Here is a 56,594-nt window from a genome sequence, read left to right on the forward strand (position 1 = left end):
ACGGCCGCCGCTACACGCAGCAGGAGATCGCGGACGGCGCCGGCATGTCGCGGCAGCAGGCAGGGGCGCTGATCAACGGCGACCGCCGCCCCACCATGGAGCACTGCGACGCGATCCAGCGCTTCTTCGGAGTACACGCCGGGTTCCTCACGGCCCACGACGCCGACGCCCTCACAGACGCCCTCCAGCGGACCGAGCAACAGCTGCTCCAGGACTTCGCGGGACGCGCGCGGGAAACCGTACCGGCCGCGGCCGCATCGACGGGCGATCCGCTGGCAAGACTCCTGCAGAACCACGGCGTACGGGGCATCGCCTGGCGCGCTGCCCAACTGCCCAGCGACAAGCACCGGGACAAGGTGACCGAATGGCTGGACATGCTCCTCGAAAGCGTCAAACCGAACGAATCCTGACCCAGTCGAAAGTCTGGGTCTGATCCTTGAGTCCTGATCCGGATCCGCGCCGACGGGGAGAACGGTGAGCATAGGCAGAGAGCAGCGGCGGTTGTGCGAGGAGCTGGTGGCCGGCATCCGGCTGACCGCACCCGCGGAACCCGTGGAACTCTACGCTGCCCTCTGCGAGGGCATGAGCAGACACCGCGGCCGCCGGGTGGACTTCCGGATGGCCTCGTTCCCGCCGCGGACGGCCAGCGGCCTGTGGCTCGACATGGCGGACCGGGATCTCGTGGTCATCGAGGAACGCACCGCCCCGGACCACCAGTTGGTGATCCTGGGCCACGAGCTGTGGCACATGAAGGCCGGCCACTGCAGTCACCACGTCGACGGCGCCGCCGTCGCCGCGCGGCTGTTGTCCGACGAGGCCGACATCGGCGAGACGGTCCGCCGCGTCGCCGCGCGCACGCGCGCCGACGTCCAGGAGGAGACCGAGGCCGAGACCTTCGGCTTACTGCTGGGCAGTCGGTGCCGGAACTGGCTGGCCGGCTCGGCGAACCACCGCGCTCCGGTCCAGCGCGACCAACTGGCGGGCCGGATCGAGGCCTCGCTGGGCTACCGGGGGCACAGGAACGAGCGTTGAACGGCGAGGACTACTACATACCGGCGGCCGCGATGGCGATCTCACTCGCCTTCAAGCTGCCGGCCCTGCGGCACAACTGGCGCGACCCGCTCCTGCGCTCGGTCGTCGCCCTGCTGACCCTGGCGGGAGCGGTGTTCGCCTTCGCCGCCCCGCCCACCATCGGGGCGGTCAACCGCTGGACCGGGATCGTCAACGTCTCGGCCCCCCTGGTGTACTGTCTGATCACCGCCTTCAGCGCCTCCTGCCTGGTCCTGATGGTCAACTGGCGGGGCGGACCGCCCGATCGGACCCGACGCGTCTCGCGTCGCTGGATCCTGGGCTACAGCGTCGTGATCGTGGCCCTCATCGTGCTGTTCGCCCTGGGTGAGACCCCCGTGGAACGACTGCGCGACTTCGACACGTTCTACGCGAACACGCCCTACATCGGCCAGATGATCGCCCTCTATCTGCTGGCGCACCACGTGGCCGCGGTGGTGATGGTGGTCCTGTGCTGGCGCTGGTCGCTGCAGGTGCGCGGCTGGCTGCGGGTCGGCCTCGTGATCATCGTCTGCGGCTACATCTTCAACCTCACCTACGACGCCACCAAGATCTCGGCGGTCGTCGCCCGCTGGATGGGCCACGACCTCGACGACCTGAGCACGTACGTCGCTCCGCCGCTCGCCGCCCTGGGCGCGCTGATCAGCGCGATGGGCTTCGTGGTCCCGCTCGTCTGCCAGCGGCTGTCGGACCACTGGCAGACCTGGGCGACGTACCGCCGGCTCGGCGCGCTCTGGCAGGAGGTGCAGATCTCCGCGCCCAGCGGCACACCCTCCGTGCAGATGGCCTGGTGGTCCGCGGCGGAGCTACGGGTGATCCAGCGGGAGTCGGACATCCACGACGGCTTCCTGCACCTGGGCCCGTACTTCGACAAGGGCCTGCGCGACGGCGCCTACGAGGACGCCGTCGCCGAGGGGGCCGACGAGGAGACCGCCCGCGCGATCGGCGACGCCGCCATGGTCGCGGCCGCCGTACGGGCCCGCTCGGCGGACCCCGAAGGCAAGATCATCGGGGAGGACGAGGAAACCCCGCTCTGCACCGCCGACGGGCCGCGCGACCTGCTGCGGATCTCCCACGCCCTGCGGCATTCGCCGGTGGTCCAGGCGGTCCGCCGGCGGGTGGCCGTGTAGCGGGCGCCCCCGGGCCCGCTACCCGTCAGCGGGCGGTCAGCGGGCGGTCAGCGGGCGGCGGCCACCGCCGTTGCCGGGAAGAGGTCCTGGAACGGTTCGGCCGAGTCGATCCCGTCCCTCCCGTACGGCGCGTCGAAGCTCCACACCATGAAGAGCAGGAACACGATCAGCGCGCTGAACAGCCCGGCGAGCAGCAGTTCCCGCCCGGAGCGGCGGATCTGCAGGGTGAAGATCAGTCCGATCGTGACCACCCCGCCGACCAGCAGCCCGAACCACACCACAACCGGGAGCGTGGACTCGGAGCTCTGGGTCCGCGAGTGGCGGGCGTCGTCGGCGGCGGCGATGTGGTCCAGGAGCGGCTGGTAGGCCTGCGCCTGGAGCTCGGTGGCCGGGCTCTGGTGGGTGACGTCGCTGCGCAGCTTGCCGAGCAGCACCCCGCCCTCGGCGGACGCGTTCTCGCCGGAGGTCATCAGCGGCCAGTCCACGGCGACGGTGTGGGAGACGTACGCGTCCACCTCGCCGCGGATCCGGTCCCGGACCGCGGCCGGGTAGACGTCGGCGCGCTGGGTGACCTCGTACAGCGCCTGTGCCTCGCGGCGCACGCTGTCCTCGGCGGCGCCGCGCGCCTCCCAGACGCCCGCGATGGCCAGACCCAGCACGATCGCGTAGACCACGCCCACCATCATCGTCATGTACTCGATGACGTCGGGGGTTTCGCTGGTGTCCTCGTCGTCCGCGGCCCGGCGGTGCCGGATCGCGGTGATGGTGAGGACGAGGGCGCAGACGAGCACCATGGCGATGGCCAGGACCAGCCATTCGGACACGTGGATTCTCCCGGTGTGGATCGGTGAATGGATCGGTGGATGGATCGGCGAATGGGTCGGGCGAATGGGTCGGGCGAACGCGCCTGCGGGCGGGCCTGCGGACGGCCGTGCGGATGGGCGGCGCTCGGCGGTCAGGCGCGGCCCTTGGAGCGGGGGCGCAGGGCGGCGGCGGCGAGTACGGCCGGGGTGGTGACGACGACCATGAGCATCACGGTGGACATCCCGTCCGGGCCGCGCCGCTTCAGGGCCACCGAGCGGTACGGACGCACGTGGAAGGCGGTCACGGGCGCGGCGGCGGCCCTGGGCCGGGGCGGAGCGGGTGCTTCGGCCGACGCCCGCCCGGTCCCGCCCCCGGGACCCGGCGCGGGCGCCGGCGGCTTCGGATCCCCGGCCCCGGCCTGCGCGGAAGGTCCCGCCGGACGCGGCGGCGGCTCCGGCTGCCCGCGTTCCGCGGGCCGATCGGGTCGCCCCGCGACGGCGGCCGGCGCAGGGGTCCGCCCCGGGTGGCGCACGGTCGGCCGGTCGGGGCCGGGCTCGGCCACCCGTACCGAGGGTCGCCCGGAAGGCCGTACGACGGGCCGACCCGGCTGCGCCGTCGGCACGCACACGTCGACGCGGGCTCCGCGGTCCTTGCCGTCGCCCGCGACCGCCACGTGGCCGTGCAGCGGGCAGAGCGCCGCCACCAGACCCGCCCCGGCGAAGTACTGCCAAGCGGTCACCGCGCGTCCTCCCGATTCCGCAGCAGATGTAAGGCATACCGCTGAAGAAACGATCAAGACCCCGCTACGACACGCGGCAGGCCCTTCGAGATCCCGACGGAGGGCTCACGCCCACCCGGCCGTGCGTCAGCCCCGGCCGCGACCCGTGCGCCGATGCGGCATGATGGCGCCATGGGGACCGAGGGGGAGAACGCCCGTCTGATCGTGGGGCGTTATCGGCTGGACGCCAAGCTCGGACGTGGTGGCATGGGCGTCGTGTGGCGCGCCACGGACCAGCTGCTCGGCCGGAGCGTAGCCGTCAAGGAGGTGACGCTCGACCCCGCGTTGTCCGGGGACGAGGCCCGGCTCCAGCGTGAGCGCACACTGCGCGAGGCGCGCGCGGCCGCGCAGCTGAAACACCCTCACATCATCGTGGTGCACGACATCGTCGAGGATCACGAACGCCCGTACATCGTCATGGAATTGGTCGAAGGCGGCTCCCTCGCCGATCGGCTCTCCGGCTCGGGGCCGGTGGACCCGGCCGAAGGGGCCCGGATCGGGATCGCGCTGCTCGGCGCCCTGCGCACGGCGCATGCGGCCGGTGTGCTGCACCGGGACATCAAGCCGGCGAACGTGCTGCTGGAGGCGCCGGGCGGGCGGGCCGTCCTCACGGACTTCGGGATCGCGCAGGTGGCGGGCGCGACGACGCTGACCGCGACCGGGGCATTCGTCGGTTCCCCCGAATACACCGCGCCCGAACGGATGTCCGCCCAGGCGCCGGTGGGGCCCGAGTCCGACCTGTGGTCGCTGGGCGCCCTGCTGTGCGCGGCCGTCAGCGGCACGTCGCCCTTCCGGCGGGACTCGCTGGGAGGGGTGTTGCACGCGGTGGTCTACGACGAGATCCGGCCGCCCGCCGCGTGCGGCCCGCTGCTGCCCGTGGTGCGGGGACTGCTGGAGCGCGATCCGGCCCGGCGGCTCGGCGCGGACCAGGCGGAACACATGCTGCGGGCCTGCGCGCAGGCGGCGCCGCAGTACACGCCGACGCAGCGCAGCGTGACCAGGCCGTCCGAGCCCGCGTCGGCACCGGTACCCGCGCCTGCGCCCGTACCGGCTCCCGTACCCGCTCCCGCGCCCGGGAAGCAGAAGCGGCCGGGGGCGGCGCTGATCGCCGGCCTGCTGGTGGCCGCGATCGCCGGGGCGGGGGTGTCCGCCGCCGCGCTGCTCATGAACAACGGCGAACGCGGGGCGCAGGCGTCCACGAGCGGAGCGGCTGGCGCCCGGACGACACCGGCGGACTCGGCCCAGAGTGCCACTCCCACGACCACTCCCAGCCCCGCTGCTCCCCGGGAGCGGACCGAGACCGCGCTCCCGTCGACACCGCAGCCGCTCTCCCCCTCCTCCTCCGACGACAAGGGCGTCCCCGCCGGATACCGCATGGTCGAAGATTCGGAGGGCTTCTCGCTCGCCGTCCCCGTCGGCTTCACGCGCAAGGTCGACGGTCCGCGGATCTTCTACATGTCGCCCGGTGAGACGTTCCGCATCGGCATCAAGGTGGCGGAGCCGCAGCCGGGCGGACCGGTCGCCGTGCACGAGCGCGCCCATGCCAAGGGGCCGACGAACAACCCGGGGTACCGTGACGCCGAGGTCGTGGCCACCACGCACGACGGACATCAGGCGGCCCTCTGGCGGTTCACCTGGAACGGATTCTCGGCGGCCGAGGGCCCCCGGCACACCCGCGACCTGTGCTGGGAGGAGGGCGGCCGGCTCTACGACGTCTGGGTGTCGTCACCGGTGGGGCGCACCGGCGAGGCGCGGGGCCACTTCGACACGGCGGTGCGGACCTTCGTACGGACCGGCGGCTGAGGTCCCTTCCCGCCCTCCCGCAATCGGCCGCGCACCAGCCCCACCCCCTACCGTTGCCCCCGCCGGCAGGCGAACGGCACGCGAAAGGGGCGCGGCCCTCGACAGGCCGCGCCCCTCACGGAGTCACTCGGAGCCTCAGGCCTCCGGGGAGCCGCCGAACCGCTCGCGGTAGGACTCCAGGTCCTCCTCGGTGATCTTCGCGAAGAGCACCGGCGGTACGGTGAACGGCGTCCCCGCCGGGACCGCGTCCAGCGCCCTGGCCTGCTCCGGGGTCACCCACGCCGCCGTGTCGTCGGCCAGGGTGAACGCGGAGCGCATGGCACGCGCCGAGGCCGGGATGAAGGGCTCGGAGACCACCGAGTAGAGGTGGATGAGGTTCATCGCGGTGCGCAGGGTGAGCGCCGCGCCCTCCAGGTCGGTCTTGACCTCCAGCCAGGGGGCCTTCTCGTCCAGGTAGGCGTTTCCGGCCGACCACAGGGCGCGCAGCGCGGCCGCCGCCTTGCGGTACTGGAGGGACTCCATGTGGCCCTCGTACTCGGCCAGCAGCTCCGCGATCTGCTCGCCCAGCTTGGCCTCGGCCTCGCCGGCGGGGCTGCCGGCGGGGACCTCGTCGCCGAAGCGCTTGCGGGAGAAGGTCAGTACGCGGTTGACGAAGTTGCCGAGGGTGCCGCCGAGGTCCTTGTTGACCGTGGCGGTGAAGTGCTCCCACGTGAAGGAGGAGTCGTCGGACTCGGGCGCGTTCGCGATGAGGAAGTAGCGCCAGTAGTCGGCCGGGAGGATCTCCAGCGCCTGGTCGGTGAAGACGCCGCGCTTCTGCGAGGTGGAGAACTTGCCGCCGTAGTACGTCAGCCAGTTGAAGGCCTTGACGTAGTCGACCTTCTTCCACGGCTCGCGGGTGGCCAGCTCGGTGGCGGGGAACATCACCGTGTGGAACGGGACGTTGTCCTTGGCCATGAACTGGGTGTAGCGGACGTCCTCGGCCTCGTACCACCAGGACTTGTAGTCGCGGTTCGCCGGGTCGAGGTCCGACCACTCCTTCGTCGAGCCGATGTACTCGATCGGGGCGTCGAACCAGACGTAGAAGACCTTGCCCTCGGCGGCCAGCTCGGGCCAGGTGTCGGCCGGGACCGGGACGCCCCAGTCGAGGTCACGGGTGATCGCGCGGTCGTGCAGGCCCTCGGTCAGCCACTTGCGGGCGATGGAGGAGGCCAGCTGCGGCCACTCCTCCTCGTGCCGGGAGACCCAGGCCTCGACCTCGTGCTGGAGCTTGGACTGGAGGAGGAAGAGGTGCTTGGTCTCGCGGACCTCCAGCTCGGTGGAGCCGGAGATGGCCGAGCGGGGCTCGATGAGGTCGGTGGGGTCCAGGACGCGGGTGCAGTTCTCGCACTGGTCGCCGCGGGCCTTGTCGTAGCCGCAGTGGGGACAGGTGCCCTCGACGTAGCGGTCCGGCAGGAAGCGGCCGTCGACCGGCGAGTAGACCTGCCGGATCGCGCGCTCCTCGATGAAGCCGTTCTTCTGGAGCTGGCGCGCGAAGTGCTGGGTGATCTCGCGGTTCTGCGCGGAGGAGCTGCGGCCGAAGTAGTCGAAGGACAGCTCGAAGCCGTCGTAGACCGCCTTCTGGGCGTCGTGGGCCTGCGCGCAGAAGGCGTCGACCGAGAGGCCGGCCTCCTTGGCGGCGAGTTCGGCGGGGGTGCCGTGCTCGTCGGTGGCGCAGATGTAGAGGACGTCGTGGCCGCGCTGGCGGAGGTACCGGGAGTACACATCCGCCGGAAGCATCGACCCGACCATGTTGCCCAGGTGCTTGATCCCGTTGATGTAGGGAAGCGCGCTGGTGATCAGGTGTCGAGCCATCCTCGGATGCTCCATTTCCTTTGTGCGGTACTACGTGACGTGACGGATTGTGAATGCGGTTCATCGTATCGAACCGCCGAAAGGCCACGCGCCGCATTTGTTCGGGGTGGACGTAACGCAAAAGCGAGGGCAGTGACCTCTCCGTCACGGCCCTCGCGATCGGGCCCATGGTACAGCCGGACGGCGGCGGACCCGACCGGAGGTCGGGCGGCACCGGCGGCGGGCATATGCATACGTGCTGGCTGGAGCCGCGCGCGATCGACATCGATCACGGACCGATCATCCACGACGTAATGCTTCCAGCTTTCTTCTCCGCGCCCTCCGAGTGCGTCCGCGCTGCTTTCCTGTTCAGCGCACAGGGGATGAGGTGGAACGGTGAGCGATGGCGGACCGGAGGAGTCCGGTGGGGCCGTGGGACTGCCGAGCCGGCGCCGCCGGCCGACTCCCATGAGCCAGTGGGATCCGACGGCGCGCCTGTCGTACTGGGCCTTCCACGCCAATCGGCGGCCCGCCTACATGCGCTTCGCGTATCTCCAGCTGGGCTCCGACGCGGCGGCGGAGGAGGCGGTCGACGCCACCTTCGACTCGATCATGGGCGAGTGGCTCCGGATGCTCCACATGGACCGCCTGGACGCCTACGCGTGGACCGTCCTCAAGCAGTGCCTGGTCGACCGGCAGCGCCGGCGCCATCCCTGGCAGCAGCAGCCCGAGCCGATGGACATCAGCGCCTTCGAGGCCGCCCTCAAGGAGGCCCACGCCGACCAGTACGAGGTGCTGACCGACACCATCCGCTTCTACTCCGCCGTCTCCCGTCTCGCCGAGCGGCAACGTGACGCCGTCCTCCTGCGGTACGGGCTCCAGTGCGCCCCCGGTGAGGCGGCCGCCGTGATGGGCGTCGACGAGGCCACGGTCCGCTCCTACCTCGGCCAGGCCCACCGGCGGCTCGCCCGCCTGCTCGACACGTCCGCCGCATCGACCGAATCAGCCGACTCATGAGGCGCTACGAACGCCACGGACCGCAGGACGGCGAGGGAACCCCCCGCTCCCTGGCCGAGTTCCTCGCCCGCGCGGGCGTCCGCGACCGCTACCGGTACTACGACCTCGGCGCGGCCGAGGCCCGGCTGCTGCGCGCCACACCCCACGCGCCGGGCACCGGACACCGGGCCCGGCGCCGGTCGCCCTACGGCTGGAGCGACCCCGCCCGGGACTGCCCGCTCGACGCCGAACGGGCCCGGCGCGACCTCAAGGCCACCTGCCTGGCCACCGTGTGCGCGCCGAAGGCCGGGACGCACCTCGACTCCTTCCTCACCAGCGGACACACCGACCTGGCCGGCGCCTTCGTCTTCGGCTGTCTGCTGCACCTCGCCGGACTGCGCGAAGGCGCGCGCTTCTGGTGGCAGTTCGCCGCCGGTTCCGGGCACCCGCGGACCGCCGCGGCCGCGTACTGCCTCTTCCTCGACCACTCCCGGCGCGGCGAGCACCACGACGCCCGGCACTGGGCGCGCGAGCTGGGCCGCGGCTTCCGGCCGAGCGGCCGGCGCGATCTGCGGGACGTCCGGCTGTGCGCGCAGGCGGCCGTCCTGCGCTACGTCGACCAGTTGGAGGATCCCGATCTGGGCCCGGTGCCGCTGCCGCGGCCCGGGCTGTCCGGGGTGCTGGCCGCGTTCCTGCCACCGTCCGTCACCGTGTCGCCGGTGGCGGCGGCGCCGGTGGCCGCGCCCCGGCCGGCCGCCGGACCGCTGCGCCACCCCGCCCTCACGGCGGCGGCCCGCGGGACCGTCGTCCAGGGAGGGGACGGGACGAGCGAGGCGCTGGCGGAGGCCCGCCGCGCGCTGGCCGTCGTACGCGTCCTGGAACAGCATCCGCTCGGGGTACGGGCCGCCCAGCTCGCACGGGAGTCGGGCCTCGCCGAGGGGGAACTGCGCCCCCTGCTGTCGATGCTGTGCGAGGAGGAGTACGCGTACCGCCCGGGCGCGGGGGTGTACGGGCGCGGGCCCGCCCTGGACCGGCTCGCCGCGCCCGGCGGCCACGGCCTGGCCGGCCAGCTCCAGCGCACCCTGGCCCTGGCCCGGGACAGCGCGGGGGCGGCGGTGTACCTCAGCCGGTACGCCGAGGGCGAGGTCCGGATCACGCAGATGGCGGACGGGCCGGCGACCCCGCCGGTGCGGGAGTGGGTGGACTTCCGCGACGCCGCGCACGCCAGCGCGGTCGGCAAGTGCCTGCTGACCCAGCTCGACCACGACCGCCGAGCGGACCACGTGGCCCGGCACCGGCCCGCCCGGCTCACTCCGCAGACCATCACCGACAGCCGGGCCCTCTTCACCGCCCTGGACGCGGTGGCTCCGGGCGCACCCGTCTTCGACCTGCTCGAGTACTCCCCCGGGGTCGTCTGCGCGGCGGTCCCGATCGCCACCGGCGACGCCGCCGGGAGCCTCGCGCTCTCCCTGCCCGCGGCCCATGCGCACCGCCTGCGCTCGGCCACCGAGGCCCTGCGCCGCAAGGCCGTCCCGGTCCTCCTCGCCCTGCTGCTGACCGGGGCGATCCCTCCGGACGGCGGGGCCGACGCCCCCGCCGCCGAGATGCCGTCCGCGCAGCCCCTTGCGCCGGCGCAGCCCTTGCCGATGCGGGCCCCGGTCACCCCGGAGACCCTGCGCCACCTGCGGCGCCTCTTCCGTACGCCGCTCACCGGAGCCACGGCCGCGCCGGGCGGCCCCCACCTGGTCAGCGACACCACGGCCGCGGCGGCCTACCTCTTCGACGCCGTCCCGGAGAACGGCCAGCCCCGCCTGTCCCTGCCCCACACCTTCACCTCGGTCACCCCGGGCAGCCTGACGCCCCCGACGGGCCTGGTGGTCCTGGGCACGTGAAGGGCCCCGGCGGAGGCCGGGGCGGGGCGGGGCGGGGCACGGGGCGGGGGAAACAGAAGAACCCCACACGATGTGTGGGGTTCTCTCTGGTGTCCGAGGGGGGACTTGAACGGTTGGTCACCCTCACCTGCTGTTTCTCGGTGTTTCGGACCGCTGTTGGTCATGCGTTGATCACGTGGCCAACGGATCCAGCTCCGGGCAATAGAGACTCCTGCTGACGCCACTGGTCTCAGTCCAGGGATGCCAACGCACCCGCTATGAGAGACCGTGCCGCAGCTCCCCGCGCGGCTCCCTGTGAGAGCCCTTCAAAGGCTCTGGCGTACAGCTCGACCTGACTGGGCTGCGTGAGGGTGGAAGCAGCGTCCAGCGTGTCCGCGTGCACCCTGGTGTCATCGAAGATCGTGAAGGTGGGCATGGGCCATACGGTCCGTTGCACAGAGAACGGGATGATCCCCACGGCGACGTTCTGGAGATCCATAACCCCGAGCAGGTGGCCAAGCTGTGCCGCCATGGTTTCGGCGCTGCACAGCCGGTACCGCAACACCGACTCCTCCAAGACGAACGAGAACCGGCGTGCGCCGTTGCTCAGCACCGCGTTACGCCTTATGCGGGCCGCCACGGCATCACTCACGTCGTTGGGAGTTCCCCGGAAGTCTGCGATGGACGACAGAAGGGCAGCGGCGTATCCGGGCGTCTGAAGGAAGCCGGGGATCACGTCGGAAACGTAGACCCGGAACATCTTGGTTTGTTGGTACAGGTCTCCTGTGGACTCTTGCAGGCGACGGAGACCGCTCTGCTGGAGTCTCTTCCACTGCACATGAGCATCGGCGGATTGCCTGTTTGCTGCGATCAGGTCAGGGGCCTGATCGCCAGCGGCGCAGGCTCGGCACCACGCTTTGATGTCCGCGTCAGAGGGAGGGGTCTTAGCGTTCTCGATCCGGGACGACTTCGACTCGGACCAGCCGCATCTGACAGCCAGCTCCCGCCCGCTGATCCCCGCATCCTTCCGGATCTCGCGCAGACGCCCGGCAAGGTCTTCGCGGGCCTTCTGCACGCTGGAAGAGGGGTGTGGGGGCATGAAGCTGGCCTTCGTCAGATCTCGTACAGGTGGTGCGGGATCGCTCGCTCCCAAACTACTTGGAAGGCGTTGGAGCACACCTTCACGGTTTCTGGGTCGGCCGTGATCTCGTCCTCCACAACCACACCGTCACCCGAGAAGTGGTGCACCCGGAGAAGCGCACCATCGAACAGCCAGAAGTCGTTCCCCGGCAGGGGGATACTCGTGGCCCGTCGCCGTGGCAACCACCGGACTTCCTCGCCCGCAGTGACGTTGGCGTGGGTGACGTAGTGCTCCCAGCGGATGTACTCCGATACGGGCTCGGAGATCACCCGGGCCCGGCGGATCGCCACGCCCCGGGCCACGGTATCCGTGATCAACTGGTCATAGGGATGCCACCAGGATTCGCGGTCTTCCCAATTGATCCGCTCGCCCCGCTTCCACGCCTTGAACCGGTCCGTCGGGGCATAGGAGTCGCGCAGCTCCAGGTGGACGGCGGACCGCTCGCACTGGCCAAGCAGCTCAGCGAAGCTGGGCACGCTCGACGGCATCACACGCCTCCCTGATCATCGGGATCATCCGGGCCGGAATCCTGACGATGGCTTCACTGTCGGGCACCGGACCGTTCGCGGGGCTGCTCCCCTCACACTCCGCCTGAGTCTCGGGGCTCGGCTTCCATCCCTGCAACAAGATCTCCTGAGCTTCCGCGTCCGCCCACACGGTGGGGCAGTGGTCCCGGTCGGTGTTGGGGTCGATACCGACGAACTCTACGGCCATGGCTGGCTCCCTGGTCCACGTGCTTGCTCGGGCTTGCATCAGCTTCACTGAAGTGCAGAGACAGCGTCAATACCGCTATCAGCCAAGGAAATTGGCGTGCAAGCCTGTGCAAGAATGTGGCTCCTCGCGCTGACCCCTTCCTAGGGTCGCTTCATCGACCACGGGAGCGGCCGGGAGGGCGCGATGACGGCGACGAGAGCGCAGCAGGAAGTAGCAAGACTGTTCCCCAATCCATGGCCAGAGGCGCCTGATACGTGTGTGTACTGCGTCAGGCAGGCCAGGGTGCGGGCGTCTGCCAGTGGGCCGCTTCGGGGGACGGCGATCAGTGACGTGAACGTTCGGATCCGTCGTCACACCGCGAGGGGCCACCAGTGAGCCCGGTGGTCTCTACGGGTGGGAAGGCGGCGTGGCCGCAGGCTGCTGAGGGCTGCAAGGTGTGCGCTGCTCTGGATGGGGAGCGGGCTGAGGCCTTCGACGACGGCGACGCGCGGACCGTGGTTCAGGTGAACGCGGAGATCAGGAACCATTCGCATCAGACAGAGGGGGCGGATGTGGGTCCCGCTAATGAATCTGACTCTGCTGGTGTGGAGTTCGGGGACGAGTCTGAGTTTGTTGCTTTACTGAGGATGGGTTGGGCGGTCATGCAGGCCAAGAAAAGGCTTGGTGAGGACGCGTACACCGATCCGGACTCGCGGACAGCGGACGCGATTCTTGTTGCGTTGCCGAGCCTTTTCACGGCTGCCGATGAGGCCATTGAGAAAGCCCTGGCTCAGAACAGTGGTGATCTGCGCATGATTGAAGAGGGCTCGGGGGATGGCGAATCGGTGGGGTGACATGCCACGACTGAGCGCGCAGGAAGTGAAGGAGAACCGGAACTACATAGCCGCTCATGAGGAGAAGCTGAGGATGCGGCTGGCCAACGGCGAGACGTACACGCAGCTTTCCGCTCAGCTCGGGATCGGTGAGGGTGTGTTGCGTCGGATGCTGGAGATCGTTCTGCCTGATGGGAGGAGGCGTGTCTATCCTGCTTGTGTCTGTGAGGATCAACAAACCTACGAGGTGCCAGGCTTGGGCGGCGCTGTACGCGTATCAGGTGGCGGCCGTGAGGCGTGGGATTCCGGGAACGCCACACTACGAGGGGCACGTGAATTCCTCAGTGACATGCCGTCGCATGTACGGGCACGATGGATGGCATGAAGCGGGCATGCGTCCGAACCTTCACGTGCATGGGGATGGGGAGATCGGGATTCGCTGGAATACGTCCAACGGTCGTGCGAACGGCTGTCAGGTTGTGCTGCTCAAGTCTCTTGCCTCCTGAACTGTTCTGCGCACACGGCTAAGGGCTGTCCCGTAAATGATCTACGAGCTGCCTCGGGCGTGGCCGGCAGTCGTCCGGTTGCTCATCTATCCGGCGAGGGCGAGGTTGTGCATCCGGGCGATGCCGAGCATGGCATGGTGGACTCCGTCGCCTTTGAGGCGGCAGTCGCGGAGGATCTTCCAGGTCTTCATGCGGGCGAAGACGTGCTCGACGCGGGCGCGGACCTGCTTGTGGGACTTGTTGTGTGCTTGCTTCCAGTCCGGAAGGTCTTCGCCCTTGCGCCGGCGGTGGGGCATGACGAGCCCGGTGCCGGGATAGCCGCCGTCGGCGATCGTGAGTGTTCTGCCGACTGCGGCTTCGGCGCCGGATTCCTCCCACGCCTTGCAGTCGTTGCGGTTTCCGGGAAGAGGCCGGCCCACCACGACGACCAGGCGTGTGTCGGCGTCGATGACGACCTGGTGGTTGGTCGAGTACCGGTAGTTCTTGGACTGCTCCGCCACCGTGTGGTCCCTGGTCGGGACCAGGGTGCCGTCCACGATGAGCACGGTGACCTTGGCGAACCGCTTGCGGGGCTGGAGCGCGAGCATCGGCCCGAGGTGGTCGATGATGCGGTCCGCTGCCGACTTGGACACCCCGAAGAGCGGGGCGAGCTGGCGCATCGTCAAGTTCGTGCGCGCCAGTACACCGCGACCAGCAGAGCCCGGTCCTCCAGCGGCAGGCTCCAGGGCCGGCCCTTACGGACCACATCCGCGCCCTCGCGCCGCAGCATGGTCACCAGCTTGCCGAACAGGCGAGGGCTCAGCCCGGTGAACGGGGCTATCCAGGACGGCTTTGACGCCGTGATCACACCAGCCACACCGCGATCATTGCACCGGGCCCGCGTGCCCCGTCAGCAAGGCCGCGCCTCAGCGGAACTCGTGGATCACCTGAATCTCACCGACAATGTGGGCGTTGAAGTCGTCGAGCTCCTCGGCTGGAACCCATAGCTCAAGGATCGTCTGTCCGCCGGCCTGCTGGATGGAATACCGGCTCAAGAACTCCGCCTCGACCTCAAAGCGAGTGACGAAGCCGGCGCCATCGTGCTTCACGTTCCAGTCCCGCGCGATCCTGACCGCGTAGTCCTCGTTGAGGACCGGGTAGAAGATCGGCTGCTCGGGCAGCCGGGGTGGCCAGGCACGCCAGCTCAGCTCCCGAACCAGATCCAGCTCCTTGGGGCCGGTAGGGCGCCACAGGGTCGTTGTTGCTTGCTGGCTGGTCATCTGCATCGCTCTCTGAAACGTAGGCCACCGGTTCGACGGGGCGGGAGACCGGACGATACCGGCACCGCGAACTCAGCAGCTACGCAGTTTCCGCAGCAGGTTGACTCCGTGACCAGCAGTTACGGGACAGCCCTTAGTCGAAGCAATGAACAAAGCCCCGGCCTCGCCCAGGCCGGGGCTTTCTTGGTTAGAGGTCGGATCCTCAGAGCAGTGAGCGGAACGGGTTCTCGGCTGTGGGTACGGCCGGAGGAGCTGGGTGCTGCGTGGGGGCCGGGCGGTAGGAGTCGATTCGGACGACCTTGGCCCCTGTTGCTTTCCATTAAGGTCCGCTTCGCCGGCGCTGACGCGCCGTGGTGGAAATCGTCACCCCTTGGAGTGTGAACACGGTGGCAGGTCGGCCCGTCTTCCCCGACCGATCCACGGTGACGACGATTTCGGGCGGTGCCTTGACCTCACTGGCGCTGGCACCGACGTAAGGCAGGACCTGAGAGGACGTGGCCCGACCGCCGTGCATCTCAATCCGTGCCCGCACCTTGTCCGCCAGACTGAGCGACTGGCGCTGAGTCTTCGGAGCGTCGGCCCCCTTGGGGACGGCTTCAAGCTCTATCGGGGCGAGGCAGGCGGCCCCCAGGACCCCGAGAAGGTGTCGGCGCGGTGGCGCACCCTTCGGAGCCGGCTGCACCTGCCCGAGGGCTTCCGGATTCACGACTGGCGGGCGAGCAAGATCACGAACGATCTGGACGAACACGAGAACCCCGTAGAGGTTTCCGCGAACGCCCGGCACCACTCACCGGGCTACACCATGGCCCGGTACGGCAGGCGCCTGTCATCCCTGGTCTGACCTGGGGAATCGCTGGGCTGTTGGTCACGTGGTTGGTCACGCCACTGCCCAGAAAAGCAGAAAACCCCACATGAAGTGGGGTCTCAGCTGGTGTCCGAGGGGGGACTTGAACCCCCACGCCCGATAAAGGGCACTAGCACCTCAAGCTAGCGCGTCTGCCATTCCGCCACCCGGACCAGGTGGTCGGCCCCGGTTTCCCGCGGCGACATGGACAACAATAGCAAAGGATCGGCGGGGCTCCGACCACATATCCGACCGGCGACCGTCCGCCACGCCGGGCTGACCTGCACGCATGCACGGATGGGCGCAACGAGACGAGGTGTCTCGCCGAGTCGGGCGGCGGACCGGATGGTGATACCGGCTGGACAGGGAGGGTGCCGGGCGGTCGGATAGCTGCGCACACATCCGGGGGGAGCCGCGCATGGAAACCGAGCACCGCGTCAGCACGCTGGAGCTGTTCTTCGACCTCGTCTTCGTCTTCACGATCACGCAGTTGACGGTGCTGCTGGCGGACGACCTGAGCCTGCGGGGCGCGGGGCAGGTGGTGCTGATCTTCACCGTGCTGTTCTGGATGTACGGGGGCTACGCCTATCTGACCAACCAGGTACCGCCGGACCGGCCCGTGCGGCGGCTGCTGATCCTGCTGGCCATGGGGGCCTTCCTGGTCTGCGCGCTGGCCGTGCCGACCGCCTTCGGGGACGGCGGCGTGGCCTTCGGCCTGGGCTATCTCGTCGTCGTCCTCACGCACAGCGCGCTGTACACGCAGGCCCACGGCCGCGGGGTGCTCTGGTTCGCCCTGCCCAATGCGCTGTCCGCGCTCTCGGTCACGGCGGCCGGGCTGTTCGACGGGCTGCCCGCGTGGGGGCTGTGGGTGCTCGCGCTGGTCCTGCAGTTCGTGACGCCCGTGATCGTGCGGCGGGTGGCGGCCAGCGGACAGCAGGGGGAGCCGGCCGCCGCGGAGGAGACGGTCGGGGACCAGCTCGGCGGGATCAGCGCCCCGCACTTCGTGGAGCGCCACGGTCTGCTGCTGATCATCGTGTTCGGCGAGTCCGTGATCGCGATCGGCATCGGCGTGGGCGCGATGCCCCCGACCTTCGGGATCGCCGGGGGCGCCTTCCTGACGCTGGCCGTCGGGGCGGCCCTGTGGTGGATGTACTTCGTGCGCGACGAGGGCCGGGCCGAGGAGGTCTTCGCCCGTACCGCGCCGGACCTCCGCTTCAAGCTGGCGCTGCGGGCGTACTACTACGCCTTCCTGCCGATGCTGCTGGGCATCGCGGCCTTCTCGGCGGGCGTGAAGAAGACCATCGGGCACCTCGGGGAGCAGCTGGCCGCGGGGCCCGCCTTCGCCCTGGCGGGCGGGGTGGCCTGCTACCTGGCCGGCGACATCGCCTTCCGGCTGGTGCTCGGGATCCGGCCGGTCCTCTTCCGCGCGCTGGCGCTGGTGCCGGTGCTGGCCACCGCCGCCGCCGGGATGCGGCTGGGCGGTGCGTGGCAGCTGACGGCGCTGGTGCTGGTCCTCGTAGCGGCGCTGGCCGTGGAGGAACGCGGCGCGGGCACGCCCCGGGCCGCGTCCGCGGCGGCCGGGGTCACGGGCAGTGGATGACCTGGCCCGCGTAGGAGAGGTTGCCGCCGAAGCCGAAGAGGAGGACGGGGGCGCCGGAGGGGATCTCGCCGCGCTGGACCAGCTTCGACAGGGCCATCGGGATACTGGCGGCCGAGGTGTTGCCGGAGTCGACGACATCGCGGGCGACGACGGCGTTGACGGCGCCGATCTTGGCGGCGAGCGGCTCGATGATCCGCAGGTTCGCCTGGTGGAGGACGACCCCGGCCAGTTCCTCCGGGGTGACTCCGGCCTTCTCGCACACCTTGCGGGCCAGCGGCGGGAGCTGGCTGGTGGTCCAGCGGTAGACGGACTGGCCCTCCTGCGCGAAGACGGGCGGCGAGCCCTCGATGCGGACCGCGTTGCCCATCTCCGGGACGGAACCCCACAGCACCGGGCCGATGCCCGGCTCCTCGCAGGCCTCGACGACGGCCGCGCCCGCGCCGTCGCCGGTGAGCACGCAGGTGCTGCGGTCGCTCCAGTCGGTGATCTCGGTCATCTTGTCGGCGCCGATGACCAGGGCCCGGGTGGCGGAGCCGGCCCGGATGGCGTGGTCGGCGGTGGCGAGGGCGTGGGTGAAGCCCGAACAGACGACGTTGATGTCCATCACGGCGGGGCCGCCGCCCATGCCCAGCTTGGCGGCGACGCGCGCGGCCATGTTGGGTGAACGGTCGATCGCGGTGGAGGTGGCGACCAGGACGAGGTCGATGTCGTCCGGGGTCAGACCGGCGCCGGCCAGCGCCTTGCCGGCGGCCTGGTAGGCCAGCTCGTCCACCGGCTCGTCCGGGCCCGCCATGTGGCGGGTGCGGATGCCGACGCGGGACCGGATCCACTCGTCGGTGGTGTCCACCATGGCCGCGAGGTCCTCGTTGGTGAGCACTTTCGCGGGCTGGTAGTGCCCTAGCGCCACCACGCGTGAACCGGTCATGGGCGGGGTCCCCCCTCGTACGGAAGTCAGGATCACCCAGCTTTGCCTGCTACTGGTGGGTACGTGTGCGTGTGACCCGACAGGATTCCGGCCCCCGAATTTGGAGATTCCCGAGGATCCACCTGCCGGAGGCGTCGTGGGAAGCGGAACCGGGACAATGAGCTCGTCGGACCTCCGGCGGGTACAGCGAGAACAGAAGGGGTGGACTGATCACCATGGGACGGGTCACCGAGCGCCGTCGCGTCGTCCGGATCCGGAACGGCGGGGCGGGCGTCCGCCCGGACACACTGGTGGCCGAGGAGCCGCTGGAGATACGGCTGAACGGCAGGCCCCTGGCCATCACGATGCGCACGCCGGGTGACGACTTCTCCCTGGCGGTGGGCTTCCTGGTGAGCGAGGGAGTGCTCGGCGCCGCTGCGGACGTCCAGGCCGTCACCTACTGCGAGGGCGCGACCGAGGACGGTGGGAACACGTACAACGTGGTCAACGTGCAGCTGGCCGCCGGGGTCCCCGTGCCGGACATCACGCTGGAGCGGAACGTCTACACCACCTCCTCCTGCGGCCTGTGCGGCAAGGCCAGCCTGGACGCGGTCCGCACGGCGACCCGGTTCCCGGGGATCGCCGCCGATCCGGTACGGGTTCCCGTGGAGGTCCTGACCGAGCTCCCGGACCGGCTGCGCGCGGCCCAGAAGGTCTTCGACCGCACGGGCGGGCTGCACGCGGCCGGGCTGTTCACGGCGCAGGGCGAGCTGCTCGACCTGCGGGAGGACGTGGGCCGGCACAACGCGGTGGACAAGATCGTCGGCCGGGCGCTCCAGTCGGGCCGGCTCCCGCTGACGGGCGCGGTCCTGCTGGTGTCGGGCCGCGCCTCCTTCGAGCTCGCGCAGAAGGCCGTGATGGCGGGCATCCCGGTGCTGGCGGCCGTCTCCGCGCCGTCCTCGCTGGCGGTGGACCTGGCGCTGGAGTCGGGCATGACGCTGGTCGGTTTCCTGCGGGGGCCGGACATGAACATCTACGCGGGCGAGGAGCGGATCGCCCTCCCGGACCCGGCCAGGCGGGTCTAGGGGCCGCCTGCCACCGTGGATAGGGACGTGTGCGGCGCCACGAGAGATCACCCTTGTGCGCCGTGTTCCAGCGACGCTGCGGGGGAAAGATCGGTGGGCGCCGTGCCGGCGCACCACGACCGGCCTGCCCGGCCTCACCAGCCGATGGGGAGAAGACCTTGCCCGACAAGCCCCGCAACGACGAAGACAACGACGACACCGACCTCCCCGCAGGCGAGCCCGTCTCGGAAGTCGATCCGGCTGACGTCATCCAACAGTCCATCCCCATGCCACTCGACGACGATTACGAGGGCGACACCGCCGAGTACTAGCTAGGGCTAGGCCGTCTCTTTCGGATCTTGTCGGTCGGGCCCGCGTTGTCCGGTGCCGTGCATCACAAGGCGGAGGGGCGCCCGTGTACTGGACGTACTCGGTCGCCCCGACAACGCGGCGATGTGCGGTGCCGGGCAGCGCGGGCCCGGCAAGATCCGAAAGAGACGACCTAGCGTCCCCGGCGGCTGCGGCGCGTGGCGTTCGGGGCCTGCTTCGGGGTCGGGGGGTCGATGCGGTGGAGGTCCAGGGTGGGCGGGACCGGGGTGGAGCCCGGCCCGCCGGAAGCGGCCCAGGCGATGATCTCGTCGGTCGCGGTGTCGTCCAGGGCCCAGCCGAACCAGGCCGCGCGGGCGCCGCGTCGGCGGGCCTCGGTGGTGGGCTGGACCACGATGACGTTGGCCTGGGCGCACGGGCCGAGGCAGTCGCTCGTACGGACGGCCAGGCGGCCCCCGGAGGCGGCGGCGGCCTCCCGCAGCCGGGCGAGTTGGCCGGCGTGGTCGGAGCCGGGGTTCTTGCGGGGATCGCCGCAGCAGCAGCCGCGGCAGACCACCAGGGTGCAGGGGCGTTCGGCGTGGGCGGCGAGCGGGCGTATCCAGGTCACCACCGCACGTTATCGGGCCCGGCCCGTGGGCTGTTGGGCCGAGCGCGAGACCTCCGCCACACGGTCGGCGGCGAGTTCGGGTACGGGGTCCTGCGCGCGGCGGCGGGCGAGGACGGCGCAGACCATCAGCTGCATCTGGTGGAAGAGCATCAGCGGGAGCACGGCGAGGCCGGCCTGGGCCCCGAACAGGACGCTGGCCATGGGGAGTCCGGCGGCCAGGCTCTTCGTCGACCCGGCGAACTGGATGGCGATGCGGTCGGCGCGGCCGAAGCCGAGGCGGGCCGCGCCGTACCAGGTGACGAGGAGCATGACGGCGAGCAGTACGGCCTCCACCAGCAGCAGGGCGCCGAGCCTCGGGACGCTCACCTGGTGCCAGATGCCCGCGACCATGCCGGCGCTGAAGGCGACGTAGACGACGAGCAGGATCGAGCCGCGGTCGACGTAGCCGAGGACCCGCTTGTGGCGGACGAGGAAGCCGCCGGTCCAGCGGCGCAGGGCCTGTCCGAGGACGAAGGGCAGCAGGAGCTGGAGGCTGATCCTGAGGAGGGAGTCCGGGGAGAAGCCGCCCGCGTCGTTGCCGAGCAGGCCGGCGGCGAGGACGGGGGTGAGGACGATGCCGGCCAGGCTGGAGAAGGAGCCCGCGCAGATCGCGGCGGGGACGTTGCCGCGGGCGATCGAGGTGAAGGCGATGGAGGACTGGACGGTCGAGGGGACCAGGCAGAGGAAGAGGAGGCCGGCGTAGAGCGGGGGTGTGAGGACGCCGGGAACGAGGCCGCGGGCGGCCAGGCCGAGGAGGGGGAAGAGCAGGAAGGTGCAGGCGAGCACGGTGAGGTGAAGCCGCCAGTGGCGCAGGCCTTCGAGGGCCTCGCGGGTGGAGAGCCGGGCGCCGTAGAGGAAGAAGAGCAGGGCCACGGCCGCGGTGGAGGCGCCGCCGGCGAGGGTGGCGGCCGCGCCGCGGGCGGGGAGCAGGGCGGCGAGGCCGGCGGTGCCGAGCAGGGCCAGGATGTAGGGGTCCAGGGGCAGCCAGGCGGGGAGGTGCGGGCGGCGCATGTGCGGTTGCTCACTTGCTGTCGGGGCGGTGCGGGGGTGCCGGGGCGGGGAGGTCGAGGTGGTGCTCCTTTCATCGTCGGGGCACGGCGGTGATCGGGAAACCAGTACACCGTACTTACTGTCATTACGATCCTCGATAGACGACGGGCTCTCACCGGCCAAGATCAAAGAGCCACGGCTTGGACGCCGCCGTCCGGGGCGGACGCCCGGCTCGTGCGGCGGAAGGCGGCCCGGTAGGCGCTCGGGCGGTGGCCGGTGTGGCGGGCGAAGAGGGCGGCGAAGGTGCCGGGGTCCTGGTAGCCGACGGCCGCGGCGATGGCGGCGACGGTGCGGTCGGTGGTCTCCAGAAGGTGCCGGGCGCGGCGGACCCGGGAGGCCTGGAGATGGGCCAGCGGGCTGCGTCCGGTCTCTTCGGCGAAGCGGCGCAGCAGGGTGCGGGTGCTGACCCGGAAGGCGTCCGCGAGCGCGGCGAGGTCGTACCGCTCGGCGAGGTTCTGGTCGAGGCGCCGCATGACCCGCTGGGAGAAGTCCCGGCCGGGCTGCGGGAGGAGCCGCGGGTCGACGTACGGGGTCTGGAAGAGCCGCGCGTCGTCCACGAGCGCCACCCGTGCGGTGGTGCGGGCCACCCGGGCGCCGTTGTGCCGGCGGATCAGGTCCAGCGCGAAGTCGTACATGGCGCTGAAGGCGGCCGTGGTCGTCACCCCCGTGTCGGTGACGACCAGGTGCTCGGGCCGCACGTCGGCGTCCGGGCAGCGCCTGGCCAGTTCGCCGGCGTGCAGCCAGGAGGTGGTGGCCCGGCGCCGGTCGAGGAGCCCCGCCTCGGCGAGCAGGAACGCGCCGACGCAGAGGGAGACGACGGCGGTACCGGCGGCGGCCTGCGCGCGTATCGACGCGATCTCGGGGGCGAGCCGGGCGAGCCGCGCGTCGAGGTCGGTGTCCGGGGGCAGTTCGAAGCCGGGGACCACGAGGACGTCGACCTCGCGCAGGGGACGCACGTCCACGCCGGCGCCGCCCGAGACGGTGACCCGGCGGCGGGGCGAGACGACCGACACCCGGTAGCCGGGCGCCTCCGGTCCGGCGACGTGCCCGGCCATCGTCAACAGGTCGGGGACGCCGAACACTTCGGATGCGAAACAGCCCGGGTACGCCAGTACCCCGACCCGCAGCGCACCCGGCTCGGCGCCCGGCCCCACGCCATCCTCCACGTGCCGCGCCGCCGCCTCCGCCATCGCTCCCGTACCCCCTGGTGTTCCTGGCCCCGTGTCGCCGACCGCGTACCGCTCGCCTGGCCCGCCTCCGCCGCCGCGGTCCCTCGCGTGTGGCGAGATTACCCCTGGGCACGGCGATCCCGCCCCTCATCCGGGGGCGGTTCCGGGAGGAGGCTGGCCCCATGAGCGACGACGATCCGATCACCGACTTCACCCGCCGGAGCGTGGCCGTTGAGGGGGTGGAGAAGACGGTGTATGTGGCCGGGGCCGGGCCCGCGGTCGTGGTGCTGCCCGAGATGCCGGGGATCAGTCCCGACGTTCTGCGGCTCGCGCGCTGGGTGCGGGACGCGGGCTTCACCGTCCATGTGCCTTCCCTGTTCGGGACTGACGGCGCCTTCCCCACGGTCGAGGGCGGCCGGGAGATCGTCCGCCGCGCCTGTGTCAGCGCGGAGTTCCGCGCTTTCGCCGGGGGCGGCACCAGCCCGGTGACGGTGTGGCTGCGCGGCTTGGCGCGCCACGCCCACGCCGCGTGCGGTGGGCCCGGGGTGGGCGCGATCGGTCTGTGCTTCACCGGCAACTTCGCTCTCACCATGGCCCTGGAGCCGGCGGTGATCGCCCCGGTGGTCAACCATCCGTCGCTGCCGCTCGACGACCCCGGCGGACTCGAACTCGACGCGGCGGACGCGCGCGCGGTGCGCGACCGGCTCCACCGCGACGGACTCACCGTCCTCGCCTACCGCTTCGAGGGTGACCGCTGGTGCACCGGGCAGCGCTTCGCCGCCTACAGGGCGCTGCTCGGCGAGGCCTTCGACGGGCGGGTCCTGGCGGACAGCGCCGCCAACCCGGCCCCGCCGCCGTTCTTCGCCGACTTGGTGGGCACCCCGCACAGCGTCGTCACCGCCCATCTCGTCGACGAGGCCGGCCACCCCACGGTCCGGGCCCGCGACGAGATCCTCGCCTTCCTCACCGAACGCTTGCACCCGCACGGGAACCGACCGCTGCCCGCCACCTGACCGGGCGCTGGTCCGCCGGACACCGCTGCGGAAACGGTCCGCCGCGACCGCCATGTGGTCGCTCGACGCGCCCACCCGCAGGCGACACCGCGCGCGGCGTCCGGCGCGCACAGGTGGCAGGACAGCAGTATCTCGCAGAGGCGCGAAGGCCCTCGTTCAGCTGAGGAAGTCGCTATGCCGTCGATCGCCGTGAACGGGACAGACATCTACTACGAGCTTCGGGGCGCCGGCCCATCGGTGCTGTTCATCTCCGGCGCGACCGGCGATGCCGGACACTTCGACCGGGTCGCGGACCTGCTCGCCGACGAATTCACCGTGGTCACCTACGACCGGCGCGGCAACTCCCGCAGCCCCCGCCCCAGCGGGTGGCAGGCCACCTCCGTACCTGAGCAGGCCGACGACGCCGCAGCACTTCTCACCGCGCTGGCGCTCGCTCCCGCCGCCGTGTTCGGCAACAGCTATGGGGCGATCACCGCCCTCGACCTGCTCATCCGCCACCCCGGCGTCGTCCGCGGCGCCCTCCTGCACGAGACCACGCTCTTCTCGATCCTGGAGAACCCGGGCGAGGCCCAGGCCACCCTGAGGCCGGTCATCGAAACGGGGATGGCCGCCGGCGGGCCTCCGGCGGCCGTGGAGCACTTCATCCGATTCGCTGCGGGCGACGACAACTGGGATCGCCTGGACCCGGACCTGCGCCACAGGATGACCTCGAACGGAGAGACCCTTTTCGGCGTCGAGATGGGGACGTTCGAGTCCTACCGCCCTGACGACGCGACGCTCGCCGGCATCACCACCCCGGCCCAGGTCTTGGTCGGCCAGGAATCACCGGATTACTTCCACGAAGCCGCCGCCTGGCTCGCCGGCCGACTCGGGGTCGAGGTAGTGCGGACCCCGGACGCACACACGCCGCAGTGGGGTCATCCCGAGGAACTCGTCCGCACCATCAGGCCGTTCCTTCGGGCCCTCTCGTAGCTGAAACACGGTCGCAGAGCCCGGACGGGCGAAACGGAGCGCCGCCCTGCTTGTCGCTCCCCGACTGGCTGCGGCGGTGGCCGCGGTAGCGGCGGTGGCCCGAGCAGGTCCGGCGCAGGCGAGGGCGGGGCCGGCGCTGCTGCTGGCCGTCGTACAGCTGCCCCTGGAGGGGGAGCGGCGTGATGGCTTCGAGGAAGCCGCTGCCGGTGCATCACCGGGTGGATCGCCGTGGAATCCCGATACGGCCTAGCCTGGGTGGCATGTACGACCCTGTCCAGCTGCGTACCTTCCTCACGGTGGCCCAGACGCTCAGCTTCACCCAGGCGGCCGGGCGGCTCGGTGTCGGGCAGTCCACGGTCAGCCAGCACGTACGGCGGCTGGAGGAGGCGACGGGGCGGGCGCTGTTCGCCCGGGACACGCACAGCGTGGAGTTGACGGAGGACGGCGAGGCGCTGCTCGGCTTCGCGCGGACGATCCTGGAGGCGCACGAGCGGGCGGCGGCCTTCTTCGCGGGGACGCGGCTACGGGGGCGGCTGCGGTTCGGGGCCTCGGAGGACTTCGTGCTGACGCGGCTTCCGGAGATCCTCGAAGGGTTCCGGCACGAGCACCCCGAGGTGGATCTGGAGCTGTCGGTGGAGCTCTCGGGCACGCTGCACGAGCGGCTGGACGCGGGGCGCCTCGACCTGGTGCTCGCGAAACGGCGGGGGCCGGGTGACGAGCGGGGCCGTCTCGTCTGGCGGGACCGGATGGTGTGGATCGGCGCGGAGGGGCTGCGGGTGGACCCTGAGCGCCCTGTTCCGCTGATCGTCTTCCCGCCGCCGGGCATCACCCGGGCCCGGGCCCTGGAGGTGCTCGAGCGGGACGGGCGGGCGTGGCGGATCGTGTGCACGAGCGGCAGCCTGAGTGGTCTGGTCGCGGCGGCGCGGGCCGGGCTGGGGGTGATGGCGCACACCCGGGGGCTGATCCCGCCGGGCCTGGTGCGGGTCGGCGGGCTGCCGGAGCTGGGGTCGGTGGAGTTTGCGCTGCTGCGCGGGGCGCGCGTCTCGGCTGCCGCCGAAGCCCTGGCCTCGGCGGTGCTCTCGGGTGCGGACCGCCTCAGCCGCACGGCGTGACCGGGCTCGGGCCGGAGCCGCGCCTCAATCGTCGGCGGGGCTGAGAGTTGAGGCCGGGCTCAAGGACCCTGGGGCTCCGCCCCAGACCCCGCGCCTCAAACGCCGGCGGGGCTGGATTTGGCCCGGCGGGGGCGGATTCCGCCGGCCGGGGCTGGATTGAGCCCCGCGCGGCTGAACTGAGCCCTGCTCGGCGGGATTGAGCCCGGCGCGGCTGAACTGAGCCCTGCCCGACTGGATTGAGCCTGGCGCGGCTGGATTGAGGCCCGTGGGGCTGATCGGGGCTGTGGGGATCGTGGCGGTTGGGCTGGGGCGGGGGCGGTGGGTATCTGGGGCTGCGGAGGTCTTGTGGAGGAATCCGCAGGCTGATCGACTGCGACCGGGCGTGGGATAGCGTCGCCGCGCTGCGCGGAGAGGAGCGGGGCCTTGCGGGAGATCACCGTCCCACCGGTCGTCACGGGGGCGCCCGTCGGCGGGCTGGCCGACGTCGTCTTCCAGCACGCCCGTCAGGATCCGGACCGGGTGGTGCTCGGCCGGAAGAGCGGCGGGGTCTGGCGGGACGTGACGTCCGGGGAGCTGGCCGCCGAGGTGCTCGCGCTCGCGAAGGGGCTGCTGGCCCAGGGGGTGCGCTTCGGGGACCGGGTCGCCGTCATGTCCCGCACCCGGTACGAGTGGACCCTCTTCGACTTCGCCCTGTGGGCGATCGGCGCCCAGCCGGTCCCCATCTATCCGACGTCCTCCGCTGAGCAGGTGCACTGGATCCTGTACGACACCCAGTGCACGGCCTGCGTCGTCGAGAACGAGGACCAGGCCATGACGGTGGGCTCGGTCATCGACGGGCTCCCGCACCTGCAAAGGCTGTGGCAGCTCGACGCCGGGGCCGTGGACGGGCTCGTCGCCGACGGCCGCGGGGTCGCCGAGGACGTCGTGCACCGCCATCGCGGCGCCGTGACGCCCGACGCGACCGCCACCGTCATCTACACCTCCGGAACCACCGGCCGCCCCAAGGGCTGTGTGCTCACGCACGCCAACTTCATGTACGAGACCGACACCCTGGTGACCCGCTGGGAGTCGGTGTTCCAGGCGAGGCAGGGCGAGCAGCCGTCCACCCTGCTCTTCCTGCCGCTGGCCCATGTCTTCGGGCGGATGGTGGAGGTGGCCGCCGTCCGGGCGCGGGTCAAGCTCGGGCACCAACCCGTGTTGTCCGCAGCCGAGTTGCTGCCTGACCTCGCCGCCTTCCGGCCGACCTTCGTGCTCGGCGTCCCGTACGTCTTCGAGAAGGTCTTCGCGGCCGCCCGCCGCACGGCGCAGGCGCAGGGGCGTACGGGGCCCTTCGACCGGGCGGTGGAGACGGCCGTGCGGTACGCGGAGGCGCGCGAGCAGAAGGCCTTCGGTCTCGGGCCGGGGCCCTCGGCAGGCCTGCGGATGGAGCACCAGCTCTTCGAGAGGCTCGTCTACGGGAAGGTCCGCGAGGCGATGGGCGGCCGGGTGCGGCACGCCATGTCGGGCGGGTCGGCGATGTCGCGCCGCCTCGGGCTGTTCTTCGACGGCGCCGGGATCACGGTGTTCGAGGGGTACGGCCTGACCGAGTCCTGCGCGGCGGCCACCGCGAACCCGCCGGGGGCTACGAAGTACGGCACGGTGGGCCGGCCGATCCCGGGCAGCACGGTGTACGTCGCGGACGACGGGGAGGTCTGGCTGCACGGCGCCCACATCTTCTCCGGGTACCTCGGGGACCCCCGCTCCACCGAGGCGGTGCTGCGCGGCGGCTGGCTGGCGACCGGGGACCTGGGGCGCCTGGACGAGGACGGCTACCTGACCATCACGGGGCGCAAGAAGGACATCCTGGTGACCTCCAACGGCAAGAGCGTCGCGCCGGCCGCGCTGGAGGAGCGGGTCCGTTCGCATCCGCTGGTGTCGCAGTGCGTGCTGGTGGGCAATGACCGGCCGTACATCGCGGCCCTGCTCACCCTGGACATGGACGGGATCGCGCACTGGCTGTCGATGCGCGGCCGGCCGCAGTTACCGGCCGCGGACCTGGTGAACGACCCCGAGCTGACGGCGGAGGTCCGCAGGGCGGTGGTGGCCGCCAACGCCCTGGTCTCGCAGGCGGAGGCGATCCGCACCTTCCGGGTGCTGGCCGAGCAGTTCACGGAGGAGCGGGGGCTGCTGACCCCCTCGCTGAAGCTCAAGCGGCGGGCGATCGAGAAGGCGTACGCGAAGGAGGTCGCGGCCCTCTACGAGTCGTGAGGAAGCAGGAGCCGAAACGGATCTGACGTGCCGTCACTTCGCCTCGGCCGAAGATATTGACGATCCGTCAGGTCGCGCACAGAATGCGGGGATTCCGACCGGAGGGATCCCCGACATGTTGCGACCGATCCGCACCCTGGCCGCCGCGGCGGCGGCCCTCGCGCTCGTCTCCGCCTGCAACTCCGCCTCCACGAACGGCACCGGCCCGGGCGGGCCCGGTGACGCCACCGGGAACACCCGCGGGGTTAGCGCCGACTCGATCAAGGTCGGCGGGATCGTGTCGATGACCACCGCCAGCGGCTACAGCAAGAAGGACACCGATCTCGGCGCCAAGGCCCGCTACCTCAGAGCCAACGCCGAGGGAGGCGTGGGCGGGCGCACGATCGACTACCTCGGCGCGGAGGACGACGGCCAGGACCCCGGGAAGAACTTGGCGGCCGCCCGCAAACTCGTCCAGCAGGACAAGGTCTTCGCCGTCTCCCCCATGAGCTCGGTGACCTTCTCCGGCGCCGATTTCCTGGAGCAGGAGAAGGTCCCCACCTTCGGCTGGGGCACCCTGCCCTCCTTCTGCGGGCCCAAGTACATCTACGGCTTCAACGGCTGCCTGGTCCCCTCCCCCGGCGGCACCCTGAACCAGACCTGGCCCGAGGGCATCAGCACGATCCTCGGCGGGGCGCAGGGCAAGTCGGTCGCGGTCATCGCCAACGACAGCGACGCCGGGAAGTTCGGCATCCGGACCTTCCAGCAGGGCTTCGCCAGCGCCGGGTTCACGGTCTCCTACGCCAAGGCCTCCGTGCCGGCCACCGCCGTCCCGAGCGACTGGTCCGCGTACGTGAAGGAGATCCTCTCCAGCAACGGCGGCAAGGCCCCCGACGCCGTCGTCTCCGTCATGCAGACCCCCAACAACATCGGCCTCTTCACCGCGCTCAAGCGCAGCGGGTACAAGGGGCTGCTCTCCGACCCGACCGACTACGACCCCGGGCTGCTCGCCAAGGACGCCACCAAGCAGGCCCTCGACGGGGTACACGTGCTGCTGCAGTTCCAGCCCTTCGAGTCGACGGACCCGAAGATGGCGCAGTTCAAAGCCGATATCAAGGCTGCCGCGGGCGGCCAGGACGTGCCCCTGAACATGCACATGATGACCGGATACATGTCGGCCGACCTGTTCGTGTCCATCGCGCGGAAGGCGGGCCGGAACCTGACCGTCGAGTCCTTCCAGGCCGCCGCGCAGAGCTTCTCCGACACGGGCACGCTCGTCGGCGACCGGGCGGAGCCCAAGGGCCAGAAGGACAGCTTCGGCTGCGGAGCGCTCGTACAGCTGAAGAACGGCGCGTACGAGGTCTCCGTCCCGTTCAAGTGCTACCCGCCCATCCCCTTCAAGTAGAGGCCGGAGCGACTGGATGGGAGATCTGCTCGTCTTCGTACTGAGCGGTCTGGTCTCCGGCGCCCTGTACGCACTGCTCGCCACCGGGCTGGTGCTCTCGTACTCGGCGTCCGGGCTGTTCAACTTCGCGCACGGAGCCACCGCCTACCTGTGCGCGCTCACCTTCTACGAGGTGCACTCGGGGCTGGGCTGGCCGGCCGTCCCGGCGGCGCTGCTGGTGGTGTGCGTACTGGCCCCCGGTCTCGGCTGGGGGCTGGACCGGCTGATGTTCCGGCGGCTCGCGCGGGTCGGTGAGACGGCGCAGATCGTGGCGACCATCGGGCTGCTGGTGGCGCTGCCGGCCGCCGGGCTGTGGGTGGTGGAGCTGCTGGCGGACGCGGGCGCGCCGGTGAAACCGGCGGAGAACCAGTTCGGGCTGCCGGGCGTGGGGCCGAGCCCCGCGAAGTCCTGGCAGCTCGCGGAGGGCGTCGGCATCGACTCCGACCAGCTGATCACCTGGGTGGTCACGGCGCTGGTGGCGGTGGCCCTGTGGGTGCTCATGCGGCACACGCGGCTGGGGCTGCGCCTGAGGGCCGCCGTCGACAACCGCTCGCTGACCGAGCTGCGCGGGATCAGCGCCGACCGGCTGTCGTCGGTGGCGTGGATGATCGCGTCGGGGCTGGCCGGGCTGGCGGGTGTGCTGGCGACGCCGCTGCTGGGGCTGTCGGCGCACGACTTCACGCTGTTCCTGTTCGTGTCGGCCACGGCGGCGGTCATCGGGCGGTTCGCGTCCGTGCCGCTCGCCTTCGCGGGCGGGCTGGGACTGGGCGTCCTGCAGAACCTGGTGGCCGGGTACGCGTCCTTCGCCGAGGGCATCACCGGCTTCCGTACGGCGGTGCCGTTCCTGATCCTGTTCGGGGGCCTGCTGGTACTGACCCGCAGGGCGCGGACGGCGGGGGTCGCGGCCGTGGACGCGCCGCCGGTGGACCATCTGGCCGGGGCCTCCTGGGGGCGGCGGTGGGGGGTGTGGGCGGCGGGCGGGGCGCTGTTGTGCGTGGCGTTCTACACCGTGACCACGCCCTTCTGGAGCGGGCTGCTGGCCCAGGGGCTGGCCGTGGCGCTGGTGTTCATGTCCTTCACCGTGGTGACGGGGCTGGGGGCGATGGTGTCGCTGGCGCAGGGCACCTTCGTGACCGGGGCGGCGCTCGTGGCGGGACTGCTCATGAGCCGGGGCTGGCCGTTCGTGGCGGCGCTGGCCGTGGGCACGTGCGTGGCGGCCCTGCTGGGGGCGCTGGTCGCGCTGCCGGCGCTGCGGCTGGGCGGCAGGTCCCTGGCGCTGGCCACGCTGGCGCTGGCGTTCCTGGCCGACCAGGTGCTGTTCCAGATGCGGTGGTTGCGGAACGGGGATTCGGGGTGGGCGATCCCGCGGCCGGTGTTCGGGCCGGTGGACCTGTCCGACGACCGCGCGCTGGGGGTGGCCCTGGTGGTGCTGGTCACGCTGGTGGCCGCCGGGCTGAGCGCGGTGCGGGGCTCCCCGTCGGGGCGGGCGATGCTGGCGGTGCGGTCGGCCCCGGCGGCGGCGGTGGCCTCGGGGGTTTCCGTGCTGCGGACGAAGCTGCTGCTGTTCACGCTGTCGGCGGGGCTGGCCGGGTTCGGGGGCGTGATGTACGCGTCGTACAACACCCGGATCACGGCCACCGACTTCACGGCGATGACGGGGCTGGTGTGGCTGGCGGTGGTGGTGGCGGCGGGGGTTCGACGGCCGCAGTACGCCGTGGTGGCGGGGCTGGTGTTCGCCGTCGCGCCGCGGCTGCTGGCGGACTACGTGACGGCGTCGGCCCATCTGCCGGTGATCCTGTTCGGCCTTGCCGGGCTGGCCCTGGCCAATGACCCGGACGGGTATTGCGCGGCCGTGCCGGTGCGGCTGGCGCGCAGGCGTGCCGCCGCTTCTCGGGGCTCCGCCCCGAACCCCGCGCCTCAAACGCCGGCGGGGCTGGATACGGCCGGGGCCGCGCCCCGGACCCCGTACGTGCGCTGCGCGCCCGTGCCCTCAAACGCCGGGCGGGCTGAATCAGCCCCGGGGCCCGCGCTCGAGCTGCGCGGGGTCACCGCCGGGTACGACGGGGGGCTGGTCCTGCACGGGGTCGATCTCACCGTCCGGCGGGGCGAGATCCTCGCCGTGCTCGGGCCCAACGGGGCCGGGAAGACCACCGCGTGCCGGGTGGCCGCCGGGGCGCTGCCCGTCGCGGGCGGAGCGGTGTACGTGGCCGGCCGGGACGCGACCCGGGACGGGGCCGTACGGCGGTCACGGGCCGGGGTGCTGCTCGCCCCCGAGGGCCGGGGGATCTTCCCCGCGCTCACCATCGAGGAGAACCTGGCCCTGTACCTCAAGGAGGCCGACGCCCGGGCCGCCGTCTACGCCCGCTTCCCCCGGCTCGCGGAACGCCGCGGGGTGGCCGCCGGGGCACTGTCCGGCGGCGAGCAGCAGATGCTCGCCCTGGCACCGCTGTTGCAGCGGCCGCCCGAGGTGCTGATCGCCGATGAACCCTCGCTGGGGCTCGCCCCGCGGGTCGTGGAGGAGGTGTACGCGCTGCTCACCGAGCTCCGCGACACCGGGACCGCGCTGCTCCTGGTGGAGGAGAAGGCCGCTGAGATCCTCGGGATCGCCGACACCGTGGCCTACCTCTCCCAGGGGAGGGTCTCCTGGTGCGGCCCCCGGGCCGAGGTGGAGGCGGACCGGCTCACCGAGGCCTACCTGGGGATGGGGACATGACCGGTTACGTGCTGGAAGCCAGGGGCATCAGCGTCCGCTTCGGTGGCGTCCGGGCCCTGACCGGGGTGGACCTGGGGATCCGGGCGGGCGAGGTGTGCGGGCTGATCGGACCGAACGGGGCCGGGAAGACCACGCTGTTCGACGTCCTGTCGGGGATCCGCCGGCCCGACCGGGGCCGGATCCTGCTGGACGGGGCGGACATCACGCGCCGCTCCCCCGTCTGGCGGGCCCGGCACGGGATGCGCCGGACCTTTCAGCGGCAGCAGTTGTTCGGGCAGCTCAGCGTGGCCGACCACCTGCTGGTGGCGCAGGAGTGGCGGGGCGGCGGGGGCGGGCTGGCCGCCGATCTGCTCGCCCTGCCGACCCGGCGGGCGCGGGAGCGGGCGCGCCGGGTCCGCGGCGAGCGGGTGCTGGCCGACTGTGGGATCGGCGCGCTCGGGACCTCGTACGCCGGCGGGCTGCCGGTCGGGCAGGCACGCATGGTCGAACTGGCCCGCGCGGTGGCCGATCCGCCGCGGGTGCTGCTGCTGGACGAGCCCGCGTCCGGCATGTCGGCGCCCGAGCGCGAGCAGCTCGCGGTGGTCGTCCGGCGGCTGGCGGCGCAGGAGGGTTGTGCGGTGCTGCTGGTCGAGCACAACGTGGCCTTCGTGATGGACCTCTGCACGCGTGTCGTCGTAGTGGACCTCGGGACGGTGCTCGCCGAGGGCACGGCGGCCGAGGTGCGGGCGAACCCGCTCGTGCGGGAGGCGTACCTCGGGACCGCGTGAGGAGCGGCCGGCCAGCACGGATGACGGATCGCGGATCGCGGGTGGCGCATCGGGGGCGGCGGGCGGCGGGAATACGTCGTACGAGGGGCCGGTTGTCGCCCCTCGTACGACGCCGTACGGCCACCGCACCACCGCACCACCGCACCGACGTGAGGGAACGACCAGACGTGAACCAGGTCCCCGCCATCAAGCTCAACAACGGCACGCTCATGCCGCAACTCGGCTTCGGCGTCTGGCAGGTGCCGGACGCGGAAGCGGAGCGCGCCGTCGGGACCGCGCTGGAGGCCGGTTACCGCAGCATCGACACGGCCGCCGTCTACCGCAACGAGGCGGGCACCGGCAAGGCCCTGGCCGCCTCCGGTGTGGCGCGCGAGGAGCTGTTCGTCACCACCAAGCTGTGGAACGGCCCGAAGCAGCGGTGGGGCCGGGACGAGGTGCTGCGCGCCTTCGACGACTCCCTCTCCAAGCTGGGCCTCGACCACGTCGACCTGTACTTGATCCACTGGCCGCGCCCGATGCGCGACGACTTCCTCTCCATCTGGCAGACCTTCGAGGAGATCGCGGAGAGCGGCCGCGCCAAGGCGGTCGGCGTGTCGAACTTCCGCCCGGCGGACCTGGAGCGGCTCGCCTCGACCAGCGCGCTGGTGCCGGCCGTGAACCAGGTCGAGCTGCACCCGCTCTTCCCGCAGGCCGAGCTGCGCGCCGTGCACGCCGCGCGCGGGATCGCCACCGAGGCCTGGTCCCCGCTCGGCCAGGGCAAGGAGCTCCTCACGCTCCCGGCCGTTGCCGCGATCGCCGCCCGGTACGGCCGCAGCGCCGCCCAGGTGGTGCTGCGCTGGCACCTGCAGCACGGGAACATCGTGATCCCGAAGTCCGTGACCCCCGCGCGCATCCGGGAGAACCTGGACGTCTTCGACTTCGAGCTGGAGGCCGCCGACGTCGCCGCGCTGGACGCCTTGGGCGCGGGACCGACGGGCCGCCGGATCGGGCCGGACCCGGCCGTCTTCGACGTGTGAGGGCGGGCGTCCAGGTGAACCAGTTGAACCAGGCGAACCTTTCCGAGGGGCTCTACCGGATCCGCAACGTCGACAGCGGTCTGGTGCTCCAGCTGGAGGGCGCCTCCCGGGTGCGGGTCGGGCCGGACGGGCCGCCCGCGCCGGAGGCCGCCCGCCGGTGGCGCATCTCGCCGGTGCACAGCGGCGGCGGGATCTTCCATGTGGTGAGCGAGGACAACGAGCGGCGCCTCGACGTCGCGAACGCGTCGACGGACAGCGGCGCGCGGGTGCAGGTGTGGCGGGCCAACGCCTTCGGCGCGCAGGAGTGGATCGTCGAGCAACACCTCGACGATCCCGGGGTGGTGTCGCTGATCGCCTGCATCAGCGGCCTGCCGCTGGAGGCCGACGAGGAGGGCCGGGCCCGGCAGGGCGAGGACACCGACTCCGCGTCCCAGTGGTGGCGGCTGGAGCCGGTGTAGCCGCGCGACGCGAAGCCGGCGAGGCTGGATGTGCCCCAGGTGTCAGACGCGTACGAAGCTGCGCAGCCGGTACGTCGGCTCCGCGCGCGGGACGTCCTGGTCCGGCAGCAGTTCCAGCCGGGCCGCCAGTTCCCGCGCGGTGATGCCGCGCGGGACGATGCGGGAGGCGTACCGTCCCGCGAGCAGCGCCGCGGCGGAGCCGCGCGGGCTGCGGCCCTGACCGTGGCCGGTGAAGCGGGCTTCGCCGGCCGGGCGCAGGCCCGCCCGCGACGCGTACGCCTCGACCTCCCCGGAGGCGTCCGCGGGGGTCGGCGTCAGGTGCGCGGCGAACACGGCGTCGATGTCGCTGCCGACGTCGTGCGCGGAGTCCTTGTCCACAGTGGCGATGAGGACTCCGCCGGGTCGCAGCACCCGCCCGGCCTCGGCGATCACCGCCGGCACCAGTCCCGGCTCCCGCAGCAGGTGCAGCAGCCACACCGCGCTCACCGCGTCCAGCGAGCCCGGGCGCACCGGCAGCCGGGCCGCGTCGGCGAGGGCCACGGGGACGCCGCGCCGCAGCGCCATCGAGGCCATGCCGTGGGAGGCGTCCACGCCCAGGACGCGCAGGCCGGGGCGGTTCAGCCGGGTGGTGACGATGCCCGTGCCGCAGCCGAGGTCGAGGAGGGTGTTCACGTGGGCCGGGAGCAGCCCGAGGACGGCTTCGGCCGCGGCCTCGGCGCGCGGGACGCCGCCGCGGGTGGCGTCGTAGGCCTCGGCCTCCGCGTCGTAGTCGAGCAGGGGCCGCGCCACCGCTATCTGTGTGGTCATCAGCGCGCGCCGTGGGCCGGGGCCAGGGCTTCGACCCGTTCGGCGAGCGCGAAGTCGGACTCCGTGACCACACCGCCGGCGTCGTGGCTGTTCACGGAGAGCCGGACCGTGTTGTAGCCGAGCGTGAGGTCCGAGTGGTGGTTCAACTCCTCCTGGACCGCGGCGATGTGGGCGACCAGGGCGCTCGCGGCGATGTGCGTGCCCAGCCGGTAGGTGCGGAAGATCCGGTCGTCCTCGAAGGCCCAGCCGGGGAGTTCCCGCAACCGGTCCTCGATCTCCTTCTGTGACAGCGGCTCACTCGGCATGCACCGGCTCCTTTTCCCCGTGACGTGTGGTCAAGGTTCCCACAGTGCACGCCGGAGCGAACCTTTCGCGCCATAGTGCGCTCGGGTACTTCTGTGCCTTCCGCGCCCACCGCGCCCCCCATATGCTCCTGCGCCGGACGTGACTGTTACCAGCGGTAACGAGGGGGCATTCGCAATGGTGAGCACAGGCAGTTCCAGGCGTACGTTCATCGCGGGCGCGGGCGCGGCGGCGACCGCCACCGCCTGGTCCGCCGGGGTCGCGGCGACGCCGGCGGCGGCCACCGCGGCGGCGGCCGCCACGACACCGCCGAACGGCCGGCGCGTCGCCGTCCTCGGCGGCGGGGTGGCCGGTCTGACCGCGGCGCACGAACTCGCCGAGCGCGGCTACGCCGTCACCGTGTACGAGCGCCGGGCGCTCGGCGGCAAGGCCCGCAGCATGGACGTACCCGGCAGCGCCCGCGGCGGCCGCAGGCCGCTGCCCGCCGAGCACGGCTTCCGCTTCATCCCCGGCATCTACCACAACCTCCCCGACACCATGCGGCGCATCCCCTTCCCCGGGAACGCCAACGGCGTGTGGGACAACCTCGTCGCCCCGCGCGAGATGATGTTCGCCCGGGCGGCCGGGCGCGAGGACCTGCGCGCGCCCATCCCCTGGCCCGACCACTCCCCCGCCGAGCTGACGCCCGACGAGCTCCGGCGCGCCCTCACCGGCATCCTGCAGACTCTGGTCCGGCTCCCGCTGCACGAGACGGCGTACTTCGTCGACCGCGCGCTCGTCTTCCTCACCAGCTGCGACGAGCGGCGTGACGAGGTCTGGGAGCGGACCCCGTGGTGGGACTTCGTGCGCGCGGAGCGGATGTCGAGCGAGTACCAGCGCATCCTCGCCGTCGGCATCACCCGCAACATCGTGGCGACCAAGGCCGAGGAGGCTTCCACCCGTACGGTCGGCACCCTGGGCGAGGCCTTCGTCTTCAACGCGCTGGGGCGCGGTGCGGACGGCCCGCCGGACCGGATCCTCAACCTGCCGACCAACGAGGCGTGGATCGACCCGTGGGAGGCCCATCTGCGCTCGCTGGGCGTGGAGTTCAGGATCGGATGGACCGTGCGGGAGGTGCAGTACGGGGACGGCCGGGTGAGCGGGGTCGCCGTCGAGGGCCCGGACGGCGCCCGGCGGACCGTCACCGCCGACCACTACGTCAGCGCGCTGCCCGTCGAACACGCCCGCCGCACGTGGAGCGCGGGGCTGCGGGCCGCCGATCCGATGCTGGGGCGCTGCGACAAGCTGGAGACCGACTGGATGACCGGCATCCAGTTCTACCTCACCGAGCGGGCCCCGCTGGTGCACGGCCACCTCAACTGCATCGACTCGCCGTGGTCGTTGACGGCGATCCAGCAGGCCGAGCACTGGCCGTCCCGGAACTTCCCCGTCGACTACGGCGACGGCACGGCGGTCGACTGCCTGTCGGTGGACATCTCGGAGTGGGACAAGCCGGGGATCCTGTACGGGAAGACGGCCAAGCAGTGCACGCGCGAGGAGGTGGCGCGCGAGGTGTGGGCGCAGCTGAAGGCTTCCCTCAACGACAGCGGGAAGACCCTGCTGAGCGACTCCAAGCTGCACTCCTGGTTCCTGGACCCGGGTGTGGACGGGCTCGGCACCCCGCATCCCACCAACCAGGACGAGCTGCTGATCCACCCGGTCGGCACCCTCCACAACCGGCCGAGCGCGGGCACCCGCGTCCCGAACTTCTTCCTCAGCGGGGACTACGTCGCGGTCGACATCGACCTGGCGACGATGGAGGGCGCCAACGCCTCGGCCCGTGCGGCCGTCAACTCGCTCCTGGACCGGGACGGTTCGAAGGCGGAGCGGTGCACGGTCCGGCCGATGTACCGGGCTCCCGAGGTGGAGTCCGCCAAGCGGCACGATCTGTGGCGCTACCGTCTCGGCCTGCGCAACGTCTTCGACGTGGGCTGATCCGGGACGACTTGGGCCTGAACCCGTCGACCGACGTGGACCACCGACGTGGACTACCGTCGTGGGCATGACCACCATGACACCCACGGTCGGCGCACTGCTCCGCGCATGGCGGGAGCGGCGCGGGATCAGCCAGCTGGAGCTGGCGCACCGCGCCGACTCCTCGTCCCGCCACATCAGCTTCATCGAGACCGGGCGGTCCCGGCCGAGCGAGGAGATGGTGCTGAGGCTCGCCGACCGCCTCGACGTACCGATGAGGGAGCGCAACTCGCTGCTGCTGGCGGCGGGTTACGCCCCGCACTACGCGCAGACGGCCCTGGACGACCCTTCGATGGAGACGCTGCGCGAGGGCTTGCAGCGGCTGCTGACCGGCTACGAGCCCTACCCGGCGCTGGTCGTCGACGCCGCGTACGACGTCGTCGCCGCCAACCGGGGCGTCCTGATGCTGATGAACGGGCTGCCGGAGCACCTGCTGACGCCGCCGCTGAACGCCATGCGGATCACCCTGCACCCCGAGGGCCTCGCCCCGCGCATCCACAACCTGAAGGAGTGGCGCGGACACCTGCTGGCCCAGATGGAGCGGCAGATAGCACTGGCCCGCTCCGAGCCGCTGCGCGCGCTGTACGAGGAGGTGTCGGCGTACCCGGTAGCGGAACGCCCCGGCGACGCGGAGCCGCAGGAGGCGGTCCCCTACATCGCCCTGCCGCTGGTCATCGAGCACGACGGGCACCTGCTGTCCTTCGTGTCGTCGATCGCGACCTTCAACACGCCGATGGACGTGACCGTCGCCGAGCTGGCCATCGAGACGATGCTCCCGGCCGACCCGGCGACGGTGAAGTACTTGCGCTCACTCGGCGACTGAGCGCAGGGCGAGCTGCTGGACCACGGCGAACGAGGCCACGGTGAGGGCCTGCGCCGGGATCCACACCAGACCGGCGGTGGTGGGCGTGAACCAGACCAGCAGGGACACCAGACTGAGCACCGCCCAGGCGTAGTTCGTCTCGACGACCAGCTTCACGCCGAAGGCGGGCGGCTGGCGGCGCGAAGCCAGCCATCCGACCGCCGCGCCGTACAGCACCAGCAGGATCCCGAGCTCCAGCAGCACGCCCTGGCCGACTCCGAGCAGCCGTCCGATCGGGCCGGAGAAGGCGACGTAGGCGAGCCCGTTGCCGGTGGTGACCACGGCGTCGAGGGCGAGGAAGCGGCGCAGCATGGTCTGCGGGACGCTGGTGCGGGCGATGCTGCCGAGCAGGGTCGCGGACATGGGGAATCAGCCTCCATCGAGGTCGAACGGCCGGGCGGGACGCGGGCCCCGGAACCGAGTGCGCGGCTCCGGAACCCGATGAGCCCACTGTGCCGACCGTTCGCGACGGGGTCGATTACCTCCGAGGTAAGCAGCCCCGAACCCCGGCTGGAGAAGGGTGTCGGTCAGGTGCCGGTGAGGTGCTCGGGGCGGACCGGCGTCCTGCTGAGCTCCAGGCCCGTCGCGTTCCGGATCGCCGCGAGGACGGCCGGGGTGGACGACAGGGTCGGGGCCTCGCCGATGCCGCGCACTCCGTACGGCGCGTTCGGGTCCGCCAGTTCGAGGTAGTCGACGGGGATGGTCGGGGTGTCGAGGATGGTCGGGATCAGGTAGTCCGTGAAGGAGGGGTTCTTCACCTTCGCGGTCTTCGGGTCCACGATGATCTCCTCCATCACCGCGACGCCCAGGCCCTGGGTGGTGCCGCCCTGGATCTGGCCGACGACGGAGAGCGGGTTGAGCGCCCTGCCGACGTCCTGGGCGCAGGCCAGTTCGATGACCTTGACCAGGCCGAGCTCGGTGTCGACCTCCACCACCGCGCGGTGCGCGGCGAAGGAGTACTGGACGTGGCCGTTGCCCTGGCCCGTGACGAGGTCGAAGGCCTCGGTGGGGCGGTGCCGCCACTCCTCCTCGACCTCCACGACCTCGTCCTCGAGGACGTCCACGAGGGTGGACAGGACCTCGCCGCCGTCGGTGACGACCTTGCCGCCCTCCAGGAGCAGTTCGGCCGTGGCCCACGCCGGGTGGTAGGAGCCGAACTTGCGCCGGCCTATTTCCAGGACCTTCTCACGGACGAGTTCGCAGGAGTTCTTGATGGCGCCGCCGGTCATGTACGTCTGGCGGCCCGCGGAGGTCGAACCGGCCGAGCCCACCTGGGTGTCGGCCGGGTGGATGGTCACCTGCGTGACGCCCAGCTCCGTACGGGCGATCTGCGCGTGGATGGTGACACCGCCCTGGCCGACCTCCGCCATGGCCGTGTGGACCAGCACGACGGGCTCGCCGTTGACGACCTGGAGGCGCACCTTGGCGGTGGAGTAGTCGTCGAAGCCCTCGGAGAAGCCGACGTTCTTGATGCCGACCGCGTAGCCGACGCCGCGGACGACGCCCTCGCCGTGCGTGGTGTTGGAGAGGCCGCCCGGCAGCGCGCGGACGTCCGCGCCCTCGCCGGCGCTCTCCCACTGGCGCTCGGGCGGCAGCGGGCGGGCCTTGACCCGGCGCAGCAGTTCGGCGACCGGTGCCGGCGAGTCGACCCGCTGTCCGGTCGGCATGATCGTGCCCTGCTCCATCGCGTTCTTCTGCCGGAACTCCACCGGGTCCATGCCCAGCTTGGCGGCCAGCTTGTCCATCTGGGCCTCGTACGCGAAGCAGGCCTGGACGGCGCCGAAGCCGCGCATCGCGCCACAGGGCGGGTTGTTCGTGTAGAGGCCGATCGCCTCGATCTCGACGTCGTCGATGACGTACGGGCCGACAGAGAGGGACGCGGCGTTGCCGACGACCGAGGCCGTGGACGACGCGTAGGCGCCGCCGTCGAGGACGATCTTGCACTTCATGTGCGTGAGCTTGCCGTCCTTGGTGGCGCCGTGCTCGTAGTAGAGCTTCGCCGGGTGACGGTGCACGTGACCGAAGAAGGACTCGAACCGGTTATAGACGATCTTGACCGGCTTGCCCGTGCGCAGCGCGAGCAAGCAGGCGACGATCTGCATCGAGATGTCCTCGCGGCCACCGAACGCGCCGCCGACGCCGGCCATCGTCATGCGCACCTTCTCCTCGGGCAGCCCGAGGACGGGGGCGATCTGCTTGAGGTCCGAGTGCAGCCACTGGGTGGCGCAGTAGAGGTCGACGCCGCCATCCTCGGCGGGGACGGCGAGGCCGGACTCCGGGCCGAGGAAGGCCTGGTCCTGCATGCCGAAGGTGTACTCGCCCTTGACGATGACGTCAGCCTTCTTGGCGGCCTCGCCGGCGTTGCCGCGGATGACCGGCTGGCGGTGCACGATGTTCGGGTGCGGGACGTGACCGGAGTGGTGGTCGTCGCGGTTCTCGTGCACGAGTACGGCGTCGGGAGCGGTCGCCGAGGCCTCATCGGTGATGAGGGGCAGCTCCCTGTACTCGATCTTGATCTTGGCCGCGGCGCGGCGAGCGGTCTCCGGGTGGTCGGCGGCCACGAGGGCGACCGGCTCGCCATGGTGACGGACCTTGCCGTGGGCCAGGACGGGGGTGTCCTGGAACTCCATGCCGTAGTACTTCATCTCGGCCGGCAGGTCGTCGTACGTCATGACGGCGTGGACGCCGTCCATCGCGAGGGCCTCGGCGGTGTCGATGGACACGATCTCGGCGTGGGCGACCGTGGAGCGCAGGATCTGGCCCCACAGCATGTCCTCGTGCCACATGTCCGAGGAGTACGCGAACTCTCCGGTGACCTTCAGCGTGCCGTCCGGGCGCAGCGTGGACTCGCCGATGCCGCCCTTGGTCCGGGAGCCCTGGGTGACGTTGGTGGGGATACCGGTGGTGGTGCCAGCCATGATCAGACCGCGCCTTTCTGGAGTCCTTGACGTTCCTGACGGGCCGCGGCCAGGCGGACCGCGTCCAGGATCTTCTCGTAGCCCGTGCAGCGGCAGAGGTTGCCCGACAGCGCCTCGCGGATGTCCGCGTCGGACGGCTCGCTGTTGTGCTCCAGCAGCGCGTCGGCCTGGACCAGGAGCCCCGGGGTGCAGAAACCGCACTGGACGGCGCCGGCGTCGATGAACGCCTGCTGGATGGTGGAGAGCGGGGCGCCCTCGCCGGTCTGCGAATCGGCGCCCTTGGCGGACCACCGCCGTGCGTCCTCCAGGGAGGTGCCCTCGCCGTCGTCGGTGCCGCGACCCCCGTCCGCGGCACGCTGCTCGGCGTGGTCGGCGAGGCCCTCGACGGTCACGACGTCGCGGCCCTCGACCTGGCCCGCGGCGACGAGACAGGAACAGACCGGCACGCCGTCGAGACGGACGGTGCAGGAACCGCACTCACCCTGCTCACAGGCGTTCTTCGAACCCGGCAGACCCAGGCGCTCACGCAGGACGTACAGGAGGGACTCGCCCTCCCACACGTCGTCGGCTTCCTGCTGACGGCCGTTGACCGTGAAATTGACGCGCATGATTACGCAGCCCCTTCAAGCGAGCGGCCGTTGCCGGTACCGCGGTACTGCTCCCAGGTCCAGACGAGCTGGCGGCGAGCCATGATGCCAACCGCGTGACGGCGGTACTTCGCCGTGCCGCGGACGTCGTCGATCGGGTTGGCCGCGCCGGAGGCGAGGTCACCGAACTGCTTGGCGATCGACGGAGTGATGACCTTGCCCGACTCCCAGAAGCCGCCCTCCTCGAGCGCGGCGTTCAAGAACTCCTCGGCGGCCTTCGCCCGGATCGGCGTCGGCGCGGCCGAACCGATACCCGTACGGACCGTGCGGGTCTCGGGGTGCAGCGCCAGACCGAACGCGCAGACCGCGATGACCATCGCGTTGCGCGAACCGACCTTGGAGTACTGCTGCGGGCCGTCCGCCTTCTTGACGTGAACGGTCTTGATGAGCTCGTCGGCGGCCAGCGCGTTGCGCTTCACACCCGTGTAGAACTCGTCGATCGGGATCAGGCGAGAGCCGCGTACGGACTCCACCTCGACCTCGGCACCCGCCGCCAGCAGCGCCGGGTGGGAGTCACCGGCCGGCGAGGCACAACCGAGGTTGCCGCCGACGCCGCCGCGGTTACGGATCTGCGGGGACGCGACCGTGTGCGAGGCGAGCGCGAGACCCGGGAGCTCCGTGCGGAGGTTTTCCATGATCTGCGTGTACGGGACGGAGGCGCCCAGTTGGACGGTCTCCTCGGCGACGTGCCACTCCCGGAGCTCGGCGATGCGGTTCAGGTCCAGGAGGTACTCGGGGCGACGGTGGTCGAAGTTGATCTCGACCATCACATCGGTGCCCCCCGCAATCGGCACAGCCGTGGGGTGCTCGGCCTTGGCGGCGAGCGCCTCCTCCCAGCTGGCGGGGCGAAGGAAGTCCATGCGCGGCTCTCTTCTTCTTCATCGGGTGGTTCGTGGTGAGTCGTTCGTCCGGGGCGTTCGTGTGGATGCCTTGAAGTAGACCGAGCGATCAAGGGGGCGAGGCAGTCACCGATCCCCCGAAACCGGCCTCTCCGTCGGCTGTGGACCACCGTGCTTTCCCACCGCGTCGTGCCTGTGAGCTGCGGCGATCCGCGTTACGGAAACAATGTGAACCTTTCGGGGGCACGTGAGAGAGTGGCGATCATGCGGTTGCGCGAACTCTTGGACGTGGACGAGCTGGGGCTCGTGCTGCTCGTGGGTCAGGACGCCGGCGACAGCTCTGACGACCGGACCGTGAGCGCCGTTCTGACGACCGACCTGGTCGACCCCGGTCGCTTCCTCGCCGGCGGCGAACTCGTCCTCACCGGGCTCGCCTGGTGGCGACAGGACGGAGACGCCGAGCCTTTCGTGCGCGTCCTCGGCCGGGCGGGGGTCACGGCCCTCGCCGCCGGCGAAGCCGCACACGGATTCGTCCCGGACGACCTCGTACGCGCCTGCCGACGCCACGGCCTGCCCCTCGTCGCCGTGACACCGGAAACGTCGTTCACCGCGATCACCGAACACGTCCTGCGCCGGCTGCACCGCCGGCACGTCGGCGACCTCGCCGCCGTCGTCGAACGCCACCGCCGGCTCCTCACCGACCGCAGCGCCCCGGACGTTGTACTGGAGCTCCTGCGGCACAGCCTCGGCCTCGACGTGCGCGTCCTGTCCGCGACCGGACGTCAGATAGCCGGGGCACGCCCTCTGCTGCACGCCAAGACGGCGATGGCACTGGCCGGGAGGTACCTCGCCGCGCGCCGTTCGTGCGAGGCGGCTCCCCATCGGGTCACGATCGGGGACCGGCTCTACTCCCTCGTGCCGGTACACGACGCCGCCGGCCCGTCGACCGCGGCGCAGGACGCCGCCGAGTTGGGTGACTGGCTGCTGGTCGTGGAGGCGGACACGTCGACCTGGCCGGCGACGGACGTGGAACTCCTCGGCCGGATCGTCGAACTGGCCGCTGACGCGCGATCCGCACACCACCAGGCGAAGGTGGCGCTGAACGACCTGGCCCGTACACTCCTCGACCTGCTGCACAGCCGCGTCCCGGCCGATGAGATCCCCGTCCGGCTGAGCAGCACCGCGCAGGCCGTCGTCAGCCAGAAGGACACCTGGCAGCGCTGCCAGTTCGTGGTCGCCAGGGGAGGGTGGCACGGAACAGGCCCCATCCCCGCCCGGGCCCTGCGCGTACTCCTGGAGGAGGCCCTGATCCAACCGGACGGCCCGGTGCCGGTATCGCCGCAGGACATCGCCGCCACCGTCGACGACGAACAGGCCGTACTTTTCGTACTGGTCCCCGAACCCGTGGACGGGCTCCCCGAACCGGCTCTCGACGGCGCTGCCCTCCAGCGCAGACTCGCCGCGGTACTCGCGCGCTGGCTCGGCCCGGCGGGCAACGTCCGCGTCGGCGTCAGCTCCCCGGTGGCAGCACCCGGGAACGCACGCCGGGCGCTCGACGAGGCGCGCACCGCGCTGCGGGTCGCCGATGACGGCCCGGAACGAGTGACCGTGCGCGGCCCCGACGACCTCACCTCGCACATCCTGTCGCTGCTGCCCCTCATCCCGGCCGCGACCCGGCAGGCCTTCGCCGCCCGTCTGCTCGGCCCCCTGCGCGATCACGACAGCCGCCACCGAACCGACCTGCTGCCCACGCTGGAGCGGTTCCTCGAGTGCGACGCGTCCTGGACCACCTGCGCCGCCCAACTCCACCTGCACGTGAACTCGTTGCGCCACCGCATCGCCCGCATCGAGCAACTCACCGGCCGGGACCTGGGCCGGCTCGAGACCAGACTGGACTTCCTGGCGGCCCTGAGGGCCGGCTGAGCGCCGTCCGACCCGCTCGTGGAGCGCGCACCGCCCTGGTTCCTCACCGAGTAACGCGCGGTCATGCCAACCCTTTTTGAGTTGTACGGCAGGAAACGTTGGGGTTCCCCTGGTTCGGTCAAGGGCGGGAGGCTAGGCTTCACGCAGCATCAACTCGAACGTCTTGTCGACATATATGGAGAAAGCCCCGGTGCGAGCCGCCGCCCGAACCGACCTCGCCGCGATCTGGCGTCGCGTCGAGGCGCTGTCGGAGCGGCGCGGTCAGGATCCGGCCGAGGTGCTGGCGGTGGAGCGGCTGAGTCACCTGTCCGGAGTCGAACCCGGCCGCATTCCACGGGTGGTGGCGGGCACGGCCGTCGAGGTGCCGTTGGAGCAGCGCGTGCACGAGCGCTTCCTGCGGCTGCGCGCCACCCGTCGCGACAAGCACGGCCGGGAATGGCCGCTCGCCGCCATCGCCGACGACTTCGACGCCCCCGGGGCCTCCCTCGGCCCCCTCAACGCGGGCACCGGACTGCCGCGGATGGGTCACGCGGCGGGCGTGCAGCGGTTCTTCGGCGTCTACGCCGGCTTCCTCCTGGCCGACAGCAAGAGCGCGGTGGAACGGGCCCTCGCCCTGTCGGCCACCACCCCCTCGGCCACCACCCCCTCGGACGGCCGGGACGACCTGGCGCACCTGTCGTACCTCACCGGCATCACCCCACAGGCCATCCGGCTCACCCTCGACGGCAAGCCGCCCCGGCTTCCCCTGAAGGAGCAGGTGCACCAGCGGTTCGAGCACCTGCGCCGCACCCGCGTACGGGAGGACGGCCAGCCCCATTCGCTCGCGGCCATCGCCAAGTCCTTCGACGCGTCAGGGCAGTCGCTGACCCGCCTCGCCCAGGGCGAGGGTCTGCCGAACCTCGCCGCGGCCGCCGGTATCCAGCGTTTCTACGGGGTCGAGGGCGGCTTCCTGCTGGCCGACGACACCGAGGCGCTCGCCACCGCCCTCGCCGTGGTCGAGGGCGAGCTGGAGTCCGCTGAGCGGGAGCGGGAGAACCCGATGCTGGCCGTGATGCGGGCGCACGACGTACGGAGCATCGTCACGCGTGCCGGCCGGCTCTCCCCGCGGGGCTGGAAGTCGCTCGCCGACCACCTGGACGATCTGCTCGCGCGTGAGGGCCAGCTCGGCCGTCCGCCGACGGCGCCGACCGAGGGCCGAGCCGCTGAGAGCCCGACCGCCGGAGAGCCGACTGCCGAGGGCGGGGCGTCATGAGGACGACGCGGGCGATGCGACAGCTCGGCGGCGATCTGCTGGCCGGCGCCCGTCTGACGGCGCCGGTGGGTGCCGCCGAGATCATCGGGGCGGTGTGCGCCGCGTACGCCCGGCGGCGCGGCGGTCGGAAGGTCGACTTCCGCTTTGCCTCGTTCCCGCCCGACACGGCCAGTGGCCTCTGGCTGCAGATGGACGAGCGCGATCTCCTCGTCATCGAGGAACGCACCCGCCCCGAGCACCAGCTCGTCATCGCGTGCCACGAGCTGTGGCACGTGGACGAGGGCACCTGCGACAGCCACGGCCCGGGCATGGCGGTGGCCGCCCGGCTGACGGGCCGCCACGGCGACCTCGCGGAGCTGCTGCGTTCGGACACCGGGCTGAGCACGCTGGTCCGGCAGGCCGCCGCCCGTGCCGACCGGGAGGACCCCGCGGAGATCCGGGCCGAGACCTTCGGCCTGTACCTCGGCAAACTCCTCAAGCCCCATCTGCCACCACCCCGGGAAGAGCAGTTCCCCGAGGCGATCGAGCGCATCAAGACCTCGCTCGGCTGGGGGCGTTGAGCGTCACGCCGGTGACCATCTCCTCGCCCCCTGCCGCACCCCTTGCGCCGATGCCCTCAGCACGGCCCTGACAGAGAGCACGACACGATGACCCAGTCTTCCCCGCCCCGCCACGCCGTCGTCATCGGCGGCAGCATGGCCGGCCTGCTCGCGGCCGCCGTCCTGGCCGAGTCCGCGACGGTCACGATCATCGACGCCGACAGCCTCCCGGACAGCCCGGCACCGCGCCGCGGACTGCCCCAGGCCCGGCACGTCCACGTCATGTGGTCCGGCGGGGCGCGCGCGATCGAGGACATCCTGCCCGGCATCACCGAGGACTGGACGGCGGCGGGCGCGATCCGCCGCAGCCTGCCCACCGACCTGGTCACCAAGACCGCCGAGGGCTGGATCCCGCGCTGCGCGGAGATGCAGTTCAACATCTCCTGCAGCCGCGACCTCCTCGACTCGGTGGTCCGGGCCCGGGTCACCGCGCTGAAAGGGGTCTCCACCCTCCAGCAGAGCCGCGTCCGGGGCCTGGAGGGCACGGCGGCCCGGATCACCGGGGTCCGCGTCGACACCCCGGACGAGGAGGGCAGGCTCGTGCCCGCCGACCTCGTCGTCGACGCGAGCGGGCGCGGCTCCCGCGCCCGGATCTGGCTGCAGGAGCTCGGCGTGAGCGGCATCAGGCAGGCGGAGGTCGACTCCGGCCTGGTCTACGCGACCCGGATCTTCGAGGCGCCCGCCGGAGCCCACGCGTCGGGTTTCCCCATAGTCAACGTGCAGTCCGATCCCCGGGTGCCCGTACCGGGCCAGACGGCCACGATCGTGCCCATCGAGAACGGCCAGTGGCAGGCCACCCTGTCCGGCACCCGCGGCGGCCAGCCGACCGGCGACCCCGACGCGTTCATCCCCTTCGCCAAGGGCATCCGGGACCCGATCGTCGGCGAGCTGCTGGAAGGCCGCAAGCCCCTCACGGACGTCGCCGTCACCAAGGGCACGGCGAACCGCCGGATCTACTTCGAGAAGGTCGCCCTGCCCGACGGCTTCTTCGCCGTGGGCGACTCGGTCGCCACCTTCAACCCGCTGTACGGGCAGGGCATGACCGTCGCCGCCCAGGGGCTGCTGGCCGTCCGCTCCCTGCTGCGCTCCAAGGGACTCGCCCACCCCGCCTTCGGCCGCGAGGCGCAGCGCGCGATCGCCCCGCAGGTGGCCACCGCCTGGGACCTCGCCACCTCGCAGGACATCCTCTATCCCGGCGCCACCGGCATGAAGCCGCGGACGGGGGCCGGGCTGCTCAACGCGTACGTCAGCCGGCTGATGACGGGGGCCACCACCCGGGACGCGCTGACCGCGGCCTTCCTCCAGGTCATCACCATGAGCAGCGCGCCCACCCACTGGCTGCGGCCGTCGGTGGTCTGGCACGTCCTGCGCGCCTCGGACCGGGGTGCGCTGACCGCGCCGCCGCTCACGGCCGCCGAGCGGACCGTCGCCGGGCTCGACCAGAGGTCCGGTCCGGCCGACCCCGTCGGCCGGGTCCGGTGAAGGACGGCCTCATCCTCTACGTGCCGGGGGCGCTCCTGATCCTGATCCTGCTGGTCAAGGCGCCGACATTGCGCCGGGGTTGGGACCAGCCGCTGATGCGGGCGGTGTGCGCGCTGCTGGTCGTCGGCTCTCTCGTGCTGGTCCTGGCGGCGCCGCCGACGATCGCGGCGGTCAACCGCCTCACCGGGGTGCCCAACTTCTCGGCGCCGCTCGTCTTCGGCCTGATCACCGCGTTCTCCGGGGCGTGCGTCGTCCTGGTCCTGCAGTGGGGCGGCGGCCCGCCGGCCGCGGTGCGCCGGGCCACCTTGCTGGCGGTGGCCGGGTTCGGCGCCGTCACGGCGGCGATCGTCGTCCTGTTCGTGATCGGCGACGCGCCGGTGGAACGCCTGCGGGACCTGGACACGTACTACGCCGGCACGCCCTGGATCCGGGAGATGATCGTCTGCTACCTGCTGGCCCACACGGTGGGCAGCTCGGCGCTGACCGTGCTGACCGGGCGGTGGCTGCGGCGCGCCGACCCCTCCCTGCGGCCGCTGCGCACCGGGCTGGCCCTGATCGTGCTAGGCGGGCTGCTGGACCTCGGCTACCTCGCCGCCAAGTGGACCGCGCTGGGCGCCCGGTGGAGCGGCCGCGATTGGGACGCCCTGTCCACCGAAGTGGCCCCGCCGCTGGCCTCGGGGGCGGCGCTCATGGTCGCGACGGGCTTCATCGTGCCGCTGGTCGGCGGATCGGCGGCCTGGCGGGACTTCAGCCAGTACCGGCGGCTGCACCCGCTGTGGAAGGCCTTGCGGGGCTTCGCCGCGTCCAGTGTGCGGACGGTGCCGCTCACCTGGTGGTCACCGGTCGGGATCCGGCTGATCCACCGCGAGTCCGTCATCGACGACGGGATCCTGGCCCTCGCCCGCTGGTTCGACCCCGCCGTGCGCCGCGCGGCGTACGAGGCCGCGCGCGCCCAGGGCATGGGCGAGGCCCGGGCCGCGGTCGTGGCCGACGCCGCCATGCTCGCCGCGGCGTGCCGGCGCGGGGCGGCCGGTGGGGAGGTCGGGCGCCCGGACCCGGCGTACCGGCTGGACAGCAGCCCGCTGGGCGCACTGGCCCGGGAGTTCCGCACCTCACCCATCGTCGCCGCGGCCCGCGAGGCCGCCGCCACGCGGACCTGACCGACCGGCCTCAGAGCTGGTCGAGGTCCAGCCCGGCCTGCGCGGCGGCCGCCCGGACGGTCTGCTCCAGCAGTACGGCGATGGTCATCGGGCCGACTCCGCCCGGCACCGGGGTGATCAGCGAGGCCCGGGCGGCGGCCGACTCGAAGTGGACGTCGCCGACGTTGCCCTCGTTGTACCCGGCGTCCAGGACCACGGCGCCCGGCTTGATGTCCTCGCCGCGGATGAACTCGGCCTTGCCGACGGCTGCGACCAGCACGTCCGCCTGGCGCACGATCGACGGGAGGTCCCGGGTGCGGGAGTGGCAGTAGGTGACGGTGGCGTTCTGCTCCAGCAGGAGCATCCCGGCCGGCTTGCCGAGGATGGCGCTGCGGCCGACGACGACGGCGTGCTTGCCGGTCAGGTCCACGTCGTAGGCGGCGAGGAGGCGCATGATGCCGCCGGGGGTGCAGGAGACGAAGCCCGGCAGCCCGAAGCCCATGGCGGCGAAGGAGTGCATGGTGACCCCGTCGACGTCCTTGCCGGGGGCGATGGCCTCGAAGGCGGCGCGCTCGTCGATGTGGTGCGGGACCGGGTGCTGGAGCAGGATGCCGCTGATCCCGGGGTCCTCGGAGAGCGCGGTGAGGGTGGCCACCAGCTCCTCGGTGGTGGTCCCGGCCGGCAGCTCGACGTGGCGGGAGGTGATCCCGGCCTTGGCGCAGCGGTTCTGCTTCATGCGTACGTAGGTGACGGAGGCGGGGTCCTCACCGACCAGCACGGTCGCGAGACAAGGCGCGGTGCCGGTGCGCTCGGTGATCTTCGCCGCGTGGGCGGCGGTCTGCTCCGAGATGCGGCGGGCGAGGGCGGTGCCGTCCATCAGCCGGGCGGAGGCGGGGGCAGTCTGCGTGTTCGATGCAAGAGGGGCGGTCGTCACGGGGTCTCCTGAACGTCGCTGCGGATCGCGGTTCGCCCAGGCGCGCGGCAGTCGACGTACGGAAGGTCCGGAGGTACGCCGGGCCGCTCCCCGGTGGTGATCCACCCGAACGCCAGTCACGGCCCGCCGCCCACTGTAGTCGACCGAACAGATGGTTGACCGGTGCCGAACCTGGGACGATCAGCATCGGAGCCGTGATCTACTTTCTCCGGAAGGTGGTCGAACGCGAAGGTCCGTTCGTCGTCGCGCACCCCGCCCGCTTCCTCGTCGAAGCCCGCAAAAAGGGCTGACGGAGAGGGCGGACGGATCCACGCCGGATCGGTTGCGCGGCCACAGCGTGGCGCAGGTCACTCAATTCAGCGCGTAACGAATCGACTCGGGCATGCGATGAACCGACAGGTGTCCTCGCGCGGCCCCGGAATACAGACCCCCCTCGGGTCTGTTTCCCGAGTTCGCGCGATGATGTCCCGCCCACCCCTTATCTGTTCGCAACGAGAGGCTCCTTGTGTCGCTCAGCCCGTCCCGTACGTTCCCTCCGGAGATCGCCGAATCCGAGGCCCTGGTCACGCTCGTCGAGCGTGGCCGCGAGCAGGGTCACATCAACGGTGACGACGTGCGCCAGGCCTTCGAGGCCGGCCGCATCCCGGTGGACCAGTGGAAGCGGGTCCTGCGCAGCCTGAACCAGGTCCTGGACGAGGAGGGTGTCGCCCTTCACGTCAGCGCGGCCCCCGCCACCAAGGCTGCCGCCAAGAAGCCCCGCAAGGCTGCCGCCGCCCCGGCCCGCACCGTGGCCAAGAAGGCCCCCGCCGCGCCCCGCCCCATCGGCGCGCGCAAGGCCTCCGCCACCAGCCCGGCCCCTGCCGCGGCCTCGGCGATATCCGCATCGCCGGCCGCCGCCATCGAGGACGAGGCGTCTGCGGAGGCCGCCGCCGAGCCGAAGAAGCGCACGGTCAAGAAGACCGCCGCCAAGAAGACCGCCGTGAAGAAGACCGCCGCGGCGAAGAAGACCGGCGCCAAGGACGCCGACGAGGCCGAGACCCCCGTGGTCGAGGGCGAGGACTGGGCGGCCGAGGACCTCGCCGACGAGGCCGAGGAGGAGACCCCCAAGGCCGGCGGCGCCCAGGGCTTCGTGCTGTCCGACGACGACGAGGACGACGCCCCGGCGCAGACGGTCATGGTGGCCGGCGCCACCGCCGACCCCGTCAAGGACTACCTCAAGCTCATCGGCAAGGTGCCGCTCCTCAACGCCGAGCAGGAGGTGGAGCTCGCCAAGCGCATCGAGGCGGGTCTGTTCTCCGAGTACAAGCTCGAAGAGGAGGAGGACCACAAGCCCGCCTTCAAGCGCGAGCTGGAGATCCTCGTCGAGGACGGCCGCCGCGCGAAGAACCACCTGCTGGAGGCCAACCTCCGCCTCGTGGTCTCCCTCGCCAAGCGCTACACCGGCCGCGGCATGCTCTTCCTGGACCTGATCCAGGAGGGCAACGTCGGCCTGATCCGCGCCGTGGAGAAGTTCGACTACACCAAGGGCTTCAAGTTCTCCACCTACGCGACCTGGTGGATCCGGCAGGCGATCACGCGTGCCATGGCCGACCAGTCGCGCACCATCCGCATCCCCGTCCACATGGTCGAGATCATCAACAAGCTCGCCCGCGTGCAGCGCCAGATGCTCCAGGACCTCGGCCGGGAGCCCACTCCGGAGGAGCTGGGCAAGGAGCTCGACATGACCCCCGAGAAGGTCATCGAGGTCCAGAAGTACGGCCGCGAGCCGATCTCCCTGCACACCCCCCTGGGTGAGGAGGGCGACAGCGAGTTCGGTGACCTCATCGAGGACTCCGAGGCGGTCGTGCCGGCGGACGCGGTCTCCTTCACCTTCCTCCAGGAGCAGCTCCAGTCCATCCTGGGCACGCTCTCGGAGCGCGAGGCAGGCGTGGTCTCCATGCGCTACGGCCTCAACGACGGCCAGCCGAAGACCCTGGACGAGATCGGCCGCGTGTACGGGGTCACCCGTGAGCGGATCCGCCAGATCGAGTCCAAGACCATGTCGAAGCTGCGCCACCCGTCGCGTTCGCAGGTACTGCGCGACTACCTGGACTAAGCCGGCAGGTCTCAGGCCAGTCGGAAGACGGGCCCCCGTGGCGTGAACGGCAGGGAGGCACCCTGCGGGACCAGATAGGCGTGCTCGCGCCGGATCCGCAGGGTGTCGCACCACCCGTCCGTGATCACCAGCACCGGGGCCCCGGGCGGGAAGTCCTCCGCCCGCTGTAGCAGGTCGACGCCCGGCTGCAGCACGGTGCCGCCCCGCCCGCGCACCTTCACCCGGCCCGCGATCTCGGCGGGCGGAAGATAGCCCGCGTCGTACGGCGCCGCGTCGCAGAACACGACGCGTGCCGCCGGTACGTCGCGGGCTTCCGCGTACGAGGCGATGGCGCCCAGCGCCTTGCCGAGCAGGGCGGTGTTCATCGATCCCGAGGTGTCGAGCACCACCCCGAAGGTGCAGCGGGCGATCTCCTCGGGCGGAAAGTACCGGCCCGCGCGCGGGATGTCCGGAGTAGAGGCCTGCCGGCGGGCCGGGCGCGCGTAGGACCGTACGGCCACGGGCCGCGGCACGTACTCGTCGAACCAGCGGGCGAGCCGGGCGTCCCAGGGCACGGGCGGATGGGCCAGGGCCCGGATCTCCTGGATGAGCCCGGCGGGCAGCAGGCCGCGCTCCCCGCGCACGTGCAGGTCGAAGCCCTGGACCAGTCCGCGCCGGTAGAACTCGTCGAGGTCCGCGTACGGGCGCCCCGCGCCGTGCCCGAGCGGCTCGCCCAGGATGTCCCCGGCGCCCTTGCCGCGCAGGGTCGCGAGGCGGCGCATCCGGCGCAGGTCGGTGGCGATCCGGTCGTAGACCTCCTCGACGGAGAGCCCCCGCAGCTCCGGGTCGTACAGCAGCCCCTCGGGCATGCTGCCGATCCGCATCTCCACGAGCCAGCCGTTGACGACGTAGTCCGCGGCGACGTTGTGCAGGTACGGGTCCCGGGCGCCGCGGCGCTCGCCGTGGCGCAGGGCGGCGTGCAGCATCTCGTGGGCCAGGATGAACCGCCACTCCTCGTCCTCGAAGGTGCGCAGCGGGTTGATGTAGATCTCCCCCGCGGTGGCGCTGACGGCGGCGATGGAGATGGCCTGGGCGCGGGCCAGCTCGGCGTCGGCGACGACGGTCAGACCGGCGGCCAGCCCCCCGAGGAGCGGGTACGAGGAGACGAACCAGTTGAGCGCCCGGTCCCAGGGGCGCTGCGCGAGGCGTTCGCCGGTGGTCCGGTCGCGGCGGCCGCCCGCCACGTCCATGGCGGCGGAGACGCTGCGGGTGAGGGCGGCGGCGAAGGCGGTCTCCCAGTCGGGGACCGTGGTGTTCCAGGTCCGCCAGGTGACCAGGACCTGGTCCGGGTGGTCTCCGGCGGTGCCGCAGCGTTCATAGGCGGCCGGGATGCCGTCGCGCCGCCAGCGGGCGGCGAGCAGTTCCTCGTCCCCGCCGGGGTACTCCGACGGGAGGTGGTCCGGAGCCCGGCCGACCGGGAAGGTCAGCAGGAAGCGGTTGACGACGGCGCAGCGGGCGGCGAGGTCGAAGCGGTCGGGCTGGGTACGGCTCTCGTCCTTGGAGGCCGGAACGTGACCGAAGCCGAGGTGGAGCAGGGCGTGGGCGATGGCCCAGGCCCATTCCTGGGGGTCGGCCCGTTTGGTGGGGTGCACGTGGACGGTGCCGTTGGAGGTCACGGCGGCCAGTCCCCCGGCCGGGGTCGCCCCGCATCGGGCCTGGCGGCAGACCTTGCCGTCGACGGCACCGAGCGCCAGGTTCCGCTTGACCAGGGCGAGGCCCTCGGTGAAAGCCTGGGCGGCCGGATCGGGCTTGGCCGCCTTGCTTCGCGCGACACCGCTCATCGGCGGGCCTCGACCAGGCGGGGCATGTCGCGGGCGGCTTCGATCAGGAACCAGCCGGGCAGGACCGGCAGACCGTCTGCGTCGTCGGCGATCACGGTCTGGGCCACCTCGACGGAGATCTCGGCGAGCTGGACGAGCAGCGACTTGAAGCGGTACGCGGACTGCCGCATGGCGGGCGAGACGTGTTCCTTCTGCGCCGGGAGCTCCTTGAGCAGGCGGCCCCGGAAGGCCTCGGCCAGGTAGTACAGCAGGTCCCGGTCCTCCGGGCGGCGCGGCCAGTTCGCGTCGCCCTTCATGATCGCCTCGATGCCGAAGGTGTGGCGGACGATCTTCGCGTAGCCGCAGAAGGAGACGGCGTGGGCGGGGGTGAGGGTGCCGTGCGCGATCACCTTGAGGGTCTGCTCGTCGAGCTCGGCCCCGAAGGAGTGCAGGGCGTCGGAGAGCATGTGCCAGGAGCGAGGGGTGGAGAAGGGCTCCTCCGTCTTGGGCGGCTGCGACCACAGGTGGTCGGGGCGGTCGGTGAGGTAGTCGGTGACCCAGGGGTGGACGCCGTGCTCGCCGGCCCAGACCAGCCAGTCCCGTGCGGAGGCCTGGAGGTGGACGTGGGTGAGGCGGTTGACGAGCGCGGAGGCGATGGGCCGGGCCAGCGCGTTGTCCGTGGCCCGGTTGCCGGCGCCGATGACGATGGACCCGGCGGGCAGCTCGTAGGAGCCGATCCGGCGGTCGAGGATCAGGGAGTAGAAGGCCTTCTGGACGTCCGGGCTCGCGGCGTTGAGCTCGTCGAGGAAGAGGCAGTAGGGCTCGTCGCGGGCGATGGCCTCGGGCGGGCAGAAGACGGACCGGCCGTCACGGATCTGCGGTACGCCGATCAGGTCCTCGGGGGCGAGCTGCGTACCGAGCAGGCTGACGCACTCCAGGCCCAGCGAGTCGGCGAACTTCCGCACGAGCGAGGACTTTCCGATGCCGGGAGCGCCCCAGAGGAACACGGGCCGCACGGTGGCGAGGCCGAGCAGCAGTTCGGGGATCTGGGCGGGGGTGACGGTGACGGCGGCCTGCACGGGCGTGGATGTCCTCAGGGTGGGGCGGGTGACGCGGTGCGGCCAGTCTGGCCGCACCACGCGCCCCGGAGCATCCGGTTTTCCCGGGAGCCGGCCGGGCAGTCCCCGGAGCCGGTCAGGTTTCGAGGAGGTGCTTGAGCTTCTCCTCGCTCCTCGGCATCTCCTTGCGGACCATGGGCTTGACCGCGAGGGGGACCAGGGCCCTGCCCAGACCGTGGGCCTCGAAGTCGACGGAGAGGGTGACGCGTGAACGGCTCCCGCCCTCGAGGGGTTCGATGTGGCCCCGCACGTCCGGCCGCACCGGCCCGTCGAGCCCGTGGAAGTGCCAGCTGCGCGGCGGGTCGAGTTCCACGACCTGCATGGTCGTGGGGACGCTGCGCTTGCCGATCTTGCGGGTGACGACGACCCTCGAACCGACGTGGACGGGGAGTTCGTCGATCGGGACGGCGGATACCGCGCTGTCCTGCCATTCCGGCAGGTGCCTGGGATCCGTCACGTACGCGTAGACGTCCTCGGGCCTGCGGTCGATCTCGATGCTTTTGCTGATCGCGGACATGGCGACCCCTTAGAGCCCCCCTGACTGTCCTCTGGTTCCAAACTACCCCTCGGGTGTGGCGGCCGCGCGGTCCTTCCTCGCGGCCATCACGGCGTACACGAGGACCCCTGCGAAGAGGAACAGCACGCCCTGGTAGACGGCCGCGTAGCCGGAGCCCGCCACCAGCCACATCGAGAAGCCGAAGGCCAGGCAGGCGAGGGTGGCGTCGCGGAACAGGCGGCCGGGCGCGACCCGCTCGGACCGGCCCGTGGCGAGGAAGTAGATCTGCGCGGCGGTGGAGAGCAGGTACGGGACGGTCGCCGTGAAGGTGGTCACCAGGACCAGGACCTCGAAGACGCCCTGCGAGCCGGCCGTGTAGTTGTAGACCGTCAACGCCGAGGCCAGGACGACGGTGACGATCACGCCGACCACCGGGACGCCGCGCTTCCTCGTCCCGAAGACCTGGGGGAAGAGCCCGTCCTTGGCGGCGGCGTACGGGGTCTGCGCGCTCAGCAGGGTCCAGCCGTTGAGCGCGCCGGCCATCGAGATCACGGCGGCGCAGGCGACGAGCGTGCCACCCCAGGTCCCACCGAACATGGCGTTGACGGCGTCGGTGAAGGGGGCCTCGGAGGAGACCAGCTTCTCGTGCGCGACCAGGCCGAAGACGGCGAGGGTACCGAGCAGGTAGACGGTGGCGGCGCCCACGGTGCCCAGGATCGTGGCCCGCCCGACGTTGCGGGCCGGGTCGCGGACCTCGCCCGCGCTGACGGCGGCGGACTCGACGCCCAGGTAGCTGAAGAGCAGGATCGCGGCGGACGCGGAGACGGCGCCGACCGCGCTCTGGCCGGTGGCCTGGAAGGGACCGAGGTTGGCCGGGTCGAAGAAGAAGAGCCCGCCCACGGCCACGAGCAGCAGCGGGGCGAACTTCAGTACGGTGGAGACGAGTTGGACGACGCCGACGTAGCGGGTTCCCGCCAGGTTGGCGAGCGCCGGGAGCCACTGCACGGCGAGGGCGGCCAGGCACATGGACCACTTGTGCTCTCCGATGACCGGGAGCAGCACGGAGAGGTAGCCGACGGCCGCCACCGCGAGTGCCGCGTTGGAGACCCAGGTGGTGATCCAGTAGCTCCAGGCGGCGAGGAAGCCGGCGAAGTCACCGAAGGCGGCGCGGGCGTAGACGTACGGGCCGCCGGTCTGCGGGTGCCGCTGCGCGAGGCGGCCGAAGACCAGGGCCAGGGCTATCGCGCCGAGGGTGAGCACGGCGAAGGCGACGAGGCTGATGGTGCCGAAGGGGGCCACCGAGGCGGGGAGGAGGAAGATCCCACCGCCGA

General features: G+C 71.7%; 48 protein-coding genes, 1 tRNA gene, 2 pseudogenes and 1 riboswitch (2 of these 52 running past the window's edge). Of the genes and pseudogenes, 27 read left to right on the plus strand and 24 right to left on the minus strand.

The window, feature by feature from the left end; translation table 11 throughout:
* The 3 genes from ACZ4TV_RS03785 to ACZ4TV_RS03795 all read left to right on the plus strand — a co-directional run.
* On the plus strand, positions 1-410 hold the 3' portion of the coding sequence (locus tag ACZ4TV_RS03785) for a helix-turn-helix domain-containing protein (protein ID WP_468130326.1). 259 nt of this gene lie to the left of the window's left edge; only the last 410 of its 669 coding nucleotides appear in the window; its start codon lies beyond the left edge, outside the window; it ends in the stop codon at positions 408-410.
* A 64-nt stretch (positions 411-474) separates the two neighbouring features.
* Positions 475-1,032, plus strand: a complete 558-nt coding sequence (locus ACZ4TV_RS03790; RefSeq protein ID WP_468130328.1) for a toxin-antitoxin system, toxin component — start codon at positions 475-477, stop codon at positions 1,030-1,032.
* On the plus strand, positions 1,029-2,198 hold the full coding sequence (locus ACZ4TV_RS03795; protein WP_468130330.1) for an MAB_1171c family putative transporter: 1,170 nt from the start codon (positions 1,029-1,031) through the stop codon (positions 2,196-2,198). The genes ACZ4TV_RS03790 and ACZ4TV_RS03795 overlap by 4 nt, the downstream gene beginning before the upstream one ends.
* 47 nt (positions 2,199-2,245) lie before the next feature.
* Here ACZ4TV_RS03795 and ACZ4TV_RS03800 read toward each other — a convergent pair whose 3' ends face one another.
* Both ACZ4TV_RS03800 and ACZ4TV_RS03805 read right to left on the minus strand, forming a co-directional pair.
* Positions 2,246-3,022 carry a bestrophin-like domain gene (locus ACZ4TV_RS03800; RefSeq protein ID WP_468130332.1) on the minus strand — a complete coding sequence of 259 codons (777 nt, stop codon included), beginning with the start codon at positions 3,020-3,022 and terminating at the stop codon, positions 2,246-2,248.
* A gap of 131 nt (positions 3,023-3,153) precedes the next feature.
* On the minus strand, positions 3,154-3,741 hold the full coding sequence (locus ACZ4TV_RS03805; protein ID WP_468130334.1) for a hypothetical protein: 588 nt from the start codon (positions 3,739-3,741) through the stop codon (positions 3,154-3,156).
* A gap of 171 nt (positions 3,742-3,912) precedes the next feature.
* Between ACZ4TV_RS03805 and ACZ4TV_RS03810 the strand changes: the two genes are divergently transcribed.
* Positions 3,913-5,583: a serine/threonine-protein kinase gene (locus ACZ4TV_RS03810; protein WP_468130336.1), complete on the plus strand. Its 1,671-nt coding sequence runs from the start codon at positions 3,913-3,915 to the stop codon at positions 5,581-5,583.
* A gap of 135 nt (positions 5,584-5,718) precedes the next feature.
* Here ACZ4TV_RS03810 and metG read toward each other — a convergent pair whose 3' ends face one another.
* Positions 5,719-7,434, minus strand: a complete 1,716-nt coding sequence (gene metG, locus ACZ4TV_RS03815; RefSeq protein WP_468130338.1) for a methionine--tRNA ligase — start codon at positions 7,432-7,434, stop codon at positions 5,719-5,721.
* Between the two features lie 375 nt (positions 7,435-7,809).
* On the opposite strand from metG, the gene ACZ4TV_RS03820 reads away from it, so the two are divergent.
* Both ACZ4TV_RS03820 and ACZ4TV_RS03825 read left to right on the plus strand, forming a co-directional pair.
* Positions 7,810-8,430: a sigma factor-like helix-turn-helix DNA-binding protein gene (locus tag ACZ4TV_RS03820; protein ID WP_468130340.1), complete on the plus strand. Its 621-nt coding sequence runs from the start codon at positions 7,810-7,812 to the stop codon at positions 8,428-8,430.
* 815 nt (positions 8,431-9,245) lie between these two features.
* Positions 9,246-9,965: pseudogene (locus ACZ4TV_RS03825) on the plus strand (IclR family transcriptional regulator); the annotation flags it as partial.
* 565 nt (positions 9,966-10,530) lie between these two features.
* Here the strand turns inward: ACZ4TV_RS03825 and ACZ4TV_RS03830 are convergent.
* Genes ACZ4TV_RS03830 through ACZ4TV_RS03840 form a run of 3 tightly spaced genes read right to left on the minus strand, consistent with a single transcriptional unit; the run spans position 10,531 to position 12,135 of the window.
* Positions 10,531-11,379, minus strand: coding sequence for a helix-turn-helix domain-containing protein (locus ACZ4TV_RS03830; RefSeq protein WP_468130342.1), 849 nt, complete (start codon positions 11,377-11,379; stop codon positions 10,531-10,533).
* Between the two features lie 14 nt (positions 11,380-11,393).
* A complete protein-coding gene (locus ACZ4TV_RS03835) occupies positions 11,394-11,909 on the minus strand; it encodes a DUF6879 family protein (RefSeq protein WP_468130344.1) in 516 nt (171 codons plus the stop codon).
* Positions 11,881-12,135, minus strand: coding sequence for a hypothetical protein (locus ACZ4TV_RS03840; RefSeq protein WP_356414369.1), 255 nt, complete (start codon positions 12,133-12,135; stop codon positions 11,881-11,883). Before ACZ4TV_RS03840 ends, ACZ4TV_RS03835 begins: the two co-directional genes overlap by 29 nt.
* Positions 12,136-12,506: 371 nt before the next feature.
* Here ACZ4TV_RS03840 and ACZ4TV_RS03845 point away from each other — a divergent pair, with 371 nt between their 5' ends.
* A complete protein-coding gene (locus tag ACZ4TV_RS03845) occupies positions 12,507-12,968 on the plus strand; it encodes a hypothetical protein (RefSeq protein ID WP_468130347.1) in 462 nt (153 codons plus the stop codon).
* Positions 12,969-13,539: 571 nt separating this feature from the next.
* On the opposite strand, the pseudogene ACZ4TV_RS03850 reads toward ACZ4TV_RS03845, so the two are convergent.
* The 3 genes and pseudogenes from ACZ4TV_RS03850 to ACZ4TV_RS03860 form a co-directional block, all read right to left on the minus strand.
* A pseudogene (locus ACZ4TV_RS03850) lies at positions 13,540-14,309 on the minus strand (transposase).
* Between the two features lie 49 nt (positions 14,310-14,358).
* Positions 14,359-14,718 carry a hypothetical protein gene (locus tag ACZ4TV_RS03855; protein ID WP_468130349.1) on the minus strand — a complete coding sequence of 120 codons (360 nt, stop codon included), beginning with the start codon at positions 14,716-14,718 and terminating at the stop codon, positions 14,359-14,361.
* A gap of 923 nt (positions 14,719-15,641) precedes the next feature.
* Positions 15,642-15,729: transfer RNA gene (locus ACZ4TV_RS03860), tRNA-Leu, on the minus strand.
* A 245-nt stretch (positions 15,730-15,974) separates the two neighbouring features.
* Between ACZ4TV_RS03860 and ACZ4TV_RS03865 the strand changes: the two genes are divergently transcribed.
* Entirely contained in the window at positions 15,975-17,156 is a 1,182-nt protein-coding gene (locus ACZ4TV_RS03865; RefSeq protein WP_468130351.1) for a low temperature requirement protein A, read from the plus strand.
* On the opposite strand, the gene ACZ4TV_RS03870 is transcribed toward ACZ4TV_RS03865, so the two are convergent.
* A complete protein-coding gene (locus ACZ4TV_RS03870; RefSeq protein WP_468130353.1) occupies positions 17,140-18,081 on the minus strand; it encodes a beta-ketoacyl-ACP synthase III in 942 nt (313 codons plus the stop codon). The two genes, ACZ4TV_RS03865 and ACZ4TV_RS03870, sit on opposite strands and share 17 nt — an antisense overlap.
* 215 nt (positions 18,082-18,296) lie before the next feature.
* On the opposite strand from ACZ4TV_RS03870, the gene fdhD reads away from it, so the two are divergent.
* Together fdhD and ACZ4TV_RS03880 are read left to right on the plus strand one after the other, a co-directional pair.
* Positions 18,297-19,145, plus strand: coding sequence for a formate dehydrogenase accessory sulfurtransferase FdhD (fdhD, locus tag ACZ4TV_RS03875; RefSeq protein WP_468130355.1), 849 nt, complete (start codon positions 18,297-18,299; stop codon positions 19,143-19,145).
* Positions 19,146-19,303: 158 nt separating this feature from the next.
* Positions 19,304-19,456, plus strand: a complete 153-nt coding sequence (locus tag ACZ4TV_RS03880) for a hypothetical protein (RefSeq protein ID WP_468130357.1) — start codon at positions 19,304-19,306, stop codon at positions 19,454-19,456.
* A 170-nt stretch (positions 19,457-19,626) separates the two neighbouring features.
* On the opposite strand, the gene ACZ4TV_RS03885 is transcribed toward ACZ4TV_RS03880, so the two are convergent.
* The 3 genes from ACZ4TV_RS03885 to ACZ4TV_RS03895 all read right to left on the minus strand — a co-directional run bounded on the left by ACZ4TV_RS03885 (position 19,627) and on the right by ACZ4TV_RS03895 (position 22,337).
* On the minus strand, positions 19,627-20,058 hold the full coding sequence (locus ACZ4TV_RS03885; protein ID WP_468130359.1) for a (2Fe-2S) ferredoxin domain-containing protein: 432 nt from the start codon (positions 20,056-20,058) through the stop codon (positions 19,627-19,629).
* A gap of 9 nt (positions 20,059-20,067) precedes the next feature.
* Positions 20,068-21,108: a bile acid:sodium symporter family protein gene (locus ACZ4TV_RS03890; protein WP_468130361.1), complete on the minus strand. Its 1,041-nt coding sequence runs from the start codon at positions 21,106-21,108 to the stop codon at positions 20,068-20,070.
* A 164-nt stretch (positions 21,109-21,272) separates the two neighbouring features.
* Positions 21,273-22,337, minus strand: coding sequence for a GlxA family transcriptional regulator (locus ACZ4TV_RS03895; RefSeq protein ID WP_468130363.1), 1,065 nt, complete (start codon positions 22,335-22,337; stop codon positions 21,273-21,275).
* 161 nt (positions 22,338-22,498) lie between these two features.
* Between ACZ4TV_RS03895 and ACZ4TV_RS03900 the strand changes: the two genes are divergently transcribed.
* The 9 genes from ACZ4TV_RS03900 to ACZ4TV_RS03940 all read left to right on the plus strand — a co-directional run bounded on the left by ACZ4TV_RS03900 (position 22,499) and on the right by ACZ4TV_RS03940 (position 34,037).
* A complete protein-coding gene (locus ACZ4TV_RS03900; RefSeq protein ID WP_468130365.1) occupies positions 22,499-23,329 on the plus strand; it encodes a dienelactone hydrolase family protein in 831 nt (276 codons plus the stop codon).
* A gap of 174 nt (positions 23,330-23,503) precedes the next feature.
* Positions 23,504-24,301 (plus strand): alpha/beta fold hydrolase, encoded by a 798-nt coding sequence (locus ACZ4TV_RS03905; protein ID WP_468130367.1) that lies wholly within the window; start codon positions 23,504-23,506, stop codon positions 24,299-24,301.
* Positions 24,302-24,561: 260 nt separating this feature from the next.
* Positions 24,562-25,413: a LysR substrate-binding domain-containing protein gene (locus tag ACZ4TV_RS03910; RefSeq protein ID WP_468130369.1), complete on the plus strand. Its 852-nt coding sequence runs from the start codon at positions 24,562-24,564 to the stop codon at positions 25,411-25,413.
* A 423-nt stretch (positions 25,414-25,836) separates the two neighbouring features.
* The gene (locus ACZ4TV_RS03915; protein ID WP_468130371.1) at positions 25,837-27,660 is read left to right on the plus strand and encodes an AMP-dependent synthetase/ligase; all 1,824 of its coding nucleotides are present in this window, start codon (positions 25,837-25,839) and stop codon (positions 27,658-27,660) included.
* Positions 27,661-27,775: 115 nt separating this feature from the next.
* Positions 27,776-29,044: an ABC transporter substrate-binding protein gene (locus ACZ4TV_RS03920; RefSeq protein WP_468130373.1), complete on the plus strand. Its 1,269-nt coding sequence runs from the start codon at positions 27,776-27,778 to the stop codon at positions 29,042-29,044.
* A gap of 16 nt (positions 29,045-29,060) precedes the next feature.
* Positions 29,061-31,796 (plus strand): ABC transporter permease subunit, encoded by a 2,736-nt coding sequence (locus tag ACZ4TV_RS03925; RefSeq protein ID WP_468130375.1) that lies wholly within the window; start codon positions 29,061-29,063, stop codon positions 31,794-31,796.
* Positions 31,793-32,563, plus strand: coding sequence for an ABC transporter ATP-binding protein (locus ACZ4TV_RS03930; RefSeq protein ID WP_468130377.1), 771 nt, complete (start codon positions 31,793-31,795; stop codon positions 32,561-32,563). Before ACZ4TV_RS03925 ends, ACZ4TV_RS03930 begins: the two co-directional genes overlap by 4 nt.
* Before the next feature lie 167 nt (positions 32,564-32,730).
* The gene (locus ACZ4TV_RS03935; protein WP_468130379.1) at positions 32,731-33,579 is read left to right on the plus strand and encodes an aldo/keto reductase; all 849 of its coding nucleotides are present in this window, start codon (positions 32,731-32,733) and stop codon (positions 33,577-33,579) included.
* A gap of 14 nt (positions 33,580-33,593) precedes the next feature.
* Positions 33,594-34,037, plus strand: a complete 444-nt coding sequence (locus ACZ4TV_RS03940; RefSeq protein WP_468130381.1) for an RICIN domain-containing protein — start codon at positions 33,594-33,596, stop codon at positions 34,035-34,037.
* A 42-nt stretch (positions 34,038-34,079) separates the two neighbouring features.
* On the opposite strand, the gene ACZ4TV_RS03945 is transcribed toward ACZ4TV_RS03940, so the two are convergent.
* Both ACZ4TV_RS03945 and ACZ4TV_RS03950 read right to left on the minus strand, forming a co-directional pair.
* Positions 34,080-34,814, minus strand: coding sequence for a class I SAM-dependent DNA methyltransferase (locus ACZ4TV_RS03945; RefSeq protein WP_468130714.1), 735 nt, complete (start codon positions 34,812-34,814; stop codon positions 34,080-34,082).
* A 29-nt stretch (positions 34,815-34,843) separates the two neighbouring features.
* Positions 34,844-35,149 (minus strand): 4a-hydroxytetrahydrobiopterin dehydratase, encoded by a 306-nt coding sequence (locus tag ACZ4TV_RS03950; protein WP_468130383.1) that lies wholly within the window; start codon positions 35,147-35,149, stop codon positions 34,844-34,846.
* Between the two features lie 175 nt (positions 35,150-35,324).
* Here ACZ4TV_RS03950 and ACZ4TV_RS03955 point away from each other — a divergent pair, with 175 nt between their 5' ends.
* Positions 35,325-37,121 (plus strand): hydroxysqualene dehydroxylase, encoded by a 1,797-nt coding sequence (locus tag ACZ4TV_RS03955; protein WP_468130385.1) that lies wholly within the window; start codon positions 35,325-35,327, stop codon positions 37,119-37,121.
* Between the two features lie 67 nt (positions 37,122-37,188).
* On the plus strand, positions 37,189-37,983 hold the full coding sequence (locus ACZ4TV_RS03960; RefSeq protein WP_468130387.1) for a helix-turn-helix domain-containing protein: 795 nt from the start codon (positions 37,189-37,191) through the stop codon (positions 37,981-37,983).
* Here ACZ4TV_RS03960 and ACZ4TV_RS03965 read toward each other — a convergent pair.
* The 4 genes from ACZ4TV_RS03965 to ACZ4TV_RS03980 form a co-directional block, all read right to left on the minus strand.
* On the minus strand, positions 37,969-38,385 hold the full coding sequence (locus ACZ4TV_RS03965) for a hypothetical protein (RefSeq protein ID WP_468130389.1): 417 nt from the start codon (positions 38,383-38,385) through the stop codon (positions 37,969-37,971). The genes ACZ4TV_RS03960 and ACZ4TV_RS03965 overlap by 15 nt on opposite strands.
* A 164-nt stretch (positions 38,386-38,549) precedes the next feature.
* A complete protein-coding gene (locus ACZ4TV_RS03970; RefSeq protein WP_468130391.1) occupies positions 38,550-40,940 on the minus strand; it encodes a xanthine dehydrogenase family protein molybdopterin-binding subunit in 2,391 nt (796 codons plus the stop codon).
* 2 nt (positions 40,941-40,942) lie between these two features.
* A complete protein-coding gene (locus ACZ4TV_RS03975; protein ID WP_468130393.1) occupies positions 40,943-41,548 on the minus strand; it encodes a (2Fe-2S)-binding protein in 606 nt (201 codons plus the stop codon).
* Between the two features lie 2 nt (positions 41,549-41,550).
* A complete protein-coding gene (locus tag ACZ4TV_RS03980; RefSeq protein ID WP_468130395.1) occupies positions 41,551-42,447 on the minus strand; it encodes an FAD binding domain-containing protein in 897 nt (298 codons plus the stop codon).
* 243 nt (positions 42,448-42,690) lie between these two features.
* Between ACZ4TV_RS03980 and ACZ4TV_RS03985 the strand changes: the two genes are divergently transcribed.
* The 5 genes from ACZ4TV_RS03985 to ACZ4TV_RS04005 all read left to right on the plus strand — a co-directional run bounded on the left by ACZ4TV_RS03985 (position 42,691) and on the right by ACZ4TV_RS04005 (position 48,842).
* Complete coding sequence (locus ACZ4TV_RS03985; RefSeq protein WP_468130397.1) at positions 42,691-44,349, plus strand: PucR family transcriptional regulator; 1,659 nt, start codon at positions 42,691-42,693, stop codon at positions 44,347-44,349.
* Between the two features lie 190 nt (positions 44,350-44,539).
* The gene (locus tag ACZ4TV_RS03990; RefSeq protein ID WP_468130399.1) at positions 44,540-45,601 is read left to right on the plus strand and encodes a hypothetical protein; all 1,062 of its coding nucleotides are present in this window, start codon (positions 44,540-44,542) and stop codon (positions 45,599-45,601) included.
* A complete protein-coding gene (locus ACZ4TV_RS03995) occupies positions 45,598-46,161 on the plus strand; it encodes a toxin-antitoxin system, toxin component (protein WP_468130401.1) in 564 nt (187 codons plus the stop codon). The genes ACZ4TV_RS03990 and ACZ4TV_RS03995 overlap by 4 nt, the downstream gene beginning before the upstream one ends.
* A gap of 87 nt (positions 46,162-46,248) precedes the next feature.
* Entirely contained in the window at positions 46,249-47,682 is a 1,434-nt protein-coding gene (locus tag ACZ4TV_RS04000; RefSeq protein WP_468130403.1) for an NAD(P)/FAD-dependent oxidoreductase, read from the plus strand.
* Positions 47,679-48,842 (plus strand): MAB_1171c family putative transporter, encoded by a 1,164-nt coding sequence (locus ACZ4TV_RS04005; RefSeq protein ID WP_468130405.1) that lies wholly within the window; start codon positions 47,679-47,681, stop codon positions 48,840-48,842. The genes ACZ4TV_RS04000 and ACZ4TV_RS04005 overlap by 4 nt, the downstream gene beginning before the upstream one ends.
* Positions 48,843-48,852: 10 nt before the next feature.
* Here ACZ4TV_RS04005 and ACZ4TV_RS04010 read toward each other — a convergent pair whose 3' ends face one another.
* Positions 48,853-49,698: a bifunctional 5,10-methylenetetrahydrofolate dehydrogenase/5,10-methenyltetrahydrofolate cyclohydrolase gene (locus tag ACZ4TV_RS04010; RefSeq protein WP_468130716.1), complete on the minus strand. Its 846-nt coding sequence runs from the start codon at positions 49,696-49,698 to the stop codon at positions 48,853-48,855.
* 84 nt (positions 49,699-49,782) lie between these two features.
* Positions 49,783-49,885, minus strand: a riboswitch (ZMP/ZTP riboswitch).
* Between the two features lie 375 nt (positions 49,886-50,260).
* Between ACZ4TV_RS04010 and ACZ4TV_RS04015 the strand changes: the two genes are divergently transcribed.
* Complete coding sequence (locus ACZ4TV_RS04015; protein ID WP_468130407.1) at positions 50,261-51,850, plus strand: RNA polymerase sigma factor; 1,590 nt, start codon at positions 50,261-50,263, stop codon at positions 51,848-51,850.
* An 11-nt stretch (positions 51,851-51,861) separates the two neighbouring features.
* On the opposite strand, the gene ACZ4TV_RS04020 is transcribed toward ACZ4TV_RS04015, so the two are convergent.
* The 4 genes from ACZ4TV_RS04020 to ACZ4TV_RS04035 form a co-directional block, all read right to left on the minus strand.
* Complete coding sequence (locus ACZ4TV_RS04020; protein WP_468130409.1) at positions 51,862-53,670, minus strand: vWA domain-containing protein; 1,809 nt, start codon at positions 53,668-53,670, stop codon at positions 51,862-51,864.
* A complete protein-coding gene (locus ACZ4TV_RS04025; protein WP_468130411.1) occupies positions 53,667-54,728 on the minus strand; it encodes an ATP-binding protein in 1,062 nt (353 codons plus the stop codon). Before ACZ4TV_RS04025 ends, ACZ4TV_RS04020 begins: the two co-directional genes overlap by 4 nt.
* 115 nt (positions 54,729-54,843) lie before the next feature.
* Positions 54,844-55,284: an SRPBCC family protein gene (locus ACZ4TV_RS04030; protein WP_468130413.1), complete on the minus strand. Its 441-nt coding sequence runs from the start codon at positions 55,282-55,284 to the stop codon at positions 54,844-54,846.
* Positions 55,285-55,326: 42 nt separating this feature from the next.
* A protein-coding gene (locus tag ACZ4TV_RS04035; RefSeq protein WP_468130415.1) for an amino acid permease crosses the window boundary here: on the minus strand, positions 55,327-56,594 show its 3' portion. Its footprint extends 124 nt past the window's final position; 1,268 of the gene's 1,392 nt are visible here — the last part of the coding sequence; its start codon lies off the right edge, out of view — the gene reads right to left on this strand; it ends in the stop codon at positions 55,327-55,329.

Source organism: Streptomyces sp. NPDC028910 (assembly GCF_055564955.1).

Excerpts from the sequence above, each read along its gene's own strand:
- ACZ4TV_RS04000 (WP_468130403.1), top strand. The coding sequence starts at position 46,249 with ATGACCCAGTCTTCCCCGCCCCGCCACGCCGTCGTCATCGGCGGCAGC.
- ACZ4TV_RS03835 (WP_468130344.1), bottom strand. The coding sequence starts at position 11,909 with ATGCCGTCGAGCGTGCCCAGCTTCGCTGAGCTGCTTGGCCAGTGCGAG.
- ACZ4TV_RS03900 (WP_468130365.1), top strand. The coding sequence starts at position 22,499 with ATGAGCGACGACGATCCGATCACCGACTTCACCCGCCGGAGCGTGGCC.
- ACZ4TV_RS03895 (WP_468130363.1), bottom strand. The coding sequence starts at position 22,337 with ATGGCGGAGGCGGCGGCGCGGCACGTGGAGGATGGCGTGGGGCCGGGC.
- ACZ4TV_RS03855 (WP_468130349.1), bottom strand. The coding sequence starts at position 14,718 with ATGCAGATGACCAGCCAGCAAGCAACAACGACCCTGTGGCGCCCTACC.
- ACZ4TV_RS03830 (WP_468130342.1), bottom strand. The coding sequence starts at position 11,379 with ATGCCCCCACACCCCTCTTCCAGCGTGCAGAAGGCCCGCGAAGACCTT.
- ACZ4TV_RS03840 (WP_356414369.1), bottom strand. The coding sequence starts at position 12,135 with ATGGCCGTAGAGTTCGTCGGTATCGACCCCAACACCGACCGGGACCAC.
- ACZ4TV_RS03965 (WP_468130389.1), bottom strand. The coding sequence starts at position 38,385 with ATGTCCGCGACCCTGCTCGGCAGCATCGCCCGCACCAGCGTCCCGCAG.
- ACZ4TV_RS04020 (WP_468130409.1), bottom strand. The coding sequence starts at position 53,670 with ATGAGCGGTGTCGCGCGAAGCAAGGCGGCCAAGCCCGATCCGGCCGCC.
- ACZ4TV_RS03910 (WP_468130369.1), top strand. The coding sequence starts at position 24,562 with ATGTACGACCCTGTCCAGCTGCGTACCTTCCTCACGGTGGCCCAGACG.
- ACZ4TV_RS03810 (WP_468130336.1), top strand. The coding sequence starts at position 3,913 with ATGGGGACCGAGGGGGAGAACGCCCGTCTGATCGTGGGGCGTTATCGG.
- metG (WP_468130338.1), bottom strand. The coding sequence starts at position 7,434 with ATGGCTCGACACCTGATCACCAGCGCGCTTCCCTACATCAACGGGATC.
- ACZ4TV_RS04010 (WP_468130716.1), bottom strand. The coding sequence starts at position 49,698 with ATGGACGGCACCGCCCTCGCCCGCCGCATCTCGGAGCAGACCGCCGCC.
- ACZ4TV_RS03955 (WP_468130385.1), top strand. The coding sequence starts at position 35,325 with ATGGTGAGCACAGGCAGTTCCAGGCGTACGTTCATCGCGGGCGCGGGC.
- ACZ4TV_RS03870 (WP_468130353.1), bottom strand. The coding sequence starts at position 18,081 with ATGACCGGTTCACGCGTGGTGGCGCTAGGGCACTACCAGCCCGCGAAA.
- ACZ4TV_RS03865 (WP_468130351.1), top strand. The coding sequence starts at position 15,975 with ATGGAAACCGAGCACCGCGTCAGCACGCTGGAGCTGTTCTTCGACCTC.
- ACZ4TV_RS03920 (WP_468130373.1), top strand. The coding sequence starts at position 27,776 with ATGTTGCGACCGATCCGCACCCTGGCCGCCGCGGCGGCGGCCCTCGCG.
- ACZ4TV_RS03960 (WP_468130387.1), top strand. The coding sequence starts at position 37,189 with ATGACCACCATGACACCCACGGTCGGCGCACTGCTCCGCGCATGGCGG.
- ACZ4TV_RS03970 (WP_468130391.1), bottom strand. The coding sequence starts at position 40,940 with ATGGCTGGCACCACCACCGGTATCCCCACCAACGTCACCCAGGGCTCC.
- ACZ4TV_RS03890 (WP_468130361.1), bottom strand. The coding sequence starts at position 21,108 with ATGCGCCGCCCGCACCTCCCCGCCTGGCTGCCCCTGGACCCCTACATC.
- ACZ4TV_RS03930 (WP_468130377.1), top strand. The coding sequence starts at position 31,793 with ATGACCGGTTACGTGCTGGAAGCCAGGGGCATCAGCGTCCGCTTCGGT.
- ACZ4TV_RS03985 (WP_468130397.1), top strand. The coding sequence starts at position 42,691 with ATGCGGTTGCGCGAACTCTTGGACGTGGACGAGCTGGGGCTCGTGCTG.
- ACZ4TV_RS03925 (WP_468130375.1), top strand. The coding sequence starts at position 29,061 with ATGGGAGATCTGCTCGTCTTCGTACTGAGCGGTCTGGTCTCCGGCGCC.
- ACZ4TV_RS04030 (WP_468130413.1), bottom strand. The coding sequence starts at position 55,284 with ATGTCCGCGATCAGCAAAAGCATCGAGATCGACCGCAGGCCCGAGGAC.
- ACZ4TV_RS03975 (WP_468130393.1), bottom strand. The coding sequence starts at position 41,548 with ATGCGCGTCAATTTCACGGTCAACGGCCGTCAGCAGGAAGCCGACGAC.
- ACZ4TV_RS03995 (WP_468130401.1), top strand. The coding sequence starts at position 45,598 with ATGAGGACGACGCGGGCGATGCGACAGCTCGGCGGCGATCTGCTGGCC.
- ACZ4TV_RS03950 (WP_468130383.1), bottom strand. The coding sequence starts at position 35,149 with ATGCCGAGTGAGCCGCTGTCACAGAAGGAGATCGAGGACCGGTTGCGG.
- ACZ4TV_RS03905 (WP_468130367.1), top strand. The coding sequence starts at position 23,504 with ATGCCGTCGATCGCCGTGAACGGGACAGACATCTACTACGAGCTTCGG.
- fdhD (WP_468130355.1), top strand. The coding sequence starts at position 18,297 with ATGGGACGGGTCACCGAGCGCCGTCGCGTCGTCCGGATCCGGAACGGC.
- ACZ4TV_RS03980 (WP_468130395.1), bottom strand. The coding sequence starts at position 42,447 with ATGGACTTCCTTCGCCCCGCCAGCTGGGAGGAGGCGCTCGCCGCCAAG.